Raw genomic sequence first — 42,830 nt, 5'->3', positions numbered from 1 at the left:
GGAATTAGTAATCTTTACTACATTCTCTCCAAAAGGCTACCGCAAAAAATTGAAGGTGGTCAAGGAAGTGCTGATCTGCCAAGCCAAGCTTTGAATGAATTTAACATGGCAACAAAACGATTATTTGATCCTGCTGCGTCTAACGAGCCAGGTAAACCTAATTCGCAATGGATTCTACAAATCAATAACGCTTCTCCTGCCACAGTCCAAAAAGAAATAGCGATATTGCTGGCGGAAATCAATTATCAAATGTATTTGGATCGACAAATACAAGAACGCATTTTGCTAACCAACAGCATCATGCTTTTACAAAACCTAAAAGCAGCTCAACCTACAGCAGATTTTTCAGCTCAAAATGCTTCTAGTACTGCTTCTGAGCAATAATTTTTATTGTCTAAATGCTTCTGGGGTCGATACTCCAGAAGCATTCTTAAGTAGATCTCTTAAAAATTTGATAAACAAAATCAATTATTTTTTTCTCTTTCAGATCTGATTTATTTAAATAGCCTGATTTTAATACAGCAACCAGTTGATAATTATTAAAAAAACCTATTCCCCATAGGCGATCAGTTAAGTAATCACCATGTGATTTGATGGGATAATAATTAGTAATCACCCAATCAGGCTTCACTTTCAAATTCAGATATTCGGCATAGAGACTCAAGTTTCTATTAAACGGAGTTTGAGTTAAATCGGTATTATTTAAACATTGAGCATCAATAAATCGAAGGTCCTCACGGGAAAAAAACGGAATAACACCACAATCATCGAGAAGAACACTGGCTCCTTTTTTAGCTTGCTGATTCAGTAAATCAGCTATATACCTTCTATTCTGAGTCCTTTCTTTATATTCCATTACTTCTTTGGATAAATTACTTAAATTATTCCCTGGGATAAAAACAACAGTCATCAGCAACATTATCCCAACAACCATATATTCGGGATCCCAATTCAAGTGATCCAAATATTTTATGAATTGGTGCGTTCCTAGAACAGGTAGTATAGAAAAAAGAGCAAATGGGCCTAAAAACAATCGCAAACCTTCAGTAATCACGGGATTTGCTTTCCAAAGCAAAACACCATACACAGCAGAAGGCAACCAAAGAAGGACGTGGCGACAATCTTTCTTGGTCGATAATAAAAAATAGGGCATTGATAAAACAAGTAAAGGCAATATCACCAGCAAATAATTTAAATCAACAACTAGAAACTGGCCATACGTTAACGCTTTACAACGATAACTGTTAGGAATCCAATGACCAAAATAAAATAATCGCCAAATAAAATAAACAAGATAAGGCAATATACAGCAAATAAAGCTAATTAAAACCCATAAATACAATTTTTTAAAATCTTTAAGATCAATATATTGTTTAGCTTTACAATATTGGCACCCTATGAAAAAAATCAATGGGACACCCCACACCACCCCCTCAAATCGAGCCAAACTTAATAACAAAAGCAATATATTGGTTGTTATCCAATGCTTAGTGGAATATAGAAAAGATTGATGAGTCAATTGCTTTTCGTTTGTAGTATGGTAGCCGAATGCTAGAGTACATTGCCAAACTAACGCTAAAGATAAAGCACAGTAAAACAGAGTCTCCAACCCACTCATTGTCCACCAAACTACTCCGGCATAATGACTAAATAAAAAAATAGGCATTATGGACAATAAAGGACTTAAAAAAAGTCTTGCTAAACGATATAAGAACAATAATGCGAATCCCAAACTACAAGAAGAGATAATTTTCATCGTGGTAACGAGTGGTAATTGCAACTTAATCACTAAAGCAGCAATCATGACCCATAAAAAATTAGAATACCCTTCTACCGGCGGTAAAGACACATGCCACAGCAAGCCATTTCCCTTAACTAACTGTCTTGCATAATACCAACTGATATAGGCATCATCCGTTGTAAAATCCCATGCTGTATACAGCGAGATAGTTAGATCATAAATACAATATGTGGCTATCAAAAATATCAAAATAATTTTTTTTCTTGATAATAAAAAGCTCAAAATTAGATACTCTCCCGGAAAATTTATTTCATTTAACTTCTTTCAAAACTCGCGACCATTAGAGAAGTGCGGGGAAACAGAGCATAGAACCGCAGTACACTAGTACTTGAGGATTCGAGCTCCGTATCAACAAAGCAACTCTCCATGGCAGTAGATTTCCGAAAGAATTCTATTCACAACATCATAAAATATTTTTGTAGTAAGATAAAAAACTTAAGTGCAACAAACTCAAAAATTATGATGCAAAAAATAGCTTATATGATATGATTCCAAACAAAGCCAAAAATTTCTGTACTAAAAATATACTCAATGGAATCATACAGGGTTTACGAAAATCACTTAAAGCCAGTGTCATTAAGATTTTTTATAGCATCTTTGATTACCCGTAATTCCTGGAAGAATCTCAGGATGAGTTAACCATTTAACTCAGCGAGCTATTATGTCCAAACCCTATTATTTTTATGTCAGTGGTATGAATTGCACCAGTTGCAGTAGCGCAATCGAGTCGTCATTAAGAAAATCTAATGTAATCAAAATAAACACGTTTGATGTAGACTTTAGCACCCCAGACCCCAAAAAAATTACGATATCGCTTTCTGAGGAAATGCAGAATACCCATGAAATCAATTGGGGGATAATTAGAAATCTCATTGATGATACAGGGTTTGTTTGTGAATCTTATGAATCCCCTCCTATAAAGGAACAAGTTTCCCTTCCATCAAGTGAGACAGAGAAACCGGTAGCTCAACAAAAATCCAGCAAGTTATCCCAGATATTCGCCTATACAAAAAAGGCGCTTACATCACATTGGTTTCTTGGAGGAATAGGTTGTATCAGTGGTATTGGCTTAATGATACTGATGGCCATAGGTAATCTGCCTCTTGCTGTAATGATTTCCCTGGCGAGTCTCAGCATTTTTCTAACCATAGTACTTGGTGCACAATCATATTATGACGCCTGGAAAAAACTAACCCAATCCCATACCCTCACTATGGATACCTTATTTGCAATCAGTACTCTTTCAGTTCTGCTAGTATCCGTTGCGTCTTTCTTTGTTCCTTGGCTGCCTATGATGTTTGAAGCAGGATTACTCATTTACGGATTTAGGCATATTGGTATTGCGATTGAAGACACGATTAAAGAAAAAATAAGCTCGGCCAAATTTCAAGACAGAGCCCCGAAAGAAGTTCAATTAGGGAGTGGCAACGATGTTAAAATGATCAGAATTGAAAAAATTCAACCTAATGACCTCATCAGAGTTCAACCAGGTGAACTGATTCCACTAGACTGTATTTGTGAAGAAGAAACGCTGATTTATGACACCATCATTACCGGCGCAATTATACCTCGGCAATTTCGCAGTGGCGAAAAAGTACTAGCGGGCATGCGCCTATCCAATGAAGCCAAACCGCTTACTCTTCGTGTTTTAAAGACTGCCAAAGAATCCTATCTTGCCCGGCTTGACGAAAATATAGCTCAATCTGTGCTTGAAAAAGCCCCTATAGAAATAAAAACTGGAAAACTCCTCACTTATTTTATACCTACTATTATTACCCTATCCATTGTATCAGGAATCGTTGTTGGCTTAATTTCTACACCCGCATTAGCAATACAATGTGCCATTTCAGTACTGGTTTCTGCATGCCCTTGCACACTAGGACTGATTATTCCACTTGCAGTAAAAACTGGAATCCATAAAGCAGCAGAGTATGGAGTGCAATTTAAAAACTCCAAGGCATTGCAGTCAGCAGAACAAATTGACGCAGTCATTTTGGATTTGAATGGCACTTTAACCACTGGCATTCCTGTAGTAAAAGACTATGTGATAGTAAGTAACTCTGGTCTTTCCCCTGAGCAATTTCTAAGTATTTGTGAGACATTGGAAGATCAATCTAAACATCCTGTTGGTAAAGCGATTCATTCTTTTGCTAGGCCGTTTAGTAAGCAAAAGCTCCTTGTTTCAAAATCTGACCATTCTAATCACTCCGGAATTTCTGCCGAAATTGATGGCGTGCAATATGCCATTGGCAGTAAAGCTTTAATGCAAGAACTTGAGGTTTCTACCTCTGCTATTGAAAATCAAATAGATCTTGTTGCAGGAGATAGCTTGGTCTTTCTAGCTAAAAACAAACAACTTTTAGGTTATCTGATTATTACTGATCCTTTACGAAAGGACGCCAAACAAACCGTCAAAGCCCTGCTTGATATGGGAAAAGAGGTACATTTATGCTCTGGAGCAGATGAAAAAACAGCCTATCGCTATGCTCGAGTGCTTGGAATTCATAACGTACATGCCAATTGTGTTGCCACTACTATAAATAAGGGAGATAAATCCAAGCCAAACTATATTAAGTCATTACAAAATAAGGGACTGAAAGTCGCGATGATTGGGGATGCTGCTAATGATGCTAATGCTCTTGCAGCAAGTGACTTTGGCATTGCAGTATTTTCTCAAGACAGCGACGAAATGACCCAAAAATTGGCCTCAGCAACTATTCAAAACGGTACTTTGCTACCGATAGCAAGTGCTTTTGCTATTTCAAAACAAACAGTAATTAATATTAAACAAAATTTGTTAATCAGTCTTGGTTACAACCTAGGTACTATTTTAGTAGCAGGCGGTTTGCTTGTTGCTATTGGATTTGCACTAAACCCAGCCGTCGGCGTTGCCTTAATGGTTACCCAAGCTTGTTTGGTTTTGCTTAATGTCTACCGCTTTAAACAGCAATCATTGGCCCATCTACAGGAAAACTCTCAGAAGAGTCAACATACCACCTCATCATCTTATCATCTGATGAAACAGTATGCGCCCGCTCATCAAGAAAAACCTGCTTTTAACCCTGAACCATCCAATAATTTAGCCAATAAAAGCAAGTTTCTTTCTTTTTGGAGAGATTGTTTTTCTGAGTTCTCCAAAGAAGATACAAAGGCAACTAAAACGATAAAACTATAGAGGAAATCTAATGCTAATCCCTAGAACCTGAAAAAGAGTTTAAATCTCGCAGTTGATTAGGGTAGAGAAAGTGAAAGCTATTCTTCCTTAGTAATTGTCAAAAAATAAGGCATATTTTCAAACACTAATTTATTTCCATGTCTTTCTTTACAATATTCACTAAAAAATTGCGTCATCCTACTGACTATATCCTGATAAATCTCGGCGGGAAGATCCTTAAACAAAGGAGCTCCATGTATAAAATTTTCAAATATTTTTATGGAAGGCAGCTCAACTTGAGAGGATTCCACAGTAAAAGATATATTTTTAAAGGGCAAATTTTCTAGTATTTTTCTGCATTGAATGGCAAAATTCTCTCTTCTCGCTTTCGCTTGAATGATATTTTGAGCTATATCTGGATACTGGTTTTGAAATTGCAAACTGTTTAACACATCAAACAATGTGCTTTGTTGTCCTGAAGAAAAAACAGCATAAATTTTACCCTTGGGTCTTAGAACATGATATAAATTCAATAAAGATTTTTCCAAATTCGTCCAATGGAGACACCAAAATGATAAAATATTATCGAATGGCCCATAAATAATAGGTTCTTGAATATCCGCTATAGCAAAGGCTGTATGTTCATTTTTATAATGTTTATTGGCGTAATCAATCATATTTTTCGATCTATCCAAGCCTAAAACCCGCCCATAGGGAACACGATGAGCAATGGTTGTTGTAAAGCTGCCATCCCCACAACCGGCATCCAGCAAAAAATCATGCACATGAATTGGAATTCTTTTAAGAAATAGTTTTGAAATTTCGCTCAAGATATAATTGCCTTTGGCATAATCAGCCGCAGACCAATTATTTAATACAATATCTAAATTTTGATTATCCATTTAGGACTCTACTTGCATATTTCTTAGTCTTATATAAAGTATAGAGAACTTGCTTATTATTAAATTATAAAGAAGGAACCCCTCCTGACCATTGCAGCCAATTTTTCTCAGGATAAGGCAAAGAGACATCAACCAAATGTAAAGTATAAGCATGTCTGGATTTATTAGAGAAATTAGCCCGACTTTTATGAGGCACTCGACCATGCAATATAATCAATGTCCCTTTTTTAACAGGCAAAGAAATACTATTTTCTTCCGACCAAGGGCTCTCATCATAATTCTCAAAATAAATGTCATTTCCTTGACGAAACATTCTTTTTTTCAGAGGACTTGTACAAGGACTTGGAATCACTTCCAGACAACCGTTTTCTAAGGTAGCGTCTTCTATAGCAAACCAAAAACCCAATGCGTCACTATCCTCTCCAAAAATATAGGTACTGTCTTGATGACAGAGCACTTCAGCACCAATACTAGGTTGTTTAAAAATGTACATGGATTGAGCCAGACCAATAGTTTTTAAACCAAGCTGATGAGCTATCGTTTTAATCCTCTCATCACGAGAATACTCTCTAAAAACAGGATCTAATTCATGTAAGCCATGCCCTATTTTATTAATTGATTTATCAAACGGCAAAATGCAGTCACCATTGGCATTAAAAGCTCCTGGTTCAAAAAAATAATGAATTCTATCCCCTGAATCCAGAAAATATTGTTTTTTTGCATGCTCATTCGTTTGTGTAGAAAAGATGGTTTTAGGGATATCATCTTGATTGTTTCTAATAAGTGTCTCTATCCTTTGTTTTAAAAGATCACAAACATTTTCTGGAAAAAAATCATTAATTACTAAATAGCCATTTGTGAAAAAGAATTCACATTGATCAGCAGAAAGCGACATCCTATGCTCCTCAAAATCAAACTCATAAAAATATTTCAGTTAATTTTTTCATTACATCATCTACAGTAATTAATTTCATAGCCTCATATCCATGCACTTGTGTACCCCAAACATTTTCCTTAGGAGCAATACCCAATACCATTTGCACTGCTTGAGGATATTTATTTACTACTAAATGTTGGAAAGTATATGGGCCAGAAATATGCGGATTGGTTACAGCATGCAGAGCTACAACAGGAGTACCAACAGCAGCAGCCATATGAGAAGGGCCTGTATCAGGACATAATACGGCTTTTGCTTTACTAATTACTGCTAACAGTTGTTTGGGCTTCGTTTTACCAACCAAATCCACCACTGGAATTTCCTTAATGATTTGCTCTGCTAACCATCTATCATGGTCTCCTGGACCACCGGTCAAAACTACTTGAGCATTCCATTTTGCCTGCACCTGTCTTAACACTTCAATATATCGCTCTGCCAGCCAACTGCGCTCAGGTTTGCTGGCTGCAGGATTAACCACTAAAATGGGTTCATCTTGTTCCGGCAAATGAGCTTGTGCCCACTCATAATCTGCTCGAGTAATTGGCAGATCCCAACGTATTATTTTTTCCTTAATACCCAAAGGCTCAGCAAATTTCAAAAAACCTTCCAGCGTATGTTCAAAACCTGGGGCAATAGCTTCTTTTATAAAATAACGATGTCCATCATTTGCTCTATGGGCATCATAACCCACTTTGCGATTAGCCTTGATTAATGGGATCAATAAATTAGTTCTAAAACTGGCTTGAGGGGCCAGTAATATATCAAACTGACGTTTAGACATTTGTTTTCTAAACAACCAATAATCTTTGAGCGTTTTAGGCTTATCAATTACGATAAATTCAACACCCTCCATTCCTTCCACCAAATAAAAAGCTGGCTTAGAAATTATCCAGGTTAATTGAACATCTGGGAATTTGTTTTGTAAGGTCCTTATCAGGGGAACCAACATCAAAACATCACCTAAAGCAGAAAGTCTTATGATACCAATTGATTTAATCATTCTGTAAGACAAAACGTGAGCCACAATAAGGGCATACCTCTACACCTGTTTTATCTATTGGCAAATAGACCTTGGGATGGGCATTCCACAGCTCCATCTCATCTGTTGGACAGCTCAATGGTAATTCATTTCTATGTACTACATAATTCTTTTTAGTACTGGCAGGTTCTTTTTTTGTTTTCTCCATGTTGATCCTTTGTGGCATGATTTCACTGAGAGACATTATTATCTAATATTTCCCTGATTTTCGCTATAATATCTGCACTAAAACGCTCTTTTTGCGAATCATAGAATAATGCTCCTTCCCAATGCCTAAGCCAGGTTAATTGGCGTTTAGCTAATTGTCTTGTTGCTGCCATACCTTTTTCCTGCATCGTTTCATAGTCATACTGGCCCTGCAGATACTCAAGTATTTGCCTATAGCCTACGCACCGCATGGAAGGTAAGCTCATTTGCAAAGCCCATCTTTCCTGTAATTGCTTCACTTCGTCGACAAATCCTTCTAAAAGCATAACCTCAAATCGTTTTCTGATACGCTCATGTAACCAAGCTCTATGCTGAGGGAAAAGAGCAAAATTTACAAAATAATAATCTGGTTTCTCAACATGTTCCGCAAGATAGGCAGATAATGTTGAACCAGTTAAGTAATACACTTCTAATGCTCTTTGTATTCTTTGTGCATCATGAGCATGTATGCGAGCAGCCGTAATAGGATCTAGCTGACTTAATCTTTGATGAAGAAAATCCCAACCGTGTAGTGAGGCTTCTACTTCCAATTGCTTGCGAATCTTCTCATCTGCCTCAGGTAATGTAGATAATCCTTGTTGTAGGGCATTAAAATACATCATAGTGCCACCCACTAACAAAGGAATATTACCTCTCTTGATTATGGCATCGCATAAAGATAAAGCATCAGAACAAAATTGAGCAGCCGAATAGGATTCCACTGGATCTTTAATATCAATTAAAAAATGAGGAGCTTTCAATAACTCTTGGCCTGAAGGTTTTGCTGTTCCAATATCCATACCTCTGTAAATCATTGCTGAATCAACGCTAATAATTTCGAAAGGAAAATGAGCTACTAACTCACAAGCCAAACCTGTTTTTCCTGATGCAGTTGGTCCCATTAAACAAAACACCAAATTAGTCATTCAATAACATCCGACAATCATCAACAGTGAGTGCTTTCCCTATATTTCTAGATTTCTCTGTAGAGAATAGTTCAATTATCCATTGATTCATTTCACTTCGTTCTTCTATGGTCAATTGTTTAGGCTGAAAAGATTGTGAAACACAGATTAACTCTATTAATTTATCGGTCGACAAAGAATCTAACCCACCAAGAGAGCTAAAAAAAAGCTTAAAATTCAAATAGGGAGCCTCCAAAGGGATACTACGGATTAATAACCTGTCCACATCAGAGCATTCGATTTGTATTCCAATTTGAGCCAATTCGCCCTTTAAATCATCTATTCTATACTTACACTGTTCGGGTAAGAAATAACTAATTGGTACTAGCAAAGGTCTGCAGGCCAAAGGCAATATCTTATTAATTAATCGCTTTTTTAGCCATCCTTGAAAAATAGCCACAACGTCAATAAGGTAAGGTTCGTGACTTATAAATACCAAAATAAACTGTTCATTTAGTATAACCCAAGGCATCTCTTTTTCTGAATAGTATTTTGCATGTTCCCCATAAACTTGACCTTTATTGAATTTAATCGGTGATAAAGGAATTCCCTCCTGAATTAAAAATGAATGACATTGGACTCCATCGCCCTTCATCTTATTCTTATGATGGAGGTTATATGGCTCGGATACAACGCTTGCTTCCATAATAGTAGAGTAAGGGGGACACCCGTATTCTATATTGCCAATTTTTTGCGGGTTATTCATAGAATCCAAAGGTTTCACCAGCCCCATACCTTGCTCAGAAGAACCATGAGACATGGGACCAGAAAGGCTGGAATGTAGGGCTTTAGTTAATTGTGTGGTAAAAAAATCATGTACCAACCGGGGTTGTTGGAATCTTACCTCATGTTTTGTGGGATGGACATTCACATCCACTTCAGCACTAGGTAGAGTAAAATACAATAAACAAATTGGGAATCTTCCTGGATGAAGTAATCCATCATAAGATTGCTTTAAAGCGTGCTGAAGCAACTTATCCTTGACCATTCTTTTATTAACGTAAATCCACTGCTTATCATTTTGACTGCGTTGCAGATTAGGACTACTAAGCCAACCATAGAGACTCATATCTCCAAGTGTTGCTTCAAGGAATATTGCTTCCTGCAGAAATGAGCTGCCAAGAATTTTGCTCATACGAATCTGTTTCGCTTGCTCATTCAGCGCGGGCGGTAAAGAAAAGATTAGTTTCTTATTATGCTTCAATGTTAATGCGATCGTTGGGGCACTTAATGCAAAACGTCTAACCAGCATTTCTATTGCCTGAAATTCTAATTTCTCGCTTTTTAAAAAACGCTTACGTACTGGTGCATTATAAAACAAATCAGACACATCGACAGTGGTTCCAACATTGCGTGCGCAAGGAGTAAGAGTCATCTCATCCCCAACAACTCGTAACATCATGGCATTTTCCTGAGCTTCTGGCTTGGAAATAATAGTCACCTTAGCCACCGAGGCAATACTGGCTAATGCTTCTCCTCTAAACCCCATACTCTCAATAGAATATAAATCGTTAAGCGTTTTAATTTTACTAGTAGCATGAGCAGCAACAGCTAAAGGTAAGTCATCACCTACTATTCCCGCTCCATTATCACTCACTTTAATTTGAAGAAGCCCACCATAACTGACTTCAATAGTAATTGCACTAGCCCCAGCATCTAAAGAATTTTCCAACAACTCCTTAACCACCGATGCCGGTTTTTCTATAACTTCTCCAGCAGCTATTTGATTAGCTATAGCTGGTGATAACTGATGTATCCTCATCCCCATGTGGAAGGTATCACTAATTTTTGCCCAGGTATAAGTTTTGTGCTACCTGGAAGATGATTCATAGCTTGTAATGCCCTCGTAGACATACGATAACGAGCTGCAATAGCAGGAAGAGTTTCCCCATTCCTAACGATATGGGAATGAGAAGAAATCATCGCCTCAATTCGTGTCCCATGGGGCGGATGATCATAAAAATACCCCTTTAACCCTTGAAATATAGCTTGGCTTAACCGCTCTTGGTATGCGGAACTAGTCAAGTTGGCTTCTTCCCTGGGATTCGATATAAATCCTGTTTCAACTAAAATAGAAGGAATATCTGGCGACTTTAGTACTACAAAACGTGCCTGCTCTACTTTGTTATTATGCAGAGTAGTAAAATTATCCAATTGCCTCAATACTTTTCCACCCATGTCTAATCCGGCATTGATGGTTGCTGTTTGTGATAAATCAATCAGGACAGAACGCACGACACCATTACTATCATCCAACTCATCCAGATTGACACCACCAAGTTCAGAATAGTTCTCTTTTTCTGCTAACCAACGTGCTGCTTCACTGGTTGCCCCGCTTTGTGATAGGGCAAATACTGAAGCGCCATTGGAGTGAGGATTATTAAATGCATCCGCATGGATAGAAATAAACACATCGCCATTATATTTTCTAGCAATATCCAAACGTTGCCTAAGTCCAACATAATAATCTCCGGAGCGAGTCAGAACTGCCCGCATACCCGGCTGCCTATCTATTAATCGTTTTAATTTTAAAGTGATGGCTAATACCACATCTTTTTCATTGGTCCGCCGCGGTCCTCTCGCCCCAGGATCCTTACCTCCATGACCAGCATCTAAAACCACCACAACATCACGCAATGGTTTATTAGCTGGATTTTTCGAAATGTTGATAGGTTTGTCATGGGTTATTCTATACTCAGAAGGTTGTTTAATTGCTTGTATGTTGTTCTTTTGTATTGATGATTTAATTCTGTCTAATTGACCAGAACTCTTCGAAGCAGTACGAGTATCATTAAGAAAATCGACCTTAATTCCATTAAATCCTTCCTTCGGTTTCCATGGAGAAGAGCGGACCTGAACAGGTTGCTTGACATCCATAACAAGGCGTAAAGTATTTTGAGCAGAAGTTCCACTTCGCACTTGTTGAATAAGAGAGTTAGTCAAATGCAACTGATTTATGTTCACCCCAACCAAATGAGTGTTGCTGAAATCCAAAACTACTCGACTTGGATTGCTTAAGGTAAACAGTTTATGAGTAAATGATCCTTGGATCGTAAAATAAAGGGAAGTAATACCTGATTGCTGAGACAAAGAAATATTTTTTAGCTGGGCAGAAAACACAGTAAACGAACCCAATAGATATAATATTAGACCCCACCCCCATACTCGTTTAATCATCATTCACCTGCTAGGCAAGCTAAAATTTTTTTACCAGCTCCACTTAATGCAGACATTTGCATTAAGCGTCCAGACCCTTTAATATTTAAATTAAACCGAATATCGACTGAAGGCAACGTTTTCCCAGCTTTCTCTGGCCATTCGATACAACAAATACTTTGTTTGGAGAAATAATCTCTAAAACCTAAATAATCTAATTCTTCTTCCTCATGAATCCGATACAAATCAAAGTGATGAATATGCCACTCATGGCACGCGTAACTCTCTACTAATGAAAAAGTTGGGCTCTTGATGGCTGAAACAACTCCCAATGCTCTGAGCATAGCCCGAATGATAGTTGTTTTGCCAGTGCCTATTTCTCCACTAAATGTGATCACCAAAGGCGCTTTTATACAAAACACCAATTTTTCTGCAAATCGTTTGCTTTCCTCTTCATTAGCCAAATCCAAAATTATTAATTCATCATTATCTTCAATTATCATAACCGGAACACTAATAGATAATAAATCAGTTTAGAAAAAATCCTCTACTGATCCATCACACATCAATTCGAGATCATACCCTCTAAATACAATTTAAAATGCCTGGGATATAATCCAGTAAATCACTCGCTAATAATCCAACCTCGCCTGAATTTTCAGCCACTTTATCTCCTGCAACAGCATGAACCCATACGCCTAACTTTGCGGCATCGGACAATGCAAAGCCTTGGGCACAAAAGGCCGCAATAATACCACTTAAAATATCACCCATACCGGCCGTGGACATTCCAGGATTACCTTTGGGGCAGACAAAAATATTCTTCTCAGTTGTTTGAATAACTGACCCTACTCCTTTTAAAACTACCACACCACCATATTGCTGCTGTATAGCAGACGCGGCGTTAAATCTATCCCTCTGGACATCTCTCACAGTACATGAAAGCAAACTCGCTGCCTCTCCAGGATGTGGAGTTAAAATCCAATTATCATCCATTTGAGGATGGTGAGAAAGCCATCGCAATGCGGAAGCATCAATAATCATTGGTAGCTGAGATGTGATTGCTGCCAAGAATAAAGTTTGTGCCCAATCGCTATCACCTAATCCAGGACCAATAACACAAACAGTAGCTTTTGCCAACAGAGGCATTAACTCTTCCGCTGTGTTAACACCCCAAATCATCGCCTCAGGAATGAATGGCGAACTGCCTTTTACATGATCGGGCCAGGTTGCGATACTTACAATTCCAGCCCCAGTTCTCAATGCGCCTTTTGCTGCCAAGCTCACTGCTCCAGGCATCCCTGGACCACCTCCTATTATTAAAACGTGTCCATAATTTCCTTTGTGGGAGTTCTTTTTTCTAGCAGCCAAAGGCAAGGGCAAGGCGGAATCTCTTAATAGAGAAGCATAAGGAGTTAATTTAGTTCTGCAAGCCTCTAAACTTAAATTACTGCATCGAATAACCCCACAATAATCAGGCCCATCCAAAGTGTACATACCTGTTTTTAGTCCGATGAAGGTGATGGTGGCAGTCGCTTTGACACAAAAATTTTCTACTATCCCTGTGTCAGCATTCAAACCTGAGGGAACATCTATAGATAAAACAGGTAGCCCACTAGCATTAATTTGATGAATTGCATTAGCAATAATGCCATGTACGGGTCCTTTTAACCCAATACCTAAAAGTGCATCAACAATTAATTCAGCTTCACTATCTAATGGTTCATCCGCAGACTGACATTCTACCCCTGCTGCCAAAGCCAAGCGTGCTGCATTTCTAGCAGCAGAAGGCAAATCTTCTAGCGATTTGCATTGATATACTGTGACTGAAAATCCTTGTTCATGAGCTAACCTGGCTAAAACATAACCATCACCGGCATTATTGCCAGCTCCACAAAAGACAGCGATATGATTTACGTGAGGATAGAGTTTCTGCAAAAAAGAAAATGCCTCTGCCCCAGCTTGAGCCATAAGAGCATTCTCATCCTTTTGATACAATTGTGCAGCCTGTTGCTCACAAGCCCTAATTTGTTCACAACGATACAGTGCGTTCTCTAGCTTGTTCACTTATAAGCTCCCAATTAACTTGAGTCCTAGTAATTCGCAATGCTCTAAATTTTCAGGCTTTCAGATCTATCATCTTCAAGAGCATTGCATCGTCCTTTAGATAGGCTAAGCAACAGCATATTCAGTCAATAAAAATCTGTTTATATAACTATAGTTTTTACTTTACCAATTTTAATGCTGGCTTGCTTTTTGAAGTGCCTTCAGACGGTGAAGAAGTCTTAGGTGGTGGCTCACCATCCCCTTCCTCAGAAGGAAAAGCGATACCTCTTCCATTTTCTTTGGCATAAATTTCTAAAACAGCATTGGGAACAATAAAAATTTGCTCTGTTTGTCCTGAAAAACGTGCTGTAAATACTATACGATCGTTTTCTAATAACAGCCCACGTGTAGCTGATGGTGAAATATTCAACACGATTCTATCATGGCGAACATGATCGCCAGGTACTTGCACATTGGGATATGATGCGTCTACAAGGATATAGGGGGTTAAATCATTATCTACTATCCAATCATAGAAGGCACGAATCAAGTAGGGTCTATTTGATGTCATTTCCATATTATGCTGCTCTAATTTGTCTCTCAGCGTCAGTCAAACTTGTTTGGAATGATTCTCGTTTAAATACACGCTGCATGTAAGAATTTATTCCTTTAAAAGTTGGTGAAATATCTAGTCCTAGTTTAGGTAATCGCCATAATAAAGGAGCCAGGGCACAATCTAGTAATGAGAATTCATCACTTAAGAAATAGTGTTTATCTGCAAAAACAGGATCCAGGCTAGTTAAGCTTTCAAACAAATTAGCTCTAGCTTGCTCAGCAGATTCATCTTTAAGAATAGCATTCATTAAATAATACCAATCTTGTTCGATTCTATGCATCATTTTACGTGTTTCTGCCCGAGCAACGGGATAAACTGGTAATAAAGGAGGATGAGGAAAACGCTCATCCAGATATTCCATTATAATTCGTGCCTCATATAAGACAAGCTCTCTATCAATCAAGGTAGGTACTGTTCCATAAGGATTAATCGACAACAAGTCAGCTCCAGGATCATCTTCCTTTACTGGAAGGATTTCAACATTGACTCCTTTTTCTGCCAGAACAATTCGAACTTGGTGACTATAAACATCATCTATATCAGAAAATAAAGACATTATGGTACGCTTTGCAACGATTGCCATTACCTAACTCCTATCAATTCATTTAGCCTCTTAAATAGGCTCTGTCTATTCTACTGTACAAAGATTGATATTCTAACACATTTTTAGTCTTCTGGGTTACTTTGTGTCTAAATCTTCTTATTTTAATATGATTTCCAGCCTAAGAAACCAGTTTATCCTCTTGTGCTAATTTTGAGGTTTCAGCTCGAATTGTCAACAGCCCCCTACCTCAGTGACTTAATTACTTAATCTTATTTTAATTGCTTCCAATACGCTTTCTTTAGAGAATAGGCTGCTATAAAGAAAATACCGAAGAAAAGCATTACAAACACCCCTAACTTATAACGAATCAATTTGGCTGGTTCACCTACATAAACTAGAAAAGTTACTAAATCCTTTAAGGCACTATCAAATTCGCTTTCATACATCTCACCACCCGTCACCACCATTAGACTATCAGAATGGGGATTTTTATTTTTCACGAGGACAACTTTTCCAATCAAGGGCTCTAAAACATTGGGCATAGCAACATCAGGAATAAGTAAGTTATTTGTGCCAAAAGGTCTTGAAGGATCACTATAAAAACTTTTCAAATAGTTATATATCCAAACAGGTCCCCTGTCTCGAGCACTTAGAGACAGATCGGGAGGAGCCATTCCAAACCATTGCTTCGCATCCTCAGGTGACATAGCAATTTGGATAGGATCATAAATGTTGCTCTGTGTGAATATTAGATTATTCTTTAATAAATCTTCAGCAACCTGGCCGTCAAAAGTAATTAATCCCAAATCTTGTGCCATTCGATTGTAACGCATATATTTCAAAGAGTGGCATCCAGAACAATAATTCATGAATAGTTTTGCCCCTCGTTGCAAACTCTCTTTATCAGTAACATCAACTGATAAAGGTTCCATTTTGGTTAGATTTTCTGTAAATGCAATCTGAGCGGTTAACAGCAAAAAAACTGCAAAAACGGTAAAAAAACCTTTCTTCATCATTATCCACCTATCCGTATAGGTACTGGTCGAGTATTCTCAAGACGGCTATAAATAGGCATTAAAATAAAATAAGAAAAATAAACTACAGTAGCCATACGTGCTAACATTAATTTCACTGGTGTCACAGGGGTCGTGCCTAAATAGCCTAAAAGTAACAAACTAATAACAAAACAAGTAATTGCGATCCTAGACAATGCTCCTTTATATCTTATAGAGTGAACCTTACTTTTATCTAGCCAAGGCAAAAAGAAAAGCAGTAATATGGCTGACACCATACAAACTACTCCAATTAATTTATCAGGGATTGCTCTTAAAATGGCATAAAAGGGAGCTAGATACCATACTGGAGCAATGTGATCTGGAGTCACCATAGGATTCGCTGGAACAAAATTAGCGTGCTCTAAAAAGTATCCACCCATTTCTGGGGCAAAAAATACGACTGCAAAAAATAAAATTGAGAACACAATAATCCCGACAAAGTCTTTCACTGTGTAATAGGGGTGAAAAGGAATTCCATCTGCCGGCTTACCATTTTCATCGAGTATTTTTTTAATTTCAATCCCTTCTGGGTTGTTTGAACCTACCTTATGTAGAGCCACAATGTGCAAAAATACGAGAACTAGCATTAACAGTGGAACACCAACCACATGCAAGGCAAAAAATCGCTGCAAGGTTGCATTAGCAACTGAATAATCTCCTCTCAACCAAACAACAAGCCCTTTGCCAATATAAGGTATAGCACCAAATAAAGAAGTAATAACCTCTGCCCCCCAATAAGACATTTGTCCCCACGGTAATAAATAACCAAAGAAAGCTTCTGCCATTAATAAAAGATATAAAAACATTCCTAATAGCCATACTAACTCACGGGGTTTTTGATAGGAGCCATAAAGTAAACCACGAAACATATGTAAATAGATAACAATAAAAAAAGCGGAAGCACCTGTAGAGTGCATATATCGTAATAACCAGCCAAAATTCACATCCCTCATTATGAATTCAACTGAAGAAAATGCCTGCTCTGCATTTGGTGTATAAAACATAGTAAGCCACAGCCCGGTTATAATTTGATTAACCAAAACAACTAAGGCCAAAGAACCAAAAAAATAAAAAAAATTAAAATTCTTGGGGGCATAATAATTACTAAAATGTGCTTTCCAAGTGCTAATAAGAGGGAAACGTTCATCTAACCAATTGACTAACCCATTCATGCCTTAATCCTTATTTCGCATCTTCACCAATTATAATGGTATGATCATCTAAAAAGTGATAGGGAGGTACTTCCAAGTTAATTGGGGCAGGTACACCCTTAAATACTCTGCCTGAAAGATCAAACATTGATCCATGGCATGGACAAAAAAAGCCTCCAGGCCAATCTGGGCCTAGTTCACCCAAATTAGGTTTGTATTTAGGAGAACATCCTAAATGCGTGCAAATCCCTATTAAAACCAAGAACTCAGGATTAATAGAACGAAATTTATTTTGCGCATACTCGGGTTGTTGCTCAACCAAAGAATCCGGATCTCTTAATTGTGACTCGTCTTCTTTTTGCAATTGTTGGAGCATATCTTTCGTACGCTTAATTATCCAAACGGGTTTACCTCGCCATTCAACAATAGCTTGCTCACCTGGTTCCATTCTACTAACATCTACTTTTATTGGAGCACCGGCTGCTTGGGCCTTAGAGCTTGGTAACCAGGAAGTGATAAAAGGAGTCAAGGCACAAGCTGCGCCTACACCACCTATGACATACGTAGTAGCTAATAAAAATCGACGCCTCTCTTCATCCAATTGATCATCTTGATTATTAATTACATCCTGATTGGGCTCAGTCATGTCGTTCACTGCTTTATCATCCTGAATTGATTTATGAACTGGCTTCAACCTGCCTAATGACATCAACTTAGATCGTGGCCTGGATTAGACAATGCAATTCAAGATTAATTATCGCATGCCACAAAACTCCCGCATCACACTATGCTAATCCGAGCTACAAGCCCAGTCTTAATTCATTAAGTTGAGACTATTAACCAGTCTACCTAATTATGTTAGTTATAACAAAGAATAACAATTTTTAAAACGATTAGATAGGGCGGCGTAACATCTTGATAATAAGTCAACTCGAACATCAAGGCTATTTGGAAAATAAAAAGCCTCGCATAAAACGAGGCTTTTTAAAAAAAGCGTTATTACCGTTTGGAGTATTGAGTAGCTCGACGGGCTTTGTGTAAACCCACTTTCTTCCTTTCAACACGTCTGGAATCACGAGTCAATAAACCACGAGCACGAAGCTTGCGACGGAAGGAATCAGAACGTGATTCAGCACTTTCAACCAAACCCTCTTCATCATATGCAACCAATGCTCTGGCTATCCCTAAACGAACAGCTCCAGCTTGACCAGATATGCCACCGCCTGTGACAGTGATGTATATATCAAATTTATCGGTAAGATCGACTGTTTCCAATGGTTGCATTACAACCATACAAGAGGTTTCACGACAGAAATACTCTTGCAAACTTCTATCATTTACTTTGATCTCACCTTTTCCTGGACGCAAAAATACTCGTGCAATCGAACTTTTTCTACGGCCGGTGCCATAATATTGCTTGATTTCAGCCATTATATTTATTCCTCAATCTCAAGTTGCTTCGGTTGTTGCGCAGTATGAGGATGTTCGCTGCCAGCATATACCTTCAATTTGCGATACATCTCTCTACCCAATGGATTTTTTGGCAACATGCCTTTTACAGCAAGCTCAATAATTTTTACAGGGTTTTTACTTTGCAATTTTTCAAAGGAAGTCGATTTGATTCCTCCCGGATAACCGGTGTGGTGATGATACATTTTATTTTTAAATTTACGACCAGTTACAATAACCTTTTCCGCATTAGTTACAATAATGTAATCGCCTGTATCAACATGAGGAGTATACTCAGCTTTATGTTTGCCGCGTAAACGACGGGCAATCTCACTTGCCAAGCGACCCAAAACTTTTTCACTGGCATCGACAACAAACCAGTCACGCTTGACTTCATTGCCTTTTGCACTAAATGTCTTCATTAAATAAACTCCGAACCGCCTCAATTGGTAATCTTTCTATCATGGACGGGCGATTTTAACCAAAACAGAAACAACCTACAAGTAAAATGGATAAAAAAATATGTACAATTAATCAAAATACAATGAAAACATCAAATTAATGACCAAATGCCAAATATTTTACCATCTTTATTACAACTTACTTATCAACGTTTTGTCTGCAAAACGCCAATCGCAATGCAAAGGAAGAACCTTAAAATAAATTGCTAATAAGTCTTAATATTATTTGTCAATTAATAATTCTTCTACTATCTTGCCGTTGATTAAATGACTTTTGATAATTTGTTCGATATCAACGAAAGAAGAATAAGTATACCAAACTCCTTCCGGGTAAATAACAATACAAGGTCCGGAACTACAGCGCCCAAGGCATCCGGATTTACTTACTCGTACTTTACCAGGACCATGCAAGTCTAATTCTAGCAACTTTGATTTCATAAAATCAAAAAATTCTTCTCCACCGGAATTTGCGCAGCACTGCTTACCTGGAGCTTTCTGATTCGTACATATAAATACATGTTTGGTATAATGAGACAACAAGCTATTTTCCTATTCTTTCAATTTTAGTTTTTAGTTTCAAACCCGGCTTGAAAGTAACAACTCTTCTCGCGTCCACGGGAATTTCTTCCCCAGTCTTAGGGTTTCTACCTGGTCTTTGTGGTTTATCTCTTAAAGTAAAGTTTCCGAAGCCTGACAACTTCACGTGCTGACCATTCTCAAGGGCATGACGTAATTCTTCAAAGAAATTTTCAACCATTTCCTTTGCGATAGGCTTAGATAATTTTAATTCATCACATAAAGTCTCTGCCATTATTGCTTTGCTTAGTGCGTTCACGATTATTCCCTCAAAAAGATTGAAAATTCACTTTCCAGTTTCTTGATTATAGCACTAATTACCGAGTTGATCTCGACGTCAACCAATGTCCGCGTGTCATCCTGAAGTATCATAGCCACAGCCATACTTTTCTTTCCTTCAGGGATACCCTTCCCCATATATACATCAAATACATCAAATGATTTTAACCAATCCTCTTTTACAGTATTTCTAATAACGCGCTCAATTTGCATGGCATTTACTTGTTTATCAACTAAAAAGGATAAATCCCTCCTGATTTGCGGATATTTAGAAATTGGTTTATATAAAGGTGCAGTAGGATTAATTAATGATTCCAGATTCAATTCAAATAAAATGACGTCTTGATTAAGATCAAAAGCATCATTTAAACGAGGATGCAAAAGACCTATCCATCCAGAATGCTTCCCATTAATTACTACCTGGGCTGATTGTCCAGGATGTAAAGCATGATGGGTTGATTGAATAACTCAACGTTCTCTAATTTCAGTAAAGAAAATAACGATTGCAAATCACCCTTCAGATCATAAAAATCAAACAATCGTGTGGTTTCATTCCAATTCAAGCCTCCTTGTTCACCCATCAATAGTCCTGCAACACAGGAGCGTTCCTTTAACTGTCCTGCATCAAGATCAAAAACCACTCCAATTTCAAATAACTTAACTGCAGTTTGTTGTCTATGGCTATTATAAATCATTGATGCAATTAACCCAGGCCACATCCCAGCTCGCATTTGCGATAGTTCAGAAGATATTGGGTTGAGCAGTTGCATAAACTCTTTTTGCGGATACAGCGCTTCTTGTAACTCAGGATCCACAAAGCTATAGCTGATAGTTTCATGATATCCTTTTGCGCTAAACCAGGATGAAATTCGTGTTGCAATTTTTTCTTTGGCACTAACTACACCCGCTTGCACTAATGTATTCATTGGTTGAGCATGTAATTTATCATAGCCATATAAACGAATAATTTCTTCAACTAAATCAGCATCTTGTTGCAAATCTATTCGATGAGAAGGGATTGTTACTTCAAAAAAATGATTGGTTTCTTTTGTGATTACGATACCAAGTCCCTCTAGTAGATTTTTCATTTCACTCAGAGGAATACTTAAGCCAGTTAATTTTTTAACTTTCGTAGTATCAAATAAAAATGAAACTGCCCCTGGTAAGAACTTTTTGTCACAAGATTCAATGACGGGGCCGGGAGCTCCTCCTGCAATGGATAAAATTAACTCTGTAGCTCTTTCCAGTGCCTTTGTTTGCAAATCAGGATCTACACCTCTCTCATATCGTTGTGATGAATCACTAAACAATCCATATTTTCTAGCAACCCCAGCAATGATAACAGGATTAAAATAAGCACTTTCCAGAAATACATCTTGAGTTTGCTCTTGCACTGCACTCTCAGCGCCGCCCATGATTCCTGCCATCGCAAGTGGCTTTTCATTATCAGCGATTACCAGTACGTTGTCATTTAAGGTAACTTTTTGACCATCTAATAATTCTAATTGTTCATCAGGTGTGCTAAACCGTACATTAATCTGGCTGTTAATTTTTGATAAATCAAAAGCATGCATCGGTTGCCCTAACTCCAGCATCACATAATTCATGACATCCACTACTGGGTGCAGGGTCCTAATTCCGCCACGGCGGAGCCGCTCCGCCATCCATACAGGAGTAGTTGCTTCTGGCTTATATTACGAATAATACGCCCACAATATCTTGGGCAAGCATCCAAATTTTTCAAATTGACACGAAGAATATCGTCTATTGCCGGAGGTACGGTAGTTATAGAGTGTTCTATCAAAGGCAATTTATTGATTACAGCTACTTCACGAGCTATGCCTAAAACGCTAAAACAATCAGCTCGATTTGGAGTCAGATCAATATCAAATACATAATCATCAAGAGCGAGATACTCACGAAAATCCATCCCTATCGAGGCGTCATTATCCAGCTCCATGATACCTTCTGAGTGCTCAACCAAACCTAACTCTGCAGCAGAGCACAGCATCCCTTGAGATAACTCTCCTCTTAACTTAGATTCCTTAATTTGAAGGCCACCAGGCAAATGGGCACCTACCATCGCCAGTGCCACTTTTATACCTGGTCTTACATTGGCAGCACCACAAACAATTTTCAAAGGTTTATCTTTATTGATATTAACTTCACACAGAGTCAATTTATCAGCATCAGGATGAGGCTTAGTACCTAGAACCTCAGCAACTATCACATGAGTGAAGTGTCCCGCTACAGGGGTAACAGCATCTACCTCCAAACCAGCCATAGTCAATTGATCGGCTAACTCTTTTTCAGTTAATGAGAAGTTAACCCATTCTTGTAACCATAACTTACTTACTTTCATTTAAAACCCTCATCTATGCTGTTTCAATTGACTCCAGATTTTCATGCTGATCCCACTTATTAGCAAAGTGTAATAAGGGGTTAGACTACGATCAGAACTGCCGCAAGAAAGTTAAATCATTTTCGAACAACAACCGCAAATCGTCTATGCCATAATACAACATCGCTAGTCTATCAATACCATGCCAAAGGCCCAGCCATGGTATTCATCAGGCGATATATTAACTGCCATTAATACATTGGGATGAACCATGCCACAACCTAATACTTCAAGCCAACCTGTATATTTACAAGAACGACAGCCTTTACCACTGCATTGAGTGCACTCTATATCGACCTCTGCAGAAGGTTCTGTAAAAGGGAAATACGAGGGTCTAAATCTTAAAGCCAGTTCTCGGCCAAAAAAATAAGCAAAAAAATCTTGCAATAAACCTTTTAACCCGGCCAAAGTAGCCTGTTTATCAATCAATAAACCTTCTACTTGATGAAACATTGGGGTATGAGTGACATCTGAATCGCAACGATAAACTCGACCGGGAGCAATCAAACGAAATGGAGGCTTGCGTTGTTCCATCGTTCTAATTTGTACTGGAGAAGTATGAGTTCTTAATAAGCGTCCATCCCCAAAGTAAAAAGTGTCGTGCATAGCACGAGCTGGATGATGACCAGGAATATTCAACGCTTCAAAATTATAAAATTCTGTTTCTACTTCAGGCCCCTCAACAATATCAAAGCCTAAACGACTAAAAAAATCATTAATTATATGTTTTACTTGGGTAACCGGATGCAAAGATCCTGTGCAATGATTGCGGCCAGGAAGAGTGACATCTATTTGTTCTGCTGCTAATTTAGCTAATAATTGCGCTTCTTTCAGCTCTGACATCTTTGTTTCAATCAAAGCACTGATTTCTCGTTTTGCTTGATTGACCAATTGACCGAATTGAGGTTTTTCTTCAGCGGATAAATTAGCAAGTTTTTTAAGCAATTCTGTAAGCTGACCCTTTTTACCCAGAACATCAACGCGAATTTGTTCAAGAGAAGCTATGTCCTTGGCTAGTTGGATTGCTTCCGAAGCTTGCTCTTTTAACTCGTTTATATCTACCAGCATAGTTCTACTCACAAGTAAAAAGGAGGCCTTAGCCTCCTCAATAATTTATTTTACAGCTTACTTTGATTTATGAAGTTGGTATTCCAAATTTAACTGCACAGCTTTGTGGGCAAGCAACTAACAAGAATCTATATAGATTGAGTATTGAACAATTGCGAACTACTAACCAATAAATTCTTTAGGAATCAACAATAAATAAAATAGACTGAAAATTAACCTGCCAACGCTGCTTTAGCCTGTTCTGCAATGGCAGCAAAAGCAACTTTATCATGAACAGCCATATCAGCCAGAATTTTTCTATCTAGTTCGATAGAAGCCTTCTTTAAACCATCAATCAAACGGCTATAAGACAAACCGCATTCACGAGCTTGTGCATTGATGCGAGTAATCCACAAAGCACGGAATTGTCTCTTTTTCTGCCTTCTATCTCGATAAGCATATTGCCCAGCTTTAATTACCGCTTGTTTGGCAACGCGATAGGTCCGGCTACGGGCACCATAATAGCCTTTTGCTTGTTTTAAAATTTTCTTGTGACGTGCTTTTGCTGTCACACCACGTTTTACTCTTGGCATTATTCAGTCTCCCCCTTAACTACCATGCAACATACGCTCAGCCAAACGAGCATCGCATGGCTTCAAAGTACTAGCGCCAACACGTAAATGACGTTTTTGCTTAGTAGATTTTTTAGTGAGGATATGATTCCTATAAGCGCCACGACGTTTAATCGCACCACTTGCTGTCTTTCGGAAGCGCTTAGCTGCTCCACGATGTGACTTTAACTTCGGCATAACAATTTACTCCGCATTCGTTACTTAGTTTTTTTGGGTGATAAGACCATCAGTAGTTGCCTTCCTTCCCGTTTGGCTTGCTGTTCTATTACTGCTACATCAGCCGTATCAGCCTGCAAACGTTCCAAAATTTTCATACCAAGTTCTTGATGAGCCATCTCACGACCACGGAACCGTAGTGTGATTTTGACTTTATCACCATGATTTAGGAAACGGATCAGGTTGCGTAGCTTGACCTGATAATCTCCATCTTCCGTCGTAGGACGAAATTTTAATTCCTTGACCTGAATTTGTTTTTGTTTTTTTCTTGCTTCCGCTTGTTTTTTACTCAGCTCAAAGAGAAATTTACCATAATCCATAATACGGCAAACAGGTGGCTTTGCTGTTGGTGAAATCTCCACCAAGTCCAGTCCGCTTTCTTCTGCTGCCCGTAGTGCTTCACGCGTTGATACAATTCCTGCCTGGTTACCATCGACATCAATTAAGCGTACCTCAGGTACAGTGATCTGTTCATTAATTCGTGCGCGATCATTTTCACGCTTAGTTGGTGCACTAATGGTTTAACCCTCCAGTTCGTTTTAGATTGATCCTTTACGGATAATTTCTTGCGTTAAGGTATCACAAATTGTATCTATTGTCATCACACCCATGTCAACACCATCACGGGTTCGAACAGCAACCTGACAATTGTCAACCTCTTTATCACCTACAATCAATAAATAAGGGATCTTTTGTAAGGTGTGCTCGCGAATTTTAAAACCAATTTTTTCATTTCTCAAGTCAAAATTGACCCGAATCCCTCTTTTTTGTAAAGTTTTACTTACCTTTTCAGCATATTCATTATGTTTTTCGCTAATAGTCAGCACAATAGCCTGAATAGGAGATAACCACAGAGGCAATTTTCCAGCATAATGCTCTATTAATATACCCATAAATCGTTCTAATGAACCCAGGATGGCTCTATGCAACATGACTGGGGTTTGCTTGCTTCCATCTTCAGCCACATAGCTTGCCTCCAAACGAACAGGCATGGAAAAATCTACTTGAATCGTTCCACACTGCCAAATTCTGCCTAAACAATCGGATAGAGAACATTCAATTTTTGGTCCATAAAATGCACCTTCTCCAGGAGCATCTATCCACTGAATACTTCTTCCTTGCATTGCTGATTTTAGCGCACTTTCAGCCTTATCCCAGACCTCATCAGAACCCACTCGTTTCTCAGGACGAAGAGCCAGGCGATATTTTATTTCATTAAAACCAAAGTCCTTATATACTGATTGTACCAACTCTAACATCATATCCACTTCAGATTGAATTTGGTCTTCTGTACAAAAGATATGCGCATCATCTTGAACCATATTCCGAACACGCATTAAACCATGTAAAGATCCTGATGGTTCACAACGATGACAATTCCCAAACTCTGATAATCTTAAAGGCAGATCTCTATAACTTTTCAAACCGTTATTATAAATTTGGACATGACATGGGCAACTCATAGGCTTAACAGCATAGTGACGACTCTCCGTTTCAGTAACAAACATTTCGTCTCTAAAATTCTCCCAGTGGCCTGACTTTTCCCACAAAGATTTGTCAACTAATTGTGGTGTTCTAATTTCTTGATATCCAAAATCAACTAACCGATTACGCATATAGCGTTCCAGCTCTTGATAAATAGTCCATCCTTTGGGATGCCAAAAAACCATTCCAGGAGCTATATCCTGAAAATGAAACAAATCCAGAGATTTACCCAACTTGCGATGATCGCGTTTCTCAGCCTCTTCCAAACGAAATAAGTAATCTTCTAACGATTTTTTATCGGCCCAAGCAGTACCGTAAATCCGCTGCAACATTTCATTATTTGAATCGCCACGCCAGTAAGCACCAGCAACTTTGGTTAATTTAAATGCTTTCAGAAAACCTGTAGAGGGGACATGAGGGCCACGACACAAATCTTCAAAATCCCCTTGTTTATAAAGAGAAAGTACCTCATCCTCTGGAATATCGGCAATAATTTTTGCCTTATACTCTTCACCTAGTTTTTTAAAATATTGGATTGCTTCATTCCTCGGTAATTCTCGACGAGTAATGGGAAAGTTTGCTTTTGCAAATTCGTGCATTTTTGCTTCAATTAAACTCAAATCTTCGGGGGTAAAAGAACGTCCAAAAGCAAAATCATAATAAAACCCATCTTCTATGACTGGACCTATAGTGACTTGGGCTGAGGGGAAGAGAGCCTTCACTGCCTGAGCTAGTAAATGGGCGGTAGAATGTCTAATCACCTCAAGACTGTCTTCGTGTTTATCAGTCACAATAATTAATGAACAGTCCTCTTTAATAAGATAAGATGTATCCACCAATCGGCCATCAACTCGGCCTGCAATTGCTGCCTTAGCTAATCCAGGACTAATATGATGAGCCACATCATAAATAGTAAGTGGAGCATCGAAATGTTTTATACTTCCGTCTGGCAATTTAACGCTTGGCATAATCTTAATCCGTCTTTCCATCTGTCAGGTTCTTGTAAAAAAAAACCCTGCAGGCATGGCAGGGTTTAAACCTTTAATCGTTAATACAACAGGTAGCCTGTTAGAGATTCTACTAGAAATTCAAATATTATGGTAGGCACGAGTGGGATCGAACCACCGACCACCACCATGTCAAGGTGGTGCTCTACCACTGAGCTACGTGCCTATAATTCAATCTGAACGAAATTGGCATGAATTATATACCCAAGATATCTGGAAATGCAATGTTTCATGTGATTTGATTTTTACTTCTGAAAACAAAAGCATAAAAATTGCATTTTCAGATCTCTTGAGAATAAACTAATACTAAAGCTAATCCTAAGCGAAAATGAAATGTGGTTCAAAATCATAAATCATCATGTCGAACTTTCTATTTATGCGAAACCTAATGCCAAAAATACCCAGTTGATGGCAATTACAGATGATGCCTTACATATTGCTATTCATGCCAAACCTCATGAAGGAGCAGCTAATACTGAACTTTTAGCCTTCCTATCTCAATTATTCAAGACCCCCAAGACCCAAGTTGAACTAATCAAAGGAAAAAATAGTAAATATAAACTAATAAAATTGCCACTATCAGAAACAGTTCGTCGTTTTTTGAATCAGCCAATAATATAATAATAAATATAAGAAAGGCTTGAATGAAGGGGGACCATTCAAGCCATAAAAGCACGAGGTTAACTGCTAAGGTTAAACCACTTTTCCTTTCGATTGGACTATTCTGTAATATCTGTTCCATCAGATAAACTACAGTGCCCTTGATTGGACTGTATGAAACGCGTTTCCCGCGTTTCGTTTGCAATTATAAACACATCATTTCCATTGTCAACAATTAATTTCTAAAGGAAACTAATAGTTTCCAAAATGCCTGTATTTGCAGGATAAGCCACCCTTTGTTACACTCTATCCGATTATTAATACTAAAAATTATTGCTGCCCTATGGAAAAAGTTAACTTAACGAAACAGTTTGCTTACCGTTTGCGTGATGCAATGATTGCCGCCGGATACAATTCTCAGCGCTCCATTTCTGGAGTATGTATTCATAAGCTAGCCGAAATTACAAATTATTCGGTACAAATATGCAGAAAATATCTTCGCGGAGAAGCCATTCCAGAGCCTGTTAAACTAGTAGAAATTGCTTCGAAACTAAACGTTTCGCCAGGATGGCTATTATTTGGTGAAGCTCACAATGATCAGGGAATCTCCCAAGATCGGTTAACAATAAACAAAAAATTACTCCACTATATTTTCACAAAAGCAGCTTGCCTATATAATTGCGACCTCATGGAAAATGAAGTGTCTGACTTTTTGATGGATTTGATTAATGACGTCAGTCTAATCAATGCTACTGAAGAGCAATCCAAAAAAATTATAGATCTGGCCATCTCTTCAGTGAAACATTTTAGCCACTCACAAGGAACGTAAAGTTAAGAAATATTCATGGAAAACAGCCGTAGTGATTTAATACTCCACCCCCAATTTTTAGAGGTTCTCTTTGCTTTCAAGAGTAAGGTTTCCAATGTTTTTAGAGACGTATTGGGGTTGCATGAAATTCATCATATTGCCTTAACGCGCATTAATAAATTCAATGAACTGCTAACCTTATCCTCGACTCCCGCTATGGAATTTAATTTATTTAACAGTTCTCTTTGGAAATATGATCTAACCTATGCCCCAAAATGGTATAAATTATGTACTCATGATTATTGGCAAACGCTTTATTATAGAGGACGTTACGATGAGCTATATTATCTTAAGCAAATCAAACACAGTTTTCCAATTGGCTTATCTCTGGCAGCCAAGATGAATGACTACTATATCATTTATTCTATGGCGAGTCATAAATCCTGTTCTTATACCCGAGAATTGTTTTCTACTCATCAAGAAGATTTTTATAAAATAGGACAATATTGCTCCAATATGCTAAATCCATTTTTCAACTATTACGATGAGCTCCCTTCATCACGTTCACTCTCACCAAAGCAGGTTGAATATGAAACACCAAACTAAAGCTATATTAGGCGGATTAATGGGCAATATTGTAGAAGCCTATGACATGTCAGTCTGCTATTTTTTAGCAACAGAGCTATCGCTTTATTTACTTGGCGATAATAAAGGGAAACCAACAGTGATGCTGTTATTGATTTTTATTGCCTATTTAGCAAAACCCATAGGAGCATTTATCCTAGGTTTATTCTCTGATTTATATGGACGAAAAAATATATTAATGGCGTCAATTGTAATTATGGGGATATCAACTTCCTTAATAGGAATCATACCTGACTATAACCACATTGGTTTTTTAGCCGCTGGCTTATTATTAAGCTTGCGAATTATTCAAAGCATGGCTCTTGGATCAGAATTCTTAAATTCTTCATCTTTATTAGTAGAAAGTGGAGATAACCAACGAAAAGGATTCCGTGGTTGTTGGTCTTCTGTGGGGGTGAAAGCAGGTTATCTGGTAGCCTGCTTAGTTGTCGAAAGCGTTCATTACTACACTAATCATTTTCCTACCCACTATTATTTATGGCGTATCCCTTTTTTATTTGCTCTGGTCACCACTATCATCGGCTTGTATATTCGGTCTAAAATGCCAGAAAGCCTTGCTTATGTACTTTATTATGCCAATAGGGAAAAACCTTCTACTCGTGACATCTACAAGCACTCCATAAATTACGTGAAAAGATACCCGTTTATATTCTACTTTGCCTTTTTCTCCATATTTTTATCGGTAACAACAGGGTTCTTTTTTTATTTATACATTCCATTACATGCTATTCAATACACACATTTCCCTCGATCTTCTATCATGATTTCTAATATAATTTCCTTAGCATTTGTTACATTGCTAATCCCAATTTTCGGCTGGATATCGGATAAAAAAGATAGATTAAAAATGTTAATTTTTGCAAGCAGTGGTCTATTATTTCTAACCTTCCCATTTATGTATGCTATTCATATCAACAGTATTAGCTACTTTATATTAATGCAATTACTGATTTCTATCCCTTGCGCTTGTTATTACAGTGTAGCAACAGTGCTTTTAACTGAATTATTTCCTTTGCAAATACGCTGCACAGCACTTTCTATTGTGTACTCCATCGCAGCAAGTCTGGCAGCAGGCCTTCCTCCATTACTATCCGATTACATAACCCAAAAAACTCAAATACCAAGCTCACCAAGCGGCATTATAATGCTCCTGGCTATCATTGTTCTCATTAATATTAAAATTTTGACTCGAAATTACTGGCGAGGGAAAAATACCTACCTTGTATCTTCTTTAGATAATGACCGAACTATTTTTACTATAGAATATAGAATATAAGGTGTCACTGCTTACATACTTTTTAATGCCCGTTCATTTTGTACCTTCAATGAGACAGAAAAAACTCCCCTCCTTGTCTGCTATAATTAAGCAAGGAAATGGATAATCAGAGAATGGAATGAGATTATTATCTTTTAAAAAGTCCAACGTTGTTTCCATTGGAACAGAATTAGAATTTCAAATTATTGATCGTAATTCATTATCATTGATCTCGCGCTCAAAAGAGTTGATGAGAGTATTACAAAACATGAGCTATCATACACAAATCAAGCCTGAAATTACTCAAAGCATGATAGAAATTAATTCTTCCATCCATGACTCAGCTAAAAAAATGTACGATGAATTATTGGAATTGCAAACTATTTTAGTAGAAACAGCCGCATCTATTGATGTCAATTTTTGTGGTGGAGGGACACATCCCTTTCAACAATGGATCATGCAAAAAATTTTTCCTTCAAAACGATTTAAAAAAAAATTTAATCAATATCGCTACCTGAGCAAACGGGCCACTGTGTTTGGTCAACACGTCCATGTAGGTTGTGCAACAGGTGATGATGCAATTTATTTAATCCATGCTTTCGCGAGATATGTTCCACACCTTATTGCTATCAGCGCTTCTTCTCCTTTTTACCAAGGCATTAATACCAATTATTGTTCATCACGCTCCACTATTTTTAATGCTTTTCCCTTAAGTGGAGTGATTCCTTACCTCAAAAATTGGAGTGAGTTTTCTGATTATTATTATAAAATGCGTCACTGGGGAATTATTGAGAGTATGAAGGATGTGTATTGGGATATCAGACCAAAGCCAGAATTCGGTACAATAGAAATAAGAGTATGTGATACTCCTTTGACATTAAAAAAATCTATTCTTATCACAGCCTATATTCAAGCTTTGGCATTATATCTCCTTGAAGAAAAACCGATTCAACTCTCACACAATTTATATTATGTCTATAATTATAACAGATTCCAAGCCAGCAGATATGGTTTGGATGGAGAATTAATTATTGCTGACAACAATAAACATGTTTCAATTAGAGAAGACATCATTGAAACAATAAAAATTATAGAGGAATACGCTAATAGACTTGGGAATAGTGAATATATTAATGAACTGTATGATGAGATCATCAACAAACAAAACGATAGTGTTATTTTAAAGAAAATTTATAAACAGTTTAATTCATTCACCAAATTGGTCGCCATGCAGTGCGAAATCTGGATACGTGACTCAAAGGATATGACATGGATACCCCAAATTTCTTGAAAACAAAAGAAAAAATCCTGGCAATTAAACCGTTCATGGAGACTGCCTTCGGTAATATTCTAGAACATCAAGAGCTGGAAAATATGCTGGCAATCTGTACGATTGTGTCATTTTCTACGAATGATATCGTATTTCATCAAGGTGATACGATAAAAGGAATATATCTTATCTTAAAAGGGACAGTAGATCTGATAGCTAGAACTTTAGGCAAAGGAATAGCCAAAATAGAAACCTGCCTTACAGGTGATTTTTTGGGAGAGACCTCTTTTCTTTTAAACGAGCCCAGTTCCACCTCAGCAGTTGCCAAAGATGAAGTGCAATGTTTATTTATTCCATACACCTATTTTGAACTCATGTCTGCTTTTTCACCTGAGGCCAAATATAAAATCATAAAAGCAATCGGTTATCAGGTTTGTGGTCGTTTAAAACGACTCCACGATAAAATAATCACTTCCATTTCACGTTTCGACATGCAAAGTTTGTCCTTTTTTGGGCGGATCATTCACACTTTCGCCCAGCCTAAAACAATGACTCTTGATGAAAGTGAAATAAATAAAGATCAAATTTCTCAAAAATCATCATTCCTTTCATTGACTCAAGATGAAACCAAGGAACTACTGAAACATGCTACGTTTTTAGCAGCTAATAAAAATTGTGTATTAATTCGTGAAAATGAAATAATCCCCGCATGTTATATCGTAATTCATGGCGCAGTCCAATCCAATGTTATGCAAGACAACAAAGTTGCTAAATTGTCTGTTATTGGCCCTGATACTTTATTTGCTAGTACTGCCTGTTTTATGAAAGATACTAATTTTTCAATCACATTTATTACTTGTGAGTCTGCGATTTTATTAAAAATTTCCGAGGAAGGACTTGAATACTTTCAAAAAAATAAGCCCACGCTCTGGTATAAATTGTTTAATTTAATATGCGGTTCGATCATTTCACTTGCTCGCTCCTTGAATAAATTAGACATACGACTCAACATAGAAAAATACAATCGGTGAGGTATTATGTGCAGAATTTTATCTTATCTTGGGCAACCTACTGTTGTTGAAGAACTACTTTATAAACCGGATAATTCCTTTATTAAGCAGAGTTATCATCCTAAGTATTTGCCTTATATATTAAATCTGGCTGGATTTGGTATGGCCGCCTGGGATCGTAACTCGATCAATCCATTGAAGGCCTATATTTATAAAACATCTAAATTACCCTTTTTTGATGAAAATTTGCATAATTTGGCTGCAAAAATTGCTCCCCACTGCCTTCTTGCTCATTTACGAGGGGTCTCCTACCAAGATAATCAGGTAGTCACAGATCAAAATGTACATCCGTTTCTCTATCCCGTCACTAACATTGCCTTAGCTCATAATGGGTTGCTCCATGGTTTTGAAAACATGCGTTATGATTTGCTAAAGCACGTTAAACCTGGTTATAGAAAATATATTAAAGGGACTACCGACAGTGAATGGATATATGCTGTTTTTATTTCCCAATTGGAAAATCCTGAGGGTCATTTTAATGCTTCTGAAATCACTAATGCTGTCGTAGCCACCTTAAAAATTTTAAAGCAGGTTCGTCAGCAGAATAACATTGTAATCAACTCACCAGTGAATCTCTTCTTAACCAATGGTGATTTTATTGCTGCAACTAGATTTTGTCTGGACTATGGTTGGAAACCCATTGATGCTCCTCCCTCTATGCATTTTACTTATCATTCCTTATGGTATACATACGGAGAACGATATGGCTTTTATGAAAATGAATACAAAATGAAGGGAGGAGAAATGAACTCAAGCATAATTATTGCTTCTGAGCCTTTAACCGAAAATACTACCACTTGGCTTGAAGTGCCTGAATACACATTAATTTTTGCCAATCAAGTGGATGGGGAAATTAAAATTGCTTCTCAAGACATCAGCATTTAACAACCCATGTTTCTCAATTGCGATCAGAAAAAGAAAAGAATAATTTTTTATAGTTTGTTGAAATTTATTGTAAATTGATTAATATTAATGTATTAGAGCGGGATTTATGAGATTGATTCAATACTTGGCAGCTGCTTAAAGTGCCTGTGCGGTCCCCAATATACTAAGTATTAAAAATTGATAAATAATTTTTTAGGAGATACTCATGCTCAATACGGATATTTTGAACATTAATCCTGAAACTGTATGTCTTATCATCGCTAAAGCGAAAGAGTTTCACGCTAAAGAGGAAGTTACTTTCAGCGAACAAACTCCTGATTCTGAATACGAGTACGACTGGTCTCAAATTTTAGCTGATCATGTCGACGATCTTTCCTATATTGAAGTTAGCAAAGCAATAGAAGGCCTTGACCCTAATCAACAAACAGATTTGTTAGCTTTAATGTATATTGGTAGAGGAGATTTTGATGTTTCTGAATGGAGCGCCGCCCATAGAGAAGCAAGTAATAATTTGCTACCTAATTTAACAGATTATCTATTTTCAAAACCTCTTATAGCTTACTACTTAGAAAAAGCATTGGAGTCTTTAGGATATTCATGTGATAAATAAAATTTCTACCTCTCTAAATAAGACCGAAAAATAAATGTCCCTCGAATTTCCCCTGGCTCCAGGAGGGAGCTATTCTGATAATTTCGCAAAACTGGCAGCCACTGATTCGTTAAACTCCTTCATCACAGCACTTTCATAAAACTCTTTTTTAAATTCGTCACTCTGGCTGTTTACTATGCTAACCATGGTTTCTAAACGACTGATCGTATCGGTTATTTCTTCATAAAGCCTATTTAACTTTTGAATATAAATTTCTTTGTCCTCACCAGGATAAGAAGAAGGATCATTTAATTTTATCTCAACATCATGAAGTATATCCTTTAACTTCCTGTCCAATTTAATAATATTTTCTGGGATATTCGCATCAAACTTCGTTAACTCTTCTTGGGTTTGATTCTCGCTAATTTCGTTCATTCATAGACTCCTATTAAATAATTAGAACCTTACTACTAAATTCTAGTAGAAGTACAGCATTTCTTCATTTGTATTATTAGTGGTATCATTGTCTTTTTAAATAGCAGTGAACCCATATGTTACTCCATTATCTTTTTATCATAGGCATTTGTGTAGAAGCCATTACTGGAGCTTTAGCGGCAGGTCGTAAAAAGATGGATTTTTTTGGTGTTTTGCTTATCGCTTCTATTACTGCTTTAGGGGGAGGAACTGTGAGGGATGCTCTATTTAATACCTATCCTCTGACTTGGGTTGCTCACCCGGAATACTTGTTATATACCTCTGTCTGTGCCTTCCTAACCATATTTATTGCTCATTCTCTAGTTAGAATTATGAAGGTTTTCTTGATTCTTGATGCCTTAGGATTATCAACATTTGTTATCATAGGAACCCAAAAGGTCCTCTCTCACGGCATGTCTCCAAGTATCGCAATAATTAGCGGAATGATCACTGGTATTTGTGGAGGTATGTTGCGTGATATTTTATGTAACGATATTCCTTTGGTTTTAAGAAAAGAATTATATGCTGTTATTGCACTTGCAGGTGCCTTACTTTTTATAACACTCGCTTATTTTCACATCCCCCACAATTTAAATATTATTATTACTTTGATATTTATCTTTACCACCCGATTATTAGCAATTTTCTTTCATCTTGAAATCCCGATTTTTGATTATTCAGAAAGCATAAAAAAAAGAAAAAAATGAAACAGCAAGGAAAGCCGGTTATTATTTAATCCCAATAGAGTATTGTTTACTACCTGCTCCCTTAAGGTCGCTATCGGCTTGCACCAAACAAAAGCCGAGCGCGACTCAAGGAGTGCATTTATGCAATATTCCCCATTCCCCACATTAAGCGATTTCCTTCACCTCGATAATGCTTACTTCTTCTAAAGGAACATCGGCATGTCCATTTCGTTGACCAGTTTTCACTTTAACGATAGCATCGACCACTTCCATTCCCTCAACCACTTCACCAAATACACAATAGCCATAACCTTGCGGATGCTCACCACTGTAATTAAGGAATCCATTATCCGCTACATTAATAAAAAATTGAGAAGTTGCCGAGTGTGGGTCCATTGTTCTTGCCATCGCAATAGTTCCTCGCTTATTGGGCTTGGCTACTTTTGCTTCGTTTTCAATTGGAGGATCGGTAGGTTTTTGTTCCATGTTTGCTTTTAAACCACCACCCTGAATCATGAAGCCATCAATAACACGGTGAAAAATCGTATCATTATAAAAGCCTTTACGAATGTAATTCAGGAAATTTTCTGCTGTCTTTGGGGTATTTTCTGTATCAAGCTTGATACGAATATTGCCCATAGATGTACAAATTAAAACCATTATATCACCTCTTAATAGCAAATAATTAGGAATTTATTATTAACCGACGCATATTGTCGCAAACATTATGCAAAACATGAACATTATGAATAGTTGCAAGGGCGGTAAATAAATTAGCTTTTTGTTTAGATAAATGATGCAAATAGGCTCTTGAATAATTAAGACAAGTATAACAAAAACAATCCTCCATTATAGGAGCCAAATCATGAGCAAAACATGATTTTTTAATTTGGATACGAGCATGCTCATGTTCACTTTGAAATCTTAACCAGTTACCTTCTCTTACTAATTGACCACAATATAAAGCGCCGTGGCGTGCATTGCGAGTTGGTGCTACACAATCAAACATATCGACACCTTCTGCCACAACATCCAATAGGTCCTGAGGCGACATCCCTACCCCCATAGTATAACGAGGTTTATTCTGAGGAAGATAGTCATGTACCCAACGAATTACTTCAACAGTAGTGTTCATATCAAAACCAATAGTTTCTCCCCCTATCGCTACTCCATCGGTATTCATTGCAGCAACAAATTCAGCACTTTCCCTGCGTAAATCTTGAAAAATGCCACCCTGAATAATGCCAAATAAAGCTTGCTTATATCCATATCGTGAGTTAGGAAATTCTTGATGGTAGTTGATGGATTGTTTTAACCATCGGTGTGTACGAACCATGATTTGACCCACTTCATCCTTGGAGCAACTATCTGGAGTACATTGATCAAATGCCATTATAATATCTGCACCAATTATTTTCTGAGTCTCAAGCGACATTTCAGGAGTCATGTGAATAATGCCTTTATTCCCCGGTAACTTAAAATGAGCTCCATATTCATCTATCGTACAAATTTCTCTATTCTTTGATAAACTAAAAACCTGAAAACCACCGCTGTCTGTTAGCATGGGACCATGCCAACCCATAAAACGATGCATGCCTCCCGCGCTTTCTATTACGTCCATGCCGGGAGCACATAACATGTGATAGGTGTTCCCTCCTAAAATGATTTGGCTACCAGCGGCTTGCAGTTCAGATGGGGTCATGTTATTGACCCCTGCTCGGTCCCGACCGGCATAAATACTGGCGTTATGAATTCGCATGGGGTGTCAGCACCCGAGTGACACGAGCTTTAGTACTAGCATGCTGATAAAGCACTTCACATGAAAAAGCGTTCATTTATGCAAACACAATGTAAAATCAGCAATGATAACTAAAGCAATAATTTATTACCAGAAATTAATTAACCTGAGAGCGGGTATGGAAAAATAAAAACAATCCCATTATTGCCATAAACAGAAAATACATCGCAGTCCACCCTGGCATAGAAATTCCAAACATTGTCCAAGTCACTTCAGCACAATCCCCAGCCCCCCAAAATAGAGCTTTGGCGACGGCTTGCCAAGGAAAATATTGAATTAATACATCAAGCCCAGGCATGCAAGCAGGAGCTTGTTCTGGAGGCAAAGATTGCAGCCACAATTGTCTTAATGCAAAATATAACCCTGCACAAGATACTAAAAATTGCAGAAAGCTTATTATATGAGCTTTTTTCAACGTCCCCAGACTCAATCCCATTAAACCTAATAAAACAAAGACACAAACCCGTTGCATTAAACAAAGAGGACAAGGTTGTAGCCCAATTGCGTATTGGAAATAAAAGGAGGCAAATAACACAAAGACTGTAATAATCGCTTGAAACGATTGTATTTTTCTATAAGTAAGCTTTTTCATGATTTTGGCAACATATATTGTATTGCTGCTTTTAGGTCAGCATCAGAACACTCCATACAAGTCCCTTTAGCCGGCATAGCATTCAACCCTTTAATTGCAGAAGAAAGTAATCCATCTATTTTTTTACTATCCAAACGAGGTTTCCAATCTGGGGATTGAAATTTAGGTGCCCCAGCTAATCCGTCTTTATGACATACCGAACAATATTTGTCATAGATTTCCTGGCCTGGTTCTTTTTTAATCTCAGTGTCCGACGTAGTTTTTTTAGTAACCTCTGTTTCGACTACTTTACCTTTCTCCTCCTGTATACGTACCTTTCCTATTGGTTGAATTCTTTGTAGAATTTGTTGCCTATCTACTTCATCCATCGCATACAGCATGGCTGAAAAACATAACAACATTAGCGAGATACTCAACCTCATATTTTTCTTTCCCCAGTAGCTAGCGTGAGCTCCTATGTGATCCCATAAGTAGCCTCACCATATGTGGATTCCGATTCAAAATAACCGAATTCGATATAAGACAATTTTTTATATCAAGTTCATTAAAAATCATACCGATAAGTGAGTTTTTTTTCCAGTGCTTCCTTTTTTAATACATTACTCCATCACCTAATTAAGAAACAATTCCTCTGCATCCAGTTGTTCCAGATATTGATGATAGGAAAGTATTTTATCTGAACGTACATCAAACAAAACAGCTCCCTGAACGTAAGCATAGTGATATGTTTCATCTGAAATAAATTTATTTGCTGGCACCAGACAATGAGACCATTCGTTCCATTGTGTTGTTAGCGAATTCGATTGCCAAAAACAAGGAATTTTTTCGCCATTATTTAATTGATCCAGAACTTCTTCACTTGCCCCATTATCCAAAGCCAAATCATAATGCAAGCGCATATCTTCTTCATTCTTCACAATTAGAAAGCTAATATTGGCGTCATCATCCAACATCAAAAAACTACCTGAGTTATCAGCCAAATAGAATTCAACGACACCTTTCTCCTTACACAAACTCCAAAATAACTCCGCAAATTTCTTATCGTGAAGGCAGTTGGGAGAAGTCACTGAAAGCATGCGTACAATCATATCAGACATACTTTGAAAATATTGTAGCTGTAAATCATGGATACTCTGAGTAATAAGATTAGCAGCATCAGGATCACTCTTTTTAATATACCTATGAATTAATCCTTCATTAAAAGCCGCTATTGCAAGTTTTTCATCAGCTTGTCCAGTTAACAATATTTTCTTAATATTTGTATCTTCAATGCGCCTACAAAATTCTAATCCATCCATACCTGGCATGGCATAGTCAACAACTACAACAGAGATTTCAGAAAAGCGTCGAGAATTATAAATTTCAGCATGTATAGCTGCCAAATCAAGATTAATAGTATGGTTTGTTAGTGGGCAATTCTTCGCTTCCGTATATTCACTGATACAACGCTCGCTTAATAATTCAAGCTCACATCGTTTTTGTTTAATACAATCCAAAGCATCAAAAGGCGAATTGAATACACGATAGGCTAAACTTTCATCTAGTTGCAGAACGAAATTAAGTAAAAAATCTCGACTATCATCTACAAAAACCGCAGTACTTGGAAAGTAACAGGTAGGTATAGAAAAATGTTGCATAGCTCCTCCTGAGCAAAACGTTCCAGTATTACATCTCATATATAACTAAAATGGTGTATGGCTTTCCTTTTCATACCTCGCTAACAATATGACGATAAAATAACATGATTGCTTAATATAACCAAATTATTTGCGCTTTACATTCAAGATATTGGATCTTAAATCCACAATCTAAAATTAGACAACTTATTGAATATAAGTCTATATTATAAATAAGTAACCTGCTCTCACTGCTATGGAAAACAAATAAGGATATTGATATGGCTAATTCTCAAGAATTTTATCAACCACCTGTGAGTGAGTTAAAACGTAATTGGGGATGGATATTGGGGTTTGGAATACTCTTTCTTATTTTAGGCTGTATAGGCTTAGGAATGTTAGTTGGCCTTACTCTGGCAAGTATGTTCTTTTTTGGTGCTTTATTAATCATTGGAGGAATCAGCCATGTCGTAGATGTGTTTAAGTATAAAGAATGGAAGGGCATGATCTGGCAAGCACTTATCGCAGTATTATATATTGCTGCGGGCTGTATCGTTTTATATGACCCATTTTTAGCATCAACTTTAATTACTGCCTTTCTTGCTGCAGTACTCATTGTGATAGGGCTAACTCGTGTCATTATGGCTTTTGCTCTAAAGGACTCCAAGGAGTGGGGATGGCTATTATTAGCTGGAATCACCGCGATTATTCTTGGCATATTGATTCTAATACAGTGGCCTGTTAGTGGATTATGGGTTATTGGCCTTTTTATTGCCATTGAATTAATTATGACCGGTTGGACTTATATATTTATTGCCATTTCAATAAAAGCAGCATAGCTCAGTGATTATGCTATTAAATTAACGTGGTTCGACATAAAAAGGTATTTATGCCTTTTGTGTCGCTATACGAACGTTATCTCACAAAGAAGCGAAACTTTTTGCACGGGATCCATTCTAAAATAATCCGCCTTGGCGCAACGAATGATTGAGTAGATATAGCATCGGCTCAAAGGCTTTAGGATCTCATATTAATGTTTTTGTTGTGGGGTTTGGCCTTGTGATTGTGTAACTCGTTTATCTTTCGGGATAGGGAGCGTAAAAAACTGGACTCGCCTTGTAGACTCTTCAAAAGACAGTTTATTATTTTTTCGCTCTTGATCCAAATAAGCATTAATTACCACAGCATTGGGTCTACTCCATGGACAAGAAGGGATGTAATTATTTGTAGTTCTCATTCTAAGTGCATTGGCATAACCCGTTGCCCCCAATTCTTTTTTCAGTATTTCCGTAAAATATTTTAAAAAATCAATGTCTCCAATCATTCCTATTTGATGTAAGAAAGTAAATCCCTGTTCGGTTTGAGAGGTCAGAAACTGCGCGAAAGATCGACCGTTTGACATCATTGATTTCACTTCTTGAAGATAAACAGGCACATTTCGGAGTACTCCCTTACTCAATATTTTGTGCAAAGAAGTGCTGTTAAATTTGTCTTCTTTTATCAGAAAAGTAAGATAAGCTTCCTCAGTAAATGAGCGCTTAACTGCTTTCAGATACTCTTTAAATTGCTCTGGATTAGCCTGGATTAAGGCCTCCTCCAATGAGCCGTAATTTAATTTAGATAGCGGAGTCGTGGCAAATACATTCTGAGGGATCGCTGCAGGCATTGGGAGTGATTTCTTTATCTTTTCTATAATTGTTTCATTAACGCGATGATGCCTATCCTGGGATAAAGCAGCTATCCAATCTTGGGTTAATTTTTGAAACACAATATCGGCTGACTCTTGGGGGACGTAGACTTTTATTTCATTGACCAAATCAGCAAGAAATGCTTTAAATGCTTGATGTTTTGAATGAGCCATAGATAAAACAACAGTGTCATCCGGGTGTGCGGAAGATGAAAATTTCTTATTATCCTGAATTGGCCTTAATTTATTTAAGTTATCGATATTGGTACTGAGTTCCCGGAACAGACTGGCTTCCTCTGTTGGGCAAAATTCCCGCGCCTTAATCAGGTATTGTAAGTCATTATAAGTACAGGACCTGGACTTACTCCTGGAATCTTATGAATGCACTGAGCAAGCGCTTGGAGGGTAGCCGCAGCAAATCTTCTTGATAAATCTGAACCACTGTCGATTACCGGGTCTAGTAGATTGATGAACTGTTGTATCGATAGTGATTCATTTTCACCCTCTTCAAAGTCTTGCAAATACTCCAATCGTCTTTTTTTAGCTTGAGGTTCCAAGTCTTCCTCGTCAGATGGAGTCAATTCCAAATTTTTACCCGGAACAAAATTAAATTGAACCTTTTCCTGCTGTTTCTCATGGGATTGGGCTTCGCTTTTGAAGTCATTCACATAATCAACGATCTGTTGGAATACCAGATCGTCCTCGTCATAAAATGAATTGGAACATTTTATTATCAACTCTAAAAATCGACTGTCCTGTGATAATTCAAATCCCGAACTCAGTTGTTTACAGTATTGTTCTTTTTCATTTTCTGTTAATTGCAGAAAAGGAAGCACGCGTAATACTTGCTCTATTTTATCCATGAGCTCAAAGTACAGACTTTTTTTCGTTAATAACCGAGCCCAAACGTTGTTTTGGATTTGTTTGATATGATTGTCCAGTTCCTGCTTGATCAAGCTCACTTCAATCATTTCGATTTGTTTTAAAGCGTCTTTAATAATAAGTACATCCACATTAATCACTTGAGCCTTTTCCAGGAACGACTTCCATTTCTCTTTGACCGGGTTTGTAATGCTTAGAAACTCTGCAATACTAGTGAACTTCGTGCTTAATATTTGCCTTAGGATGGGTAGTTCCTGATCAATTTTTTGCTGAAGCTCTCGTTGCTCGAGTTGTGCTTTTAGCAAAGAACAAGCGGTCTGCACTTTGAGTTTCGCAGCACCCTCACCAGGGAGGCTATCTAGAATCAAGCCCAGAGCATTGCAATCCTTCTGGACCTCTTCAGGATTAGAAGTCTCATTTGTTAATTTGATAATAATTGCATACAGTAACTCCAACATACTCTCTTCAATAACTTGGATAACTGGCTGATGTATACTAGTTAAATACTGGGACAACTCTGCTTGCAATTTTATCATTTCAGCCACATGCTCCATGACGTCCCGATGCGAATACCCAACCGCAGAACTGACATCGCGCAGACAGTGATACATAGTCATTAGAGGTTCAGCAACTAGAAAAGGCCTAAGCACCTGTTCTGCTGATTGGCACTTACTTTTCATATCTTGAATTTTATTCAGCAATTCTGTTCTTTTTTCCTGAAGCATAGAAGAATAATTGTTCCTTGAAGATAAATCAGATTTCATAATCACCAAGCCAGAGTTAGACTAGGTTAAAATTTAGGCATTCTATCACGCACACAATCCATAGGCAATTTTATGAAACATTTTTGTCAAACCAATTTAAAAAT

At 37.5% G+C, this 42,830-nt stretch carries 41 protein-coding genes, 1 tRNA gene and 4 pseudogenes; 12 read left to right on the top strand and 34 right to left on the bottom strand.

The genetic code is table 11. The features are described from left to right. Positions 1-384 (top strand): annotated as a pseudogene (locus OK13_RS07180) (type IVB secretion system protein IcmX); the annotation flags it as partial. Positions 385-430: 46 nt separating this feature from the next. Here OK13_RS07180 and OK13_RS07175 read toward each other — a convergent pair. Then, the gene (locus OK13_RS07175) at positions 431-2,023 is read right to left on the bottom strand and encodes a protein LphB (protein WP_081964895.1); all 1,593 of its coding nucleotides are present in this window, start codon (positions 2,021-2,023) and stop codon (positions 431-433) included. Positions 2,024-2,462: 439 nt separating this feature from the next. On the opposite strand from OK13_RS07175, the gene OK13_RS07170 reads away from it, so the two are divergent. Then, a complete protein-coding gene (locus OK13_RS07170) occupies positions 2,463-4,976 on the top strand; it encodes a heavy metal translocating P-type ATPase (protein ID WP_035889326.1) in 2,514 nt (837 codons plus the stop codon). 77 nt (positions 4,977-5,053) lie between these two features. On the opposite strand, the gene OK13_RS07165 is transcribed toward OK13_RS07170, so the two are convergent. The 25 genes and pseudogenes from OK13_RS07165 to OK13_RS07045 all read right to left on the bottom strand — a co-directional run bounded on the left by OK13_RS07165 (position 5,054) and on the right by OK13_RS07045 (position 27,271). Beyond that, positions 5,054-5,857, bottom strand: coding sequence for a class I SAM-dependent methyltransferase (locus OK13_RS07165; protein WP_035889324.1), 804 nt, complete (start codon positions 5,855-5,857; stop codon positions 5,054-5,056). Between the two features lie 64 nt (positions 5,858-5,921). Then, on the bottom strand, positions 5,922-6,752 hold the full coding sequence (locus OK13_RS07160; protein WP_035889322.1) for a phytanoyl-CoA dioxygenase family protein: 831 nt from the start codon (positions 6,750-6,752) through the stop codon (positions 5,922-5,924). 22 nt (positions 6,753-6,774) lie between these two features. Next, the gene (locus OK13_RS07155; RefSeq protein WP_035889321.1) at positions 6,775-7,794 is read right to left on the bottom strand and encodes a glycosyltransferase family 9 protein; all 1,020 of its coding nucleotides are present in this window, start codon (positions 7,792-7,794) and stop codon (positions 6,775-6,777) included. Beyond that, positions 7,787-7,981: a zinc-finger domain-containing protein gene (locus OK13_RS07150; RefSeq protein WP_035889318.1), complete on the bottom strand. Its 195-nt coding sequence runs from the start codon at positions 7,979-7,981 to the stop codon at positions 7,787-7,789. Before OK13_RS07150 ends, OK13_RS07155 begins: the two co-directional genes overlap by 8 nt. A gap of 22 nt (positions 7,982-8,003) precedes the next feature. Beyond that, entirely contained in the window at positions 8,004-8,945 is a 942-nt protein-coding gene (miaA, locus tag OK13_RS07145; RefSeq protein ID WP_035889317.1) for a tRNA (adenosine(37)-N6)-dimethylallyltransferase MiaA, read from the bottom strand. Next, positions 8,938-10,752 (bottom strand): DNA mismatch repair endonuclease MutL, encoded by a 1,815-nt coding sequence (mutL, locus tag OK13_RS07140; RefSeq protein ID WP_035889314.1) that lies wholly within the window; start codon positions 10,750-10,752, stop codon positions 8,938-8,940. Before mutL ends, miaA begins: the two co-directional genes overlap by 8 nt. Beyond that, complete coding sequence (locus tag OK13_RS07135; RefSeq protein ID WP_035889312.1) at positions 10,743-12,161, bottom strand: N-acetylmuramoyl-L-alanine amidase family protein; 1,419 nt, start codon at positions 12,159-12,161, stop codon at positions 10,743-10,745. Before OK13_RS07135 ends, mutL begins: the two co-directional genes overlap by 10 nt. Further along, positions 12,161-12,643: a tRNA (adenosine(37)-N6)-threonylcarbamoyltransferase complex ATPase subunit type 1 TsaE gene (gene tsaE, locus OK13_RS07130; protein WP_035889310.1), complete on the bottom strand. Its 483-nt coding sequence runs from the start codon at positions 12,641-12,643 to the stop codon at positions 12,161-12,163. Before tsaE ends, OK13_RS07135 begins: the two co-directional genes overlap by 1 nt. An 82-nt stretch (positions 12,644-12,725) precedes the next feature. Continuing rightward, entirely contained in the window at positions 12,726-14,207 is a 1,482-nt protein-coding gene (locus OK13_RS07125; RefSeq protein ID WP_035889306.1) for a bifunctional ADP-dependent NAD(P)H-hydrate dehydratase/NAD(P)H-hydrate epimerase, read from the bottom strand. A 157-nt stretch (positions 14,208-14,364) separates the two neighbouring features. Then, entirely contained in the window at positions 14,365-14,763 is a 399-nt protein-coding gene (locus tag OK13_RS07120) for a ClpXP protease specificity-enhancing factor (RefSeq protein WP_035889305.1), read from the bottom strand. 1 nt (position 14,764) lies between these two features. Beyond that, positions 14,765-15,385: a stringent starvation protein SspA gene (gene sspA, locus OK13_RS07115; RefSeq protein WP_035889304.1), complete on the bottom strand. Its 621-nt coding sequence runs from the start codon at positions 15,383-15,385 to the stop codon at positions 14,765-14,767. A gap of 230 nt (positions 15,386-15,615) precedes the next feature. Next, the gene (locus OK13_RS07110) at positions 15,616-16,359 is read right to left on the bottom strand and encodes a cytochrome c1 (protein ID WP_152571622.1); all 744 of its coding nucleotides are present in this window, start codon (positions 16,357-16,359) and stop codon (positions 15,616-15,618) included. Between the two features lie 2 nt (positions 16,360-16,361). Beyond that, positions 16,362-17,573: a cytochrome b gene (locus tag OK13_RS07105; RefSeq protein ID WP_035889300.1), complete on the bottom strand. Its 1,212-nt coding sequence runs from the start codon at positions 17,571-17,573 to the stop codon at positions 16,362-16,364. A 10-nt stretch (positions 17,574-17,583) separates the two neighbouring features. Continuing rightward, entirely contained in the window at positions 17,584-18,198 is a 615-nt protein-coding gene (gene petA, locus OK13_RS07100) for a ubiquinol-cytochrome c reductase iron-sulfur subunit (RefSeq protein WP_035889359.1), read from the bottom strand. A 353-nt stretch (positions 18,199-18,551) separates the two neighbouring features. Beyond that, a complete protein-coding gene (gene rpsI / locus OK13_RS07095; RefSeq protein WP_035889298.1) occupies positions 18,552-18,983 on the bottom strand; it encodes a 30S ribosomal protein S9 in 432 nt (143 codons plus the stop codon). 5 nt (positions 18,984-18,988) lie between these two features. Then, positions 18,989-19,423, bottom strand: coding sequence for a 50S ribosomal protein L13 (rplM, locus tag OK13_RS07090; protein ID WP_035889296.1), 435 nt, complete (start codon positions 19,421-19,423; stop codon positions 18,989-18,991). Between the two features lie 261 nt (positions 19,424-19,684). Then, a complete protein-coding gene (locus OK13_RS07085) occupies positions 19,685-20,002 on the bottom strand; it encodes a (2Fe-2S) ferredoxin domain-containing protein (RefSeq protein WP_173402497.1) in 318 nt (105 codons plus the stop codon). 1 nt (position 20,003) lies between these two features. Continuing rightward, positions 20,004-20,297 (bottom strand): integration host factor subunit alpha, encoded by a 294-nt coding sequence (locus tag OK13_RS07080; RefSeq protein ID WP_081964894.1) that lies wholly within the window; start codon positions 20,295-20,297, stop codon positions 20,004-20,006. A gap of 2 nt (positions 20,298-20,299) precedes the next feature. Then, a pseudogene (pheT, locus tag OK13_RS07075) lies at positions 20,300-22,679 on the bottom strand (phenylalanine--tRNA ligase subunit beta). Between the two features lie 91 nt (positions 22,680-22,770). After that, positions 22,771-23,786: pseudogene (gene pheS / locus OK13_RS07070) on the bottom strand (phenylalanine--tRNA ligase subunit alpha). A gap of 212 nt (positions 23,787-23,998) precedes the next feature. Continuing rightward, the gene (rplT, locus tag OK13_RS07065) at positions 23,999-24,358 is read right to left on the bottom strand and encodes a 50S ribosomal protein L20 (protein ID WP_035889293.1); all 360 of its coding nucleotides are present in this window, start codon (positions 24,356-24,358) and stop codon (positions 23,999-24,001) included. Positions 24,359-24,373: 15 nt separating this feature from the next. Then, positions 24,374-24,574: a 50S ribosomal protein L35 gene (gene rpmI / locus OK13_RS07060; RefSeq protein ID WP_035889291.1), complete on the bottom strand. Its 201-nt coding sequence runs from the start codon at positions 24,572-24,574 to the stop codon at positions 24,374-24,376. A gap of 20 nt (positions 24,575-24,594) precedes the next feature. Then, positions 24,595-25,131: a translation initiation factor IF-3 gene (infC, locus tag OK13_RS07055; protein WP_035889288.1), complete on the bottom strand. Its 537-nt coding sequence runs from the start codon at positions 25,129-25,131 to the stop codon at positions 24,595-24,597. 21 nt (positions 25,132-25,152) lie between these two features. After that, positions 25,153-27,066 carry a threonine--tRNA ligase gene (thrS, locus tag OK13_RS07050; RefSeq protein WP_035889283.1) on the bottom strand — a complete coding sequence of 638 codons (1,914 nt, stop codon included), beginning with the start codon at positions 27,064-27,066 and terminating at the stop codon, positions 25,153-25,155. Positions 27,067-27,196: 130 nt separating this feature from the next. Then, positions 27,197-27,271, bottom strand: a tRNA-Val gene (locus tag OK13_RS07045). Between the two features lie 167 nt (positions 27,272-27,438). Here OK13_RS07045 and OK13_RS07040 point away from each other — a divergent pair. The 8 genes from OK13_RS07040 to OK13_RS07005 all read left to right on the top strand — a co-directional run bounded on the left by OK13_RS07040 (position 27,439) and on the right by OK13_RS07005 (position 34,248). After that, a complete protein-coding gene (locus OK13_RS07040) occupies positions 27,439-27,726 on the top strand; it encodes a DUF167 domain-containing protein (protein WP_035889276.1) in 288 nt (95 codons plus the stop codon). A gap of 322 nt (positions 27,727-28,048) precedes the next feature. Continuing rightward, a complete protein-coding gene (locus tag OK13_RS07035) occupies positions 28,049-28,534 on the top strand; it encodes a helix-turn-helix domain-containing protein (protein ID WP_035889341.1) in 486 nt (161 codons plus the stop codon). A 15-nt stretch (positions 28,535-28,549) separates the two neighbouring features. Then, entirely contained in the window at positions 28,550-29,119 is a 570-nt protein-coding gene (locus tag OK13_RS07030) for a hypothetical protein (RefSeq protein WP_035889275.1), read from the top strand. Beyond that, complete coding sequence (locus OK13_RS07025) at positions 29,103-30,434, top strand: MFS transporter (protein WP_052117612.1); 1,332 nt, start codon at positions 29,103-29,105, stop codon at positions 30,432-30,434. Before OK13_RS07030 ends, OK13_RS07025 begins: the two co-directional genes overlap by 17 nt. Before the next feature lie 118 nt (positions 30,435-30,552). Next, positions 30,553-31,704, top strand: coding sequence for a YbdK family carboxylate-amine ligase (locus OK13_RS07020; RefSeq protein WP_035889268.1), 1,152 nt, complete (start codon positions 30,553-30,555; stop codon positions 31,702-31,704). Beyond that, the gene (locus tag OK13_RS07015) at positions 31,683-32,714 is read left to right on the top strand and encodes a cyclic nucleotide-binding domain-containing protein (RefSeq protein WP_035889266.1); all 1,032 of its coding nucleotides are present in this window, start codon (positions 31,683-31,685) and stop codon (positions 32,712-32,714) included. Before OK13_RS07020 ends, OK13_RS07015 begins: the two co-directional genes overlap by 22 nt. A gap of 6 nt (positions 32,715-32,720) precedes the next feature. Then, entirely contained in the window at positions 32,721-33,638 is a 918-nt protein-coding gene (locus tag OK13_RS07010) for a class II glutamine amidotransferase (RefSeq protein WP_035889262.1), read from the top strand. Positions 33,639-33,843: 205 nt separating this feature from the next. Next, positions 33,844-34,248 carry a DUF3775 domain-containing protein gene (locus tag OK13_RS07005; RefSeq protein WP_052117611.1) on the top strand — a complete coding sequence of 135 codons (405 nt, stop codon included), beginning with the start codon at positions 33,844-33,846 and terminating at the stop codon, positions 34,246-34,248. A gap of 69 nt (positions 34,249-34,317) precedes the next feature. On the opposite strand, the gene OK13_RS07000 is transcribed toward OK13_RS07005, so the two are convergent. Further along, positions 34,318-34,662 carry a hypothetical protein gene (locus OK13_RS07000; protein ID WP_035889253.1) on the bottom strand — a complete coding sequence of 115 codons (345 nt, stop codon included), beginning with the start codon at positions 34,660-34,662 and terminating at the stop codon, positions 34,318-34,320. Between the two features lie 116 nt (positions 34,663-34,778). Between OK13_RS07000 and OK13_RS06995 the strand changes: the two genes are divergently transcribed. Then, entirely contained in the window at positions 34,779-35,408 is a 630-nt protein-coding gene (locus OK13_RS06995; protein ID WP_035889252.1) for a trimeric intracellular cation channel family protein, read from the top strand. A 144-nt stretch (positions 35,409-35,552) separates the two neighbouring features. Here OK13_RS06995 and OK13_RS06990 read toward each other — a convergent pair whose 3' ends face one another. The 5 genes and pseudogenes from OK13_RS06990 to OK13_RS06970 form a co-directional block, all read right to left on the bottom strand. Continuing rightward, a complete protein-coding gene (locus OK13_RS06990; RefSeq protein WP_035889251.1) occupies positions 35,553-36,047 on the bottom strand; it encodes a peptidylprolyl isomerase in 495 nt (164 codons plus the stop codon). A gap of 25 nt (positions 36,048-36,072) precedes the next feature. Further along, positions 36,073-37,222, bottom strand: a pseudogene (gene tgt, locus OK13_RS06985) (tRNA guanosine(34) transglycosylase Tgt). Between the two features lie 60 nt (positions 37,223-37,282). Further along, positions 37,283-37,777: a disulfide bond formation protein B gene (locus tag OK13_RS06980; RefSeq protein WP_035889249.1), complete on the bottom strand. Its 495-nt coding sequence runs from the start codon at positions 37,775-37,777 to the stop codon at positions 37,283-37,285. After that, positions 37,774-38,199, bottom strand: coding sequence for a c-type cytochrome (locus OK13_RS06975; RefSeq protein ID WP_035889247.1), 426 nt, complete (start codon positions 38,197-38,199; stop codon positions 37,774-37,776). The genes OK13_RS06980 and OK13_RS06975 overlap by 4 nt, the downstream gene beginning before the upstream one ends. A gap of 189 nt (positions 38,200-38,388) precedes the next feature. Continuing rightward, positions 38,389-39,414: a response regulator gene (locus tag OK13_RS06970; RefSeq protein ID WP_035889245.1), complete on the bottom strand. Its 1,026-nt coding sequence runs from the start codon at positions 39,412-39,414 to the stop codon at positions 38,389-38,391. Between the two features lie 260 nt (positions 39,415-39,674). Here OK13_RS06970 and OK13_RS06965 point away from each other — a divergent pair, with 260 nt between their 5' ends. Beyond that, positions 39,675-40,232 carry an HdeD family acid-resistance protein gene (locus tag OK13_RS06965; protein WP_035889242.1) on the top strand — a complete coding sequence of 186 codons (558 nt, stop codon included), beginning with the start codon at positions 39,675-39,677 and terminating at the stop codon, positions 40,230-40,232. 191 nt (positions 40,233-40,423) lie between these two features. Here OK13_RS06965 and OK13_RS06960 read toward each other — a convergent pair whose 3' ends face one another. Together OK13_RS06960 and OK13_RS06955 are read right to left on the bottom strand one after the other, a co-directional pair. Continuing rightward, positions 40,424-41,254: a hypothetical protein gene (locus OK13_RS06960; RefSeq protein ID WP_035889240.1), complete on the bottom strand. Its 831-nt coding sequence runs from the start codon at positions 41,252-41,254 to the stop codon at positions 40,424-40,426. 149 nt (positions 41,255-41,403) lie between these two features. Next, positions 41,404-42,726 carry a hypothetical protein gene (locus OK13_RS06955; protein WP_152571617.1) on the bottom strand — a complete coding sequence of 441 codons (1,323 nt, stop codon included), beginning with the start codon at positions 42,724-42,726 and terminating at the stop codon, positions 41,404-41,406. Positions 42,727-42,830: the final 104 nt, after the last annotated feature.

Source organism: Legionella norrlandica, from assembly GCF_000770585.1.
Lineage (GTDB): Bacteria > Pseudomonadota > Gammaproteobacteria > Legionellales > Legionellaceae > Legionella > Legionella norrlandica.
This window is presented reverse-complemented; position numbering and strand designations above follow the sequence as displayed.

What these genes read in the sequence shown, in the direction of transcription:
- OK13_RS07170 (WP_035889326.1), top strand. Translation starts at nt 2,463, where the DNA reads ATGTCCAAACCCTATTATTTTTATGTCAGTGGTATGAATTGCACCAGT.
- OK13_RS07165 (WP_035889324.1), bottom strand. Translation starts at nt 5,857, where the DNA reads ATGGATAATCAAAATTTAGATATTGTATTAAATAATTGGTCTGCGGCT.
- OK13_RS07160 (WP_035889322.1), bottom strand. Translation starts at nt 6,752, where the DNA reads ATGTCGCTTTCTGCTGATCAATGTGAATTCTTTTTCACAAATGGCTAT.
- OK13_RS07155 (WP_035889321.1), bottom strand. Translation starts at nt 7,794, where the DNA reads ATGATTAAATCAATTGGTATCATAAGACTTTCTGCTTTAGGTGATGTT.
- OK13_RS07150 (WP_035889318.1), bottom strand. Translation starts at nt 7,981, where the DNA reads ATGGAGAAAACAAAAAAAGAACCTGCCAGTACTAAAAAGAATTATGTA.
- miaA (WP_035889317.1), bottom strand. Translation starts at nt 8,945, where the DNA reads ATGACTAATTTGGTGTTTTGTTTAATGGGACCAACTGCATCAGGAAAA.
- mutL (WP_035889314.1), bottom strand. Translation starts at nt 10,752, where the DNA reads ATGGGGATGAGGATACATCAGTTATCACCAGCTATAGCTAATCAAATA.
- OK13_RS07135 (WP_035889312.1), bottom strand. Translation starts at nt 12,161, where the DNA reads ATGATTAAACGAGTATGGGGGTGGGGTCTAATATTATATCTATTGGGT.
- tsaE (WP_035889310.1), bottom strand. Translation starts at nt 12,643, where the DNA reads ATGATAATTGAAGATAATGATGAATTAATAATTTTGGATTTGGCTAAT.
- OK13_RS07120 (WP_035889305.1), bottom strand. Translation starts at nt 14,763, where the DNA reads ATGGAAATGACATCAAATAGACCCTACTTGATTCGTGCCTTCTATGAT.
- sspA (WP_035889304.1), bottom strand. Translation starts at nt 15,385, where the DNA reads ATGGCAATCGTTGCAAAGCGTACCATAATGTCTTTATTTTCTGATATA.
- OK13_RS07110 (WP_152571622.1), bottom strand. Translation starts at nt 16,359, where the DNA reads ATGAAGAAAGGTTTTTTTACCGTTTTTGCAGTTTTTTTGCTGTTAACC.
- OK13_RS07105 (WP_035889300.1), bottom strand. Translation starts at nt 17,573, where the DNA reads ATGAATGGGTTAGTCAATTGGTTAGATGAACGTTTCCCTCTTATTAGC.
- petA (WP_035889359.1), bottom strand. Translation starts at nt 18,198, where the DNA reads ATGACTGAGCCCAATCAGGATGTAATTAATAATCAAGATGATCAATTG.
- rpsI (WP_035889298.1), bottom strand. Translation starts at nt 18,983, where the DNA reads ATGGCTGAAATCAAGCAATATTATGGCACCGGCCGTAGAAAAAGTTCG.
- rplM (WP_035889296.1), bottom strand. Translation starts at nt 19,423, where the DNA reads ATGAAGACATTTAGTGCAAAAGGCAATGAAGTCAAGCGTGACTGGTTT.
- rplT (WP_035889293.1), bottom strand. Translation starts at nt 24,358, where the DNA reads ATGCCAAGAGTAAAACGTGGTGTGACAGCAAAAGCACGTCACAAGAAA.
- rpmI (WP_035889291.1), bottom strand. Translation starts at nt 24,574, where the DNA reads ATGCCGAAGTTAAAGTCACATCGTGGAGCAGCTAAGCGCTTCCGAAAG.
- thrS (WP_035889283.1), bottom strand. Translation starts at nt 27,066, where the DNA reads ATGCCAAGCGTTAAATTGCCAGACGGAAGTATAAAACATTTCGATGCT.
- OK13_RS07040 (WP_035889276.1), top strand. Translation starts at nt 27,439, where the DNA reads ATGTGGTTCAAAATCATAAATCATCATGTCGAACTTTCTATTTATGCG.
- OK13_RS07035 (WP_035889341.1), top strand. Translation starts at nt 28,049, where the DNA reads ATGGAAAAAGTTAACTTAACGAAACAGTTTGCTTACCGTTTGCGTGAT.
- OK13_RS07030 (WP_035889275.1), top strand. Translation starts at nt 28,550, where the DNA reads ATGGAAAACAGCCGTAGTGATTTAATACTCCACCCCCAATTTTTAGAG.
- OK13_RS07025 (WP_052117612.1), top strand. Translation starts at nt 29,103, where the DNA reads ATGAAACACCAAACTAAAGCTATATTAGGCGGATTAATGGGCAATATT.
- OK13_RS07020 (WP_035889268.1), top strand. Translation starts at nt 30,553, where the DNA reads ATGAGATTATTATCTTTTAAAAAGTCCAACGTTGTTTCCATTGGAACA.
- OK13_RS07015 (WP_035889266.1), top strand. Translation starts at nt 31,683, where the DNA reads ATGGATACCCCAAATTTCTTGAAAACAAAAGAAAAAATCCTGGCAATT.
- OK13_RS07010 (WP_035889262.1), top strand. Translation starts at nt 32,721, where the DNA reads ATGTGCAGAATTTTATCTTATCTTGGGCAACCTACTGTTGTTGAAGAA.
- OK13_RS07005 (WP_052117611.1), top strand. Translation starts at nt 33,844, where the DNA reads ATGCTCAATACGGATATTTTGAACATTAATCCTGAAACTGTATGTCTT.
- OK13_RS07000 (WP_035889253.1), bottom strand. Translation starts at nt 34,662, where the DNA reads ATGAACGAAATTAGCGAGAATCAAACCCAAGAAGAGTTAACGAAGTTT.
- OK13_RS06995 (WP_035889252.1), top strand. Translation starts at nt 34,779, where the DNA reads ATGTTACTCCATTATCTTTTTATCATAGGCATTTGTGTAGAAGCCATT.
- OK13_RS06990 (WP_035889251.1), bottom strand. Translation starts at nt 36,047, where the DNA reads ATGGTTTTAATTTGTACATCTATGGGCAATATTCGTATCAAGCTTGAT.
- OK13_RS06980 (WP_035889249.1), bottom strand. Translation starts at nt 37,777, where the DNA reads ATGAAAAAGCTTACTTATAGAAAAATACAATCGTTTCAAGCGATTATT.
- OK13_RS06975 (WP_035889247.1), bottom strand. Translation starts at nt 38,199, where the DNA reads ATGAGGTTGAGTATCTCGCTAATGTTGTTATGTTTTTCAGCCATGCTG.
- OK13_RS06970 (WP_035889245.1), bottom strand. Translation starts at nt 39,414, where the DNA reads ATGCAACATTTTTCTATACCTACCTGTTACTTTCCAAGTACTGCGGTT.
- OK13_RS06965 (WP_035889242.1), top strand. Translation starts at nt 39,675, where the DNA reads ATGGCTAATTCTCAAGAATTTTATCAACCACCTGTGAGTGAGTTAAAA.
- OK13_RS06960 (WP_035889240.1), bottom strand. Translation starts at nt 41,254, where the DNA reads ATGGCTCATTCAAAACATCAAGCATTTAAAGCATTTCTTGCTGATTTG.
- OK13_RS06955 (WP_152571617.1), bottom strand. Translation starts at nt 42,726, where the DNA reads ATGAAATCTGATTTATCTTCAAGGAACAATTATTCTTCTATGCTTCAG.